The sequence below is a fragment of the Pseudomonas sp. C1C7 genome (assembly GCF_013359595.1).
Classification (GTDB): Bacteria; Pseudomonadota; Gammaproteobacteria; order Pseudomonadales; family Pseudomonadaceae; genus Aquipseudomonas.
This window is the reverse complement of record NZ_JABFMP010000036.1, coordinates 1-56,457: the sequence shown is the minus strand read 5'-3', so window position 1 is coordinate 56,457 and position 56,457 is coordinate 1. Positions and strand designations below refer to the sequence as shown.

The window sequence follows — 56,457 nt, the reverse complement described above, 5'->3', positions numbered from 1 at the left end:
CGCTGTTCGTCGAACGGACTCTGCCGGGCTGCGTGATGGTCAACGCGGCGGGCGAGCGATTCGTCAACGAGGCCGCGCCCTACACCGATATCGTCTACGCGATGTACGCCAACAACCGTGACGGCGCCGCGAGCGTGCCGTGCTGGATGGTGTTCGACGCTGAGTTCCGCCGCAAATACCCCTGCGGCGCGTTGTTGCCGGGTTACGCCCAGCGCGACTGGCAACTGCCCGAACACCTGCGCGAATACTTCCACAAGGCGCCGAGTCTTGAAGAACTGGCGGCGCAGATCGGCGTCGATGCGGCGGGCCTGGCGCGCACCGTGCAGCGTTTCAACGGCATGGCGGTGCGGGGCGTCGACGAAGATTTCCACAAGGGCGAGTCGCTGTTCGACCGCTACTACGGGGATCCGAACGTGAAGCCCAACCCGTGCCTGGCGCCGCTGCTCAAGGGGCCGTTCTATGCCGTGCGCATCGATGCCGGCGACATCGGCACCAAGGGCGGTCTGCTCACCGACGTGCATGCGCGTGTGCTTCACGAAGACGGCCAGCCGATCGAAGGCCTGTACGCCATCGGCAACAGCGCCGCCTCGATGATGGGCCGCACCTATCCGGGCGCCGGCTCGACCATCGGCCCGGCCATGACCTTCGGTTATCTGGCGGCCAATCACATCAAGTGCCAGAGCGAAACCGCCTCGGCGAAAACCTTGTTCGGGAGCGTCGAATGAACAATCGGATTGCCGTGGTGACCGGTGCCAGTCGCGGCGTGGGTCGGGGCATTGCCCTGGCCCTGGGCGCGGCGGGGATGACGGTGTACGTCACCGGCCGCGCGCCGGATCAGGGCGGGTCGAATTTGTATGGGCACGCCCTGCGGGGTTCGCTTGAGGACACCGCCGCGGCGATTACGGCGGCGGGTGGGCGGGGTATCGCGGTGGTCTGTGATCATGCCAGCGATGGGCAGGTGCGTGCCTTGTTCGAGCGTGTCGAGCGCGAATGCGGGCGCCTGGATCTGCTGGTGAACAATGCGGCGTTCATCCACGACCAGTTGATCGAGCCGGGGCCGTTCTGGGCCAAGCCGCTGGAGCTGGTGCGGATACTCGACGTCGGCCTGCGCTCGGCGTACATCGCCAGTTATTACGCGGCGCCGTTGTTGCTGCGCAGTGCCCAGGGACTGATCTGTTTTACCTCCTCGTTCGGCGCCGGGTGCTACATGCACGGGCCGGCGTACGGCGCGCAGAAGGCCGGTGTCGACAAACTGGCGGCGGACATGGCGGTGGATTTCGAAGGGCAGCGCGTGGTGGCGTTGTCGCTGTGGCTGGGACCGCAATTGACCGAGCGCACGAAGATTGCAGGCGAGCAGCATGGCGAGCAGTACCAGGCGTTTCTCGCCAATGCCGAAACCCCGCAGTTCAATGGCCGGGTGATTCATGCGTTGCTCAATGATCCGCAGTTGATGGCGCTGTCGGGGCAGACCCTGATCACCGCGGAAATCGCTGCCGGTTATGGCATCAGCGAAGACCAGGGCCGCCAGCCGCCGTCGCACCGCGCGATGCTGGGCGAGCCGCGCAGACAGCATCCGGCGCGGGTTGTCTGATCCAACGTCAAAAGATCGCAGCCTTCGGCAGCTCCTACACAATCGGGTTCACACACGACCCCTGCAGGAGCTGCCGAAGGCTGCGATCTTTTTTGGACGACTCAATACCTGTAGGAGCATGGCTTGCCCGCGAAGGCGGTGTGGCAGGCACCATCCATGTTGGATGTGCTGGCCTCTTCGCGGGCAAGCCTCGCTCCTGCATAGGTGGTGATTAGCCCGCTACCTGCAACGCCCACTCCCGCAACACATTCTTGGTCACTTTCCCCGCCGCATTCAGCGGCATGCTGTCCAGCACCCGCACCCGCCGCGGCACTTTGTAGTTGGCCATCTGCTCCCGGCACCAGGCGAGGAAGCGAGTCTGTTCGATTTCAATCCCCGGCGCCGGCAGCAGGAAGGCCATGGCCACTTCGCCCATGCGCTCGTCGGGAATGCCGATCACCGCCGCCTGGGCCACCCCGGGGTAGGTCAGCAGGCATTGTTCGATTTCCGCCGGATAGACGTTGAAGCCACCGGTGATGAACATGTCCTTGAGCCGATCGGTGATGCGCAGGTAACCCTGTTCATCGAGCATGCCGATGTCACCGGTCTGCAACCAGCCGTCGGCGTCGAGCACTTCCTGGCTGGCCTGGGGATTGTTGAAATAGCCCTGCATCAGGTTGTAGCCGCGTACCTGAATTTCACCGGGAACATTGGCCGGCTGGCTGCGACCGGTGCTACCTACGCAGCGTACCTCCACCCCCGGCATCGCCCGGCCGCTGGTGTTGGCGACCGTTTCTGCAGAGTCGCCGGAACGGCAGATGGTCGCAAAACCGCAGACTTCGGTCAGGCCATAAGCGGTGACGATGGTGGCGAACCCCAGGTCGCTGCCCATGCGCTGAATCATCTCCACCGGAATCGCCGCCGCCCCGGTCACCGCCACGCGCAACGAACTCAAATCGAATTCGTCCCGCTGCGGATGGGCCAGCAGCGACTGATATAGCGTCGGCGGCCCGGGCAACACGGTGACGCGCTCGCGCTGCACGCATTCGAGCACCGCCTGCACGTCGAACACCTGCTGCGGCAGGATCGTGCAGCCGCGCATCAGCGCCGCCAGCCAGCCGGCCTTGTAGCCGAAGGAGTGGAAGAACGGATTGACGATCAGGTAGCGGTCGCCTTCGCGCAGGCCGACGATGTCGCTCCAGTCCCGCACGATTCGCAGGTTCTGGCCGTGGCTGGTCATCACGCCCTTGGGTTTGCCGGTGGTGCCGGAGGTGAACAGCACATCGGACAGGGTCTGCGGGCCGATCATTTGTTCGCGGCTGCGCAGGGCCAGTTGCGGCACGTCGGCCGCCAGGTCCATGAACCGCTCCCAAGCCAGGGTGCCCGATCCTGCGCTGCGCAGGCTGACGATGTGGCGCAGCTGCGGCAGGTCTTCGCCGACCAGCATGCCCGGATAGTCGGCGCCGAGGAATTCACCGATGGCGAACAGCACGCAGGCGCCGCTCTCGCGCAGGATGAACCCGGCCTCGCTGCCTTTCATGCGGGTGTTGAGCGGCACCAGCGCGGCGCCGACGCTTTGCAGGGCGCCGGCGGCGACGATCCATTCCCATACATTGGGCGCCCAGATCGCCACCCGGTCGCCGACCTGGACGTCCAGAGCCAGCAGGGCGCGGGCGGCCTGGCGGCGCAACTGGTCGAGTTCCCGGTAACTGATGACGCGCCCGGCGTCCTCGATGGCCGGGCGGTCGCCATAGGCCTGGGCCGTGTTGGCGAACAGTTGAGCGAAGGTCAGAGCGGTAGCGACAGGCGGCATGGGGCCTCCCCGGTTAGAAGACAAGAACGGAAAAGGGAGTGGGCCGGGCAGGGCGCCCGGCCGGATGGGGTGTTACGCGGCGGGCGGGGCGAAACGGCGGCCGGCGGAGAAACCGCCGTCCACGGCGATCATCTGGCCGCTGACGAAGGACGCTTCGTCGGATGCCAGAAACAGCGCGACGTTGGCCACTTCTTCCGGTTGCCCGGAGCGGCTGAGCATGTGCTGCGAGGCGAAGAAGGCGTGGAACGCGTCGTTGTCGCGGACCATGCTGGTCATCGGCGTTTCGATCAGGCCGGGGCACAGGCCGTTGACGCGGATGTTGGCGTAGCCGAAGTCGATGGCCATCGAGCGGGTCAGCTGGTTGATGCCGCCCTTGGACACATTGTACGCCACGTTGCCGTCGCAACCCTGCAGGCCGAAGATCGAACCGACGTTGATGATCGATCCGCTGCGTTGCTCGACCATCGGCGCCAGGGCGTATTTGCTGGTGAGCATGCTGCCGGTCAGGTTGATGTCCATCACCCGTTGCCAGTTGGCGGTGGTGGTCTGGGTCACGCTGCCCTGGTCCGCCACGCCCGCGGCGTTGACCAGCACGTCGATGCGGCCGAAACGGCTGACGACTTCCTGCATGACCTGCTGCACCAGCGCTTCGTCGCGCACATCCAGGGTCATGAACAGGCCGGGGAAATCCGCCGGCGCGCTGCCGATGTCCAGACCGACCACCTGCGCGCCTTCAGCGGCGAAGCGGCGCACGCAAGCCAGACCAATCCCGGAAGCGCCGCCGGTAACCACCGCGACCTTGTTCTGCAAACGAGCCATAACTGCACCTCTTTATTGTTGTAGGGCTAAAGCTTTGAGCCGAGTCTAACCGCAGACAGGGGCTGCATGATCGTCCATTGAGACTAGGGCGACGGGGTGCCCATGAACGCATTCCCCCGTGTAGGAGCTGCCGCGGGCTGCGATCTTTTGATCTTGTATTTGAACAATCAAAAGATCGCAGCCTCGTTGCACTCGACAGCTCCTACAGGGGTTTTGTGTTGTTCGCGGATTTTGTGTTTGACATTGGCCCCTGTGGATCAATCAGGGAATTTCAGGCGCACCCGCGCTCCGGTCGGGCGGCTCTGGCAGGCCAGGGTCCAGCCTTGTTCGAGTTCCTTGGGGGTGAGGACGTCGTTGCGGGCCAGTTGGGTCTGGCCTTCTTCGACCACGCACATGCAGGCGCCGCAGAAACCTTCTTCACACGAGGACGGCACGTCCAGTCCGGCGGCCTTGCAGCTTTGCAGCAAGGTGTCGCCGGGGCGGCAGGGAATTTCGTGTTGCTGGCCGTCGAGTTCGACGATCAGCGCTTCGCAGTGCGAAGCCATGGCCGCGGCCCGCGCCGCGGTTTCTTCGGCCAACAGCTCATCGGGATCGGGCGGTGAAACGAAACGTTCGACATGAATGCTTTCGGCCGCTTCGCCCAACGCCAGCAAGGTGCGCTCCACGGTGTCCATGAACGGCCCCGGCCCGCAAATGAAGTACTCACCGCCGGCCAGGCCGCGCAACAGATGACGCACCTGGGCATCGCCGAGGAATCCCTGCACCGAATCGAGCACATGAACCACGTGCAGTTGATCAGGATGCGCCTTGATCAACTGCCGCAGTTCCTCCCGGAAAATCACCGAGCTTTCATCGCGGTTGGCGTAGATCAGGGTGATCGGCCGCCGGCTTTCATGCAGCACCGATTTGAGAATGGAAAACACCGGCGTGATACCCGAGCCGCCACCGAACAACACCAGCGGCTTGCCAGTATCGACCGACTGCCGCTCGCCCAGACAGAAATGCCCGGCCGGTGGCAGCACGTCCAGCCAGTCGCCGACCTGCACCTCGTTCATCCAGTTCGACACGCGGCCGCCGTCGACCCGCTTCACCGTGACCTTGGGCAGCGCATCCGCAAGCGGCGAGCTGGCCATGGAGTAACAGCGGGTCAACAGCTTGCCGCCCACGGGCACGCGAAAACTCAGGAACTGGCCCGGTTTGTAGCGAAAACGCTCACGCAGGGCCGGCGGAACATCCAGCACCAGCGAGCGCGCATCGGGGGTCTCGTCGATCACCGCGCACACTTGCAAGCGGATACTTGCGGTTGTGTGCTCGGCCGGGGTCAGGTTCTGTTGTTGCGTGCCCATGTTCACCTCGACCTCAGAGCCCGCTGATCAGCTGGGCGTTGTCGACGCGGATCTCGGCGCCGTTGACGAAGCGTGACTCGTCGGTGGCCAGAAACAGCACCACGTTGGCAATGTCCCGTGGCGCGGCCATGCGGTTCATCGGGTCCTGGTCGAGGGCTTCCTGGGGGATCGCCTGACCGCCGGCCAGGGCCTGGGTCATCGGCGTGTTGACGCCATCGGGGTGCACGCTGTTGCAGCGGATGCGGTAGCCCTGTTGCTTGCAGTGCAGGGCAATCGAACGGGTCATCGCCGCCACCGCGCCCTTGGACGCCGAGTAGGCGCAGAACATCGGCATCGCGCCCAGCGCCGCCACCGACGACATGTTGATGATCGAGCCGCCACCGGTTTCCTTCATCGCCTGGATCGCGTACTTGCAGCCCAGGAAATAGCCGTCGCCGTTGATCTTCTGCACCTTCTGCCACAGCTCCAGGTTGGTGTCTTCGATGCTGCCCAGGGCGAGGATCGCGGCGTTGTTGACCAGCACATCGAGGCGGCCGAAGTGTTCGACGGTGGTTTTGACCACGTGCTGCCAGTCGCTTTCGCTGGCGATGTCGTGGCGGATGAACAGCGCGTTGGCGCCGATCTCGGCGGCCACCTGGCGACCGGCTTCTTCATTGAGATCGGTCAGCACGACCCTGGCGCCTTCGCTGGCCAGCAGCAGGGCGTCTTCGCGACCGATGCCGCTGGCGGCGCCGGTGATGATGCAGACTTTGCCTTCTACACGTTGCATTGTTGTTCTCCTGAGCGTGTGGTTTGAAGTGCGGCTTGATCGGCCACGTGGGCCGCAGCCCGGCGACCGGAATAAATGCAGTCGGCCAGGGACAGGCCGGAGACATACAGGTTGGAAGCGACCCCGACGGCGTTGCGTCCGGCGCTGTACAGGCCTTGTACCGGTTGGCCTGCGTGATCGAGCACGCGGCCGCTGGCTTCGCAGACTTTCAGCCCGCCCAGGGTGATCACCGGGCAGGGGAACAGGCGACTGGCGAAGGACAGGTCAAGGGCGTACCACGGACCCTGGTCCAGGTTGGCGAGCATCGCCGCGGACTTGCCGAACTCATCGGCGACTTCGCCGCGAGCGGCGCGGCTGTAGCGTTCGACGCTCTGGCGCAGCCGTTCCGGCGGCAGGTTGCAGCGTTTGGCCAGGCCGCCGAGATCGTTGCTGCGTCTGGCGTTGAACAGCAGGTTGAGCAGGACCGGCAGGCGCTGGAAATTCCACACCTTGCCCGGCCCGACCTGACGCACGGCTTCGCGCACCAGCGCCCGGTTGAGGATCAGGATTGCGCGGCCATCCTGTTCTTCGACCATGGCGTGGCCGAGGGTCGCGCCGTAGATTTCCTCGTTGGCGTAACGCTCGCCCCGACCGTTGACGATCAGCCCGCGGGCCCAGGCCAGCGGCGGGTTGATGAAACGCCAGGCGCTGATTTTGTCCATCCGCGCCACACTGCCCCCGGCGCTCTGGCCCAGGGCGATGCCGCTGCCATTGCAGCCGGTGGCGCCCAGCGGCAGGCCGGCCAGGTATTGCGGTGCGTGCAGGCTGACCAGTTCGCGGTTGAAGATGAAGCCGCCGCTGCTCAGCAGCACGGCGTGCCTGGCGCGGATCAGCAGACGCTCGGCGCTGTGCTGTTCGATGCGACGCTGGCGGGCGCGCAAGCGGTCGGCCAGTGCCGGAGCGTACATGTGCAGGGCGCTGGCCCAGCGTGACAGGCGTGCATGCTGTTTCGCCGCGGGGCTGCCCGCTGGCAGTTGCCAGGCTTCGACGCCGATCACCCGATCATTCGCATCGAGCACCAGACGCCGCACTTCGCACTGGCTGCGCAGGCGTACGCCGTGACGCAGGGCGCTGGCCTTGAGCGGGGCGAACAGGCTGGCCCCGGACATGCCCGGGCCTTTGGTGCGATGACCGCGGGGCGCCGGTTTGGCCTGGGCGGCATAGGCCGGCACGGCTTCGTTGCCCGAGTAATAGAGGTAGTACCGGTCGCTCGGGTAGGAGGTTTTGTGCGGCGGCACGCTGGCTTCGAACGCTGCGCCCTGGCGTTCGAGCCAGGCCAGTTGTTCGGTGCTGCCTTCGCAGAAATCCTTAAGGGTCTGCGGGCTGACGGCGTCGCCCACTTCCTGGCGCAGGTAATCGAACATGGCCTGGTCGGTGTCGTCGTAACCGGCCTGGCGCTGATAAGGCGTGCCACCGCCGGCATACACCACGCCGCCGCTGAGCGCCGTGGCGCCGCCGCCGGCGAAGCGATCCACGGCCAGCACCGCCAGCCCGCGACTGGCTGCCTCGATGGCGGCGCAGACACCGGCGCCGCCGAAACCGACCACCAGCAGATCGCAGCGCTCGTCCCATGGCAGCTGGTCGGCGTTGTTGACTCGCAGCGGCGTCAACCCGGTCACTCCCTTCATCCCGTTCATATCGGGTCAGCCTCAGCCGGCGACAGCGAAGGAAGGGGTGGGTTTGGCGGTGGTGGTGTAGTTGCCGTCGAGGTAGACCAGCGGGGTGATTTCGTCGCTGGTGTGGATCTGCAGGATGCGGCCGATGAACACGGTGTGGGTGCCGTAGCTGAAGTGGCCGTCCTGGCGGCAGAGGATCGCCGACTGCGCGTCGCCCAGGTAAGGGATGCCGCCGGCGCTGGTCAGCCAGTTGCCGCGATCGAAACGGGCTTCACCCTTGATCGCGCCGCTGCACAGGTGGGCGAGGTCCTGTTGTTCGACGCCGAGGATGTTGACGCAGAAGTCCGCGCCGGTGGCCAGGGCGGCGTGGGGCGAGGCGGTTTTGTTGACGCAGATGAGCAGCGACGGCGGTTCGGTGCTCAGGGAGTCCACGGCGGTGGCGGCCATGGCGAAGCGCTCGGAGCCGTTGCTGGTGCTGATGATGGTGACGGACTTGGCCAGGCGGCGCATGGCCTGGAGCATGTCGGCTTTGAGGTTGATCTCGTTCATCGCGCTGGGCCTTTTGGTTGGGGCGGGGAGTGCGATGGATTTTTGCGCTGGTGCGGGGGTTGGGCATCGTCCGAGGGGACTAGGCCTCGGCGGCCTCTGGGCCGACCGGGCTGTTGGTGATGGGCCTGGTTTTGAATTGTGGGAGCGAGCCTGCCCGCGAAGGCGTCCCGCCAGTCACCATAAATGCCGCCTGATTCACCGCTTTCGCGAGCAAGCCCGCTCCCACAACTACCGCACTGTCACCCCCCGCATGGTCCGTTTGAGGGATGCCTGCTCTTTTTTCCATTGTTTGAATGCCAGCGTGGGGGCGCTGTTGGGCCCTGTTGCACGCGCGCCCCGGCGGATGGGGTGGACAGAGGAGAAGAATAAAAATGCTCAACCAAGACCTGATTCGCCAGCGTCTGAGCCAACGGGCCCGTGAGTTGGTGCCGATCCTGCGTGAACGCGCTTTGAGTGCCGCTCAGGCCGGTCAGTTGCCTGAAGAGACCTTGAAGGATTTCCACGATGCCGGTTTCTTCCGCATTCTCCAGCCCGCGCGCTGGGAGGGGTATGAGCTGGAGCCCAAGGACTTTTTCGATGTGCAGATGACCCTGGCCGAAGGCTGCATGTCGTCGGCCTGGGTGCTGGGGGTGGTGGCGATTCATAACTGGCAGCTGGCGCTGTTCGATGACCGGGCCGCGCAGGATGTCTGGGGCAGTGATTCCAGTGTGCTGATCTCGTCGTCCTATATGCCGGTGGGCAAGGTCGAGCGGGTCGAGGGCGGGTTCAGGTTGAGCGGGCGCTGGGGTTTTTCTTCCGGAAGCAAGCATTGCGACTGGGCGTTTCTCGGGGCACTGGTGCCGCCGGAAGAGGCCGGTGGCGCGCCGGACTATCGGACGTTCCTGGTGCCGCGCAGCGACTACCAGATCCTCGACAACTGGAATGTCATGGGCCTTGAGGCCACCGGATCCCACGATGTCCTGGTGGAGAACGCCTTCGTTCCCGAGTACCGCATCCATCGCGCCCTCGACGGTTTCATGCAGAACAGCCCGGGCAACGCGGTCAACACCGCGCCGTTGTTCCGCCTGCCGTTCGGGCAGATTTTCGTGCGCGCGGTTTCGTCGTCCGCCATCGGCGCCCTGCAGGGTGCGGTGGATCAGTTCGTCGAGCACAACCGCGCCCGGGTCGGGGTCAATGACGGACGCAAGATGGTCCAGGACCCGGCCGCGCAGTCGGCGCTGGCCAATGCCATGGTCTGCGTCGACGAGTGCAAGACCGTCCTGCATCGCAACTTCGCGCTGATGCTGGAGCGGGCGCGCAAAGGCGAGCCGTTGAGCATGCCCGAGCGGGTGAAGATGCGTTACGACTCGGCGCTGGTTGCCGACAAGTGCGCCAAGGCCGCGGGCGATCTGATGTTCAACAGCGGCGCGTCGACGATCTTTCGCAGCCATCCGATCAACCGTGCGTTCCGCGATATCCACACCGGTCGTGCCCACGTCGCCAACAGCCCGGCCAAGTACGCCTGGAACCTCGGCGGGGTGAGCATGGGCCAGGACAGCAGCGACTTTTTCCTCTGAAACGGCTAGTCCGTTTGCGTGATTCAGGCGCGACGCCAATGCCCGAGCATTGGCGTCAAGGCACAGGTTCCTGGCGCCGATTGCGCATCCAATAAGCACAAGGATCAACCATGAAATTTTCCCTGATTTACGAAGCCCAGACGGTGGACTCCAGCCGCGAAGGCGACCGCAAGATTTTCGAAGACACCGTCGAGCAGGCCGTGCTCGCCGACAAGCTGGGCTTCGACACGTTCTGGTGCGTCGAGCACACCGCGCTGAGCAACTACTCGCACATGTCGGCCCCGGAAACCATGCTCGCGTTCGTGGCCGGCAAGACCGAGCGTATCGGCATCGGCCACGGCGTGGTCTGTCTGCCGCCGGCGATGAACCACCCGGTCAAGGTGGCGGAGCGCATCGCCACCCTCGACCTGCTGTCCAAGGGCCGTGTGCATTTCGGCGTGGGCAAGGGCGGCACCCAGCAGGAGGCCGGCACCTTCGGTTATGACCTGTCGACCCTGCAGCCGCAGATCGACGAGATGATGTACCTGATCCCGAAAATGTTCGTGTATGACGAGATCGAGCATCACGGCGATTTTGTGCAGATCCCGAAACGCCCGATCCATCCCAAGCCTTATCAGGACCCGCACCCGCCGATGTACCTGGCGTGCACCAACACCGAATCGCTGAAGAATGCCGGCAGCCGTGGCATGGGTTCGCTGGTGCTGGGCTTCGGTGGCCCGGAGGAAATCGCCAAGAAGGTCCAGGTGTACCACCAGGCCTGGGACAACCGGGATGTGAAGCATCAGGTGGGTTTCCGTCCGAACCGCCACATCGCGGCCCTGTGCCCGGCGATCGTGCTGGATGACAACGAAGAAGCACGCCGCATCGGTATCCGGGGCCAGCGTTACTTCATGGAGTCCTTGGGTTACTGGTACGGCGGTGGCGAACGTCCGGATCCGGAGAAGTGGAAGGACGACACCTTCGTCGATGGCAACGGCCAGGCGGTGATCAAGTCGCGCTTCGCCTCCGAGGAAGTCAGCGTTGATTTCTCCGACCCGACCATGGCCATGATGAACCCCAACCACGCCTACGGCACCGTCGAGGATTGCATTGGCTACGTGCAGCGCCTGATCGACGCCGGCGCCGACGAAATCCTCTTCATCTGCCAGATGGGCACCGTGCCGCAGTGGGCGCAGCTGGAAACCCTGAAGAACATTGGCGAGAAAGTGATTCCGCATTTCCGCAAGGGCTGAGTTGATCCGGCATTGACCTGTAGGAGCTGCCGAAGGCTGCTACATAGGTGTGTTGAACCTCAGATGTTTTACCGGCCCGGCACGGATGTCAGGCCAACTTTCCAACGGGTCCCCAAGGCCCGTTTTTTTATGCCCGCCATCATCGGGTGCGCTAGTCCCATTGGACGATGTTGCCCCTCGCCGATCCCGCTTGAATAGGCCCTACATAAAGTCTCCCCCGGCAGCCGCCGAAGGGCGGCAGGGCCTTAGAAAAACGAGGAGTGCATCCATGGATATCCGTGGTCTGGGTTACGTCACCCTGTTGTCCAGCGACCTGGCGCAATGGCGTCACTATGCAAGCCAGGTGCTGGGCATGATGGTGGTCGACTGTGCTGACGCCGAACACCTGTACCTGAAGATGGACGAACGCCACTACCGCGTGCTGGTGCACAAGAGCGCCGAGAACGGTTTTGGTGCCTGCGGCTGGGAAGTGGCCGGCAAGGCCGCGCTGGAGCAGGCGGTCAGCGAGCTGCAGCAGGCTGACGTGCAAGTGACCCGTGGCACGGCGGCCGAGGCCGAGCTGCGCAAGGTCCAGGAACTGGTGCACTTCAGCGACCCGGATGGCAATCGTCATGAGCTGTTCTGGGGCCCGTTGCAGGACTTCGCCCGTTTCGTCTCGCCGGTCGGAGTCCAGGGTTTCGTCACCCACGATCTGGGCATGGGCCACGTGGTGCTGCCGGCACCGAGCTTCGAGCGTTGCCGTGACTTCTACGAACAGGTGCTCGGTTTCGGCCTGTCGGACCTGATGAAAGTGCGCTTCACCCCGGACCCGGCCGAGCCGCAGAAACGCATTCATTTCTTGCACTGCAACAACGGTCGCCACCACTCCCTGGCGATTTTCGAGTGCCCGATGCCCCACGGCTGCGTGCACATGATGGTCGAGGTCAACGCGCTGGACGAAGTCGGCCGCGCCCTGGACCGCGTGCACGCCAACGGCGTGAAGCTGTCGGCGACCCTCGGCCAGCACACCAACGACCAGATGATCTCTTTCTACATCAAGACCCCGTCCGGCTTTGACCTGGAGTACGGCTGCGATGGCCTGGTGGTCGACTGGGACCGCCACACCCCGTTCGAAAGCACCGTGGTCAGCCACTGGGGCCACGACTTCAGTGTCGGCCGCCAATGAGGAACATGACGATGGACAAGCAAATGACCACCGCCGAGATCGTCGGCCAACTGCGTGACGGCATGATCATCGGCATCGGTGGCTGGGGCCCGCGGCGCAAGCCCATGGCGCTGGTGCGCGAGATCCTGCGCTCGGACCTCAAGGACCTGACTGTGGTCGCCTACGGCGGCGCCGATGTCGGCATGCTCTGCGCCGCCGGCAAGATCAAGAAGCTGATCTTCGCCTTCGTCTCGCTGGATTTCATTGCGCTGGAACCGTATTTCCGCAAGGCCCGCCAGGAAGCGGTGCTGGACGTGATGGAGATCGACGAAGGGATGCTCCTGCTCGGCTTGCGCGCCGCAGCGATGCAGGTGCCGTTCATTCCGACGGCGGTGGGGCTGGGCACCGATGTGTTGCGCCACAACCCGCAGATCAAGCTGATCGCCTCGCCCTATGCCGACGGCAAGGACTGGGTGGCGATGCCGGCGCTCAAGCTCGATGCCGCCTTGGTCCATGTCGACCGCGCCGACGCCCGGGGCGTGTGCCAGATCTCGGGGCCGGACCACTACATGGACGATCTGTTCGTGCGCGCCGCGACCCACAGCTACGTGACCTGCGACGAACTGGTCGACAGCGACTGGTTCCACGCGCAGCCCGAGCGCGCCCATCAGGTGTTCTGGGAACGCAACCTGACCACCGCCGTGGCCCACGTGCCGGGCGGTGCGCATCCGTCTTCCTGCGCGCCGCTCTACGGTTTCGACGTCGCCCACTTCAAGGCCTACAACGCCACGGTCCAGGCGGCCGATGGCTGGCAGGGCTATGTGCGCGACTACGTCGACTGCACCCACGAACAGTACCTGGACAAGGTCGGCGGCCTGGCTGCGATCCGCCAACTGCCGTTGCCGATTTTCTGAGGGAGCCTTGCGATGAGCACTACCACTTACAGCCTCGCCGAACTGATGATCTGCGCCGCCTCCGAGGCCTGGCGCGACGATGGCGAGGTGTTGGCCAGCGGCATCGGGGTGATCCCGCGCCTGGCCGCTTCCCTGAGCATGCTGACCGGTAACCCCCGGTTGCTGATGACCGATTCGGAAGCCTACATGGTCGCCGAGCCGGTGCCGCTGGGCGCGCGCAACGGCTATGAACCCAAGCGCGACAGCTGGATGGGCTTCTCGCGGATTTTCGACAACGTCTGGGGCGGCAAGCGCCATGCGCTGGTGGGCCCGACCCAGATCGACCGTTTTGGCCAGGCGAACATTTCCTGCATCGGCGACTACGCCAGACCCAAGGCGCAAATGCTCGGGGTGCGCGGATTTCCCGGCAACTCCATCAGCCACGCCAACTCCTTCTGCGTGCCCAGCCACAACCGCCGGGTGTTCGTCGAAGGCGAGGTCGATATGGTCGCCTCGGTTGGCTACAACCCGGCCCGCCTGGCCCGGGGCTGGTCGCTGGACGAGATCGACATCCGCCTGATCATCACTGACCTGTGTGTCCTGGATTTCCAGGGCCCCGAGCGGCAGATGCGGATTCGCTCGCTGCACCCCGGCGTGACCGTGGAGCAGGTTCAGGACAACACCGGTTTCCAGCTGTTTGTGCCGGCCGACTGCCCGACCACCGCCGCGCCCACCGACGCGCAATTACAGCTGATCCAGCGCCTGGACCCGCACAACCTGCGTGCCCTGCAACTTAAAGACAATCCGCCAGGCCAACGCTGAGCGCCGCCGTTCCGGAGACAAGTGATGGCTGAAAACAACCACAACAATCAGGCCGATGCGGTGCTGTACGACGTGCGTGGCGCGGTGGCCCTGGTCACCATGAACCGCCCCGAATACCACAACGCGCAGAACTCGCAGATGACCTATGCGCTGGACGCGGCGTTTCGCCGGGCCTGTGATGACGACGACGTGAAGGTCATCGTCCTGCGCGGCGCCGGCAAGCATTTTTCCGCCGGGCATGACATCGGCACCCCGGGTCGCGACGTCGACAAGAGCTTCGACCGCGCCAGCCTGTGGTACGACCACGTGAACAAGCCGGGCGGCGAGTTTCTCTACGCCCGGGAGCAGGAGGTCTACCTGGGCATGTGCCGGCGCTGGCGCGACATGCCCAAGCCGACCATCGCCATGGTCCAGGGCGCGTGCATCGCCGGCGGGCTGATGCTGGCCTGGGTCTGCGACCTGATCGTCGCCAGTGAAGACGCCTATTTCGCCGATCCGGTGGTGCGCATGGGCATTCCGGGTGTCGAGTATTTCGCCCATGTGCATGAACTCAATCCGCGCATCGCCAAGGAATTCCTGTTCCTCGGCGAGCGTATGCCGGCGCCGCGCGCCTACCAGATGGGCATGCTCAACCGGGTGGTGACCCGCGACGAACTGGAGCAGCAGACCCTCGACATCGCCGCTCGCATCGCGCAGATGCCGCGCCTGGGCCTGCAACTGAGCAAGCAGGCGGTGAACAACGCCGAGGACCTGATGGGCAAGCGCGCGACCATGGACATGGTGTTCGGCCTGCATCACTTCGCCCATGCCCACAACGAACTGGTGTCCGGCGATCGCCTCGGCGGTTACGACGCCCGGGCCATGGCCAGTTCCCAACGCAAGTCGGGCGAGGCATGAGCATGGCAATCTCGTTGAATACTCGCCTGACTGCACTGCTCGGTTGCCGTTATCCGATCATCCAGACCGCCATGGGTTGGGTCGCCGATCCGAAACTGGTGGCGGCCACCGGCAATGCCGGCGGCTTCGGTTTTCTTGCCGGGGCGACCATCGAACCGCAGGAGATGGAAGCGGCCATCGTCGAAACTCGTCGGCTGACCGATCAGCCGTTTGGCGTGAATTTCCACATGTACCAGGCCAACGCCGGCGAAATTGTCGAGCTGGTGTTGCGCCACAGGGTCCGGGCGGTCAGCTACAGCCGTTCGCCCGGCAAGCAGATGATCAGTCGTCTCAAGAATGCCGGAGTGGTGTGCATCCCCACGGTCGGCGCGCTCAAGCATGCGCAGAAGGCCGTGGAAATGGGCGCCGACGCGGTGACCGTGCAGGGCGGCGAGGGGGGCGGGCATACCGGTTCGGTGCCGACCTCGATGCTGCTCGATCAGGTGGTCAACGCGGTGTCGGTGCCGGTGGTGGCGGCCGGCGGTTTCAAGGACGGCAAGGGGCTGGTCTCGGCCCTGGCCTATGGCGCCGAAGGGATTGCCATGGGCACGCGCTTCTTGATGAGCGCCGACAGCCCGGTGCCGTCGGCGACCCTGGCCCGCTACCTGGCGGTCAAGGACCCGGCGGCGATCATCATCAGCCGCGCCATCGACGGCATGCCGCAACGGATGATCCGCAACGAATTGCTCACCCAACTGGAAAACAGTGGCGGGCTCAAGCGCCTGCTGCTGGCGGTGCGCAGCGGCCTGGCCTATCGCAGGCACACCGGCACCAGCGTCCTGCAACTGCTGAGCAGCGCACTGAAGATGCGCGGCAGCGGTGAGCTGAGCGCGGCACAAAGCATCATGGCCGCCAACGCGCCGATGGTGATCCAGAAAGCTATGGTCGACGGGCAACCGGCGGCCGGCGTGCTGCCCGCCGGACAGATCGCCGCCGCCATCGACAGCCTGCCCAGCTGCGCCCAATTGATTGAACAGATCGTCCGCGACGCCGAAGCGCGTCTGGGCGAACTGTGCCGCCGTGTGTCGTGAGGAAACAACAGCATGAAACCATTTAGCGTCAGTCTCGATAACGGCATTGCCGAACTGGTGTTCGACCGCCCGCCGGTCAACGCCTTCAACAGCCAGGGCTGGGCCGACATCGCCAGCGAAATCCAAAGCCTGGGCCGCAACAGCGAAGTGCGGGTGATCGTGATCCGCGCCGAAGGCCGCGGTTTCTGCGCAGGCGTCGACATCAAGGAACTGGCCGCCGACGGCAACCTGATCGTCGCGGTGAACAAGGGCAACTACGACAGCTTCAAGGCCATCCACCGCAACCCGAAACCGGTGATCGTCGCCGTGCACGGCTTCGTGCTCGGTGGCGGCATCGGCATCTGCGGCGCCGCTGACATTCTGGTGGCGTCCGAGTGCGCGACCTTCGGCGTGCCGGAAGTGGATCGCGGCGCCATGGGCGGCGGTGCGCATCTGCAGCGCCTGTTCCCGGTGCAGAAAGTCCGTCACATGTACTTCACTGGCGAGCCGATCAGTGCCGCCGAGGCCTGGCGCCTGGGCGCGGTGGAGCGGGTGGTCAGGCGCGAGGACCTGCGCGAAGCCGCCTTGCAGATCGCCCGCAGCATCGCTGCCAAGAGCCCGGCCATGATCAGCCTGGCCAAGGAAGCGCTGAGCGGCATCGAGGACGGCAATCTGGAAGACAAATACCGCTGGGAGCAGGGCTTCACCCTCGAAGCCTATCGCTCGCTGGACTCTCAGGAAGCACGCGACTCGTTCGTCGAGAAACGCGATGCCCGATTCAACGGCTGAAGGCACCTCCATGGACCTGACCTATACCCCGGCCCAGCTGGCCTTTCGCGCCGAGGCGCGGACCTGGCTGGCGGCCAATGTACCGAGTGAACCGCTGCAATCGTTCGACACCGAACAAGGCTTTGCCCAGCACCGCGCCTGGGAAGCCAGACTCAATGAAGGCCGTTGGGGCATGGTCACCTGGCCAAAGGAACTCGGCGGGCGTGGTTGCGACCTGATCGAGTGGCTGATTTTCGAAGAGGAGTACTACCGCTCCGGGGCCCCGGCGCGGGTCAATCAGAACGGCATCTTCCTGCTCGGCCCGACCTTGATGGAGTACGGCAGCGACGAGCAGAAAGCGCGCTTCCTGCCGCGCATGGCCACCGGTGAAGACATCTGGGCCCAGGCCTGGTCCGAGCCCGGTGCCGGTTCCGACATGGCGGCGATCCGCTCCCGGGCCGAGCGGGTCGGCGACCACTACGTGATCAACGGCCAGAAAACCTGGTCGACGCGAGCGGTGTGGGCCGACTGGGCGTTCGGCATCTTCCGCACCGATGCGCAGTCCCAGCGCCATCACGGCCTGACCTTCATCCTGCTGCCGTTGGACACGCCGGGCATCACCGTGCGGCCGATCCCGCAGCTCAACGGCCTGCCGGGTTTCGCCGAGATCTTCTTCGACGACGTCAAGGTCCCGGTGGAAAACGCCCTGGGCGGCGAGGGCATGGGCTGGCACGTGGCGATGTCCACCGCCGGTTTCGAACGCGGCCTGTTGCTGCGCTCGCCGGCACGTTTCCAGGAAACCGCCCGGCGTCTGGTGGAACTGTACCAGGCCAACCGTGAAGATGCGGACCGCGACCCGGTCATCGGCGAGGCGGTGATGCGCGCCTGGCTGGACGCCGAGGCCTACACCCTCAACACCTACATGACCGCCTCGCAACTGGTGCAGGGCGGCAAGATCGGCCCGGAATCCTCGACCAACAAGATCTTCTGGTCGGAGCTGGACCAGCGCATGCACGACACCGCCATGAGCATCCTGGGCCTGCGCGGCGAGTTGCAGCCCGAGGCGCCGGCGGCCGGCGATGTCGGCCACTGGCTGGACGGTTTCCTGTTTGCCCAGGCGGGGCCGATCTACGCCGGCACCAACGAGATCCAGCGCAACATCATTGCCGAACGCATGCTCGGCATGCCGCGGGCCTGAGGAATAGACCATGGACTTTAGTTTCAGCCGCGATCAATTGCTGTTCCAGGACAACGTGCGCAGCTTTCTGATCAACGAAGTCACTCCCGAGCGCATCCGCGAGTTGTGGCAGAGCGACAACGGCCGCAGCGATTCGCTGTGGGCGCAACTGGTGGAGCTGGGCCTGACCGCCCTGACCGTGCCCGAGGCGCAGGACGGCATGGGCATGAACGAACTGGACTTCATCCTGATCGCCCAGGAATGCGGTTACGCCGGTCTGCCCGAACCTTTGGTGGACACCCTGTTGGTGGGCGTGCCGCTGCTGGCCGCCCTCGATGAACAGCAGGCGGCGCTCAAGCAGGACTGGTTGACCCGAGTCGCCGAGGGCCGCGCACGGCTGGCGATTGGCGAGCCGGGCAACCCGCTGGTCAGCGATGCCCATGTCGCCGATTTGCTGCTGCTCGGCCATGGCGACGAGGTGCATGCCGTGGAGCGCAGTGAGGTGCAACTGATCCGCAATGAATCGGTGGACCCCAGCCGCCAACTGTTCCAGGTGCAATGGACTCCGACGGCGGCCACCTGCGTCGCCAGTGGCGAGCAGGGCCGACGCCTGTGGGCGGATGCCTTCAACCGCGGCGCGTTGGCCAGTGCCGCGCAATTGCTGGGCCTGGCCAAGCGCATGGTCGACCTGGCGGTGGACTACACCTTCGAACGCAAGCAGTTCGGCAAACCGGTGGGTTCGTTCCAGGCGGTCAAGCACCTGATGGCCAATGTCGCGGTGCAGATCGAGTTCGCCAAGGGGCCGCTGTATCGCGCCGCCTATGCCGTCGCGCAGCAGCAACCGGGGCAGGACGTGCTGGTGTCCCACGCCAAGCTCGCGACGGCGGAAGCGGCGTTGCTCGCGGCGAAGAACAGCATCCAGGCCCACGGCGCCATGGGGTACACCTGGGAAGTGGATCTGCATCTGTTCATGAAACGCGCCTGGGCGCTGGACAAGGTCTGGGGCGATCGGGCGCTGCACAAGGGGCGCATCCGTAGCGCCTTGTTCGACGGCCAGTCCGCAATAGGCGCCGGCAGCACTTTCTGACGGTGGGAGCGAGCCTGCTCGCGATAGCGGTGACTCAGGCAATGGAGATGTTGAATGTGCCGGCCTCATCGCGAGCAGGCTCGCTCCCACAGGTTGCTGATTACAAATTTCATACCGAGGTAGACCATGCCTGAAGCTTATATTGTCGACGCCCTGCGCACCCCCACCGGGCGGCGCAAGGGTGGTCTGAGCCATATTCACGCCGCCGACCTGGGCGCCCACGTGCTGCGTGCGCTGGTCGAGCGCAACGACATTCCCGATGACGATTACGACGATGTGATCTTCGGCTGCGTCGACACCATCGGCCCGCTGGCCGGGGACATCGCCCGCACCAGTTGGCTGGCCGCGGGCCTCTCGCAATCGGTGCCCGGCACCACCATCGACCGCCAGTGCGGTTCGTCCCAGCAGGCGGTGCATTTCGCTGCCCAGGCGGTGATGAGCGGCACCCAGGACGTGGTGATCGCCGGTGGCGTGCAGACCATGACCCAGATCCCGATTTCCTCGGCGATGATCGCCGCCGAACCGCTGGGCTTCACCGACCCGTTCAGCGGCTCCGAAGGTTGGGTCCGGCGTTATGGCGCGCAGCCGCCGACGCAGTTCCGTTCGGCGCAGATGATTGCCGAGAAGTGGGATTTGTCCCGGGCGCAGCTTGAGGCCTATTCGCTGGAGTCCCATCAGCGGGCCTTGCGCGCCATCGCCCAAGGCAACTTCAACCGCGAGATCGTGCCGCTGGCCGGCTTGCGCCATGACGAAACCCCGCGCGAGACCAGCCTGGAAAAAATGGCCGAGCTGGACTTTCTGTTCGGTTGCGATCGGGTGACGGCGGCGGTGTCCAGCCAGACCTGCGATGCGGCCAGCGCGATGCTGATCGTCTCCGAGGCGGCGCTCAAACGCTACGGCCTGACGCCACGGGCGCGGATCCACCACATCAGCGTGCGCGCCGAAGACCCTGTCTGGATGCTCACCGCGCCGATCCCGGCCACGGCCTACGCGCTCAAGCGCGCCGGCATGAAGCTGGACGACATCGACCGGGTGGAAATCAACGAAGCCTTCGCCTCGGTGGCGATGGCCTGGCTGAAAGAGACCGGCTACCCCCATGAGCGCACCAACGTCAACGGCGGCGCCATCGCCCTCGGCCATCCCCTGGGCGCCACCGGCACCCGCCTGATGTGCAGCCTGTTGCATGAACTGGAACGCAGCGGCGGACGCTTCGGTTTGCAGACCATGTGCGAAGGCGGCGGTCAGGCCAACGTGACGATTATCGAGCGTTTGTAATTTCAGAATGCCGCTACAGGGGGCCGTGTCGGCCAGTGAAAAAAAATTGAGGATGTAGAACATGAAAATCTGTGAAAACCGCGTGGTCATCATCACCGGTGCCGGCGGCGGTCTCGGCCGGGCCTACGCCCTGGCGTTCGCCGCCGAAGGCGCGAAAGTGGTGGTCAACGACATCAATCGCGAAGCGGCGCTGGCGGTGGTCGGGGAAATTCTTGGCCAGGGCGGCAGTGCCGTGGCCAACAGCGACGACATCACCGGCTATGACTCGGCGGGGCTGATCGTGCGTCAGGCGATCGAAACCTTCGGTGGCCTGAACGTGGTGGTCAACAACGCCGGCATCTGCCGCGACCGCATGTTTGCCAGCCTCACCGAGGCCGATTGGGACGCGGTGGTGGCGGTGCACCTCAAGGGGCATTTCTGCATAGCCAGCCATGCCAGCAAATACTGGCGCGAACAGGCCAAGGGCGGTGCGAAGGTCGATGCGCGAATCATCAACACCAGTTCCGGTGCGGGTCTGCAAGGCTCCATTGGCCAGTCCAACTACGCGGCGGCCAAGGGCGGCATCGCCGCGCTGACCCTGGTGCAGGCTGCCGAACTGCGACGCTACGGCATCACCGTCAACGCCCTGGCCCCGGCCGCCCGCACCGGCATGACGGAGCAGGTGTTCGCCGAGACCATGAAGAAACCGGAAGAGGGCTTCGACTATTTCGCCCCGGAAAACGTTGCGCCGCTGGTGGTATGGCTCGGATCCGAGGCCTCGGCCGATGTCACCGGGCAGATGTTCGAGGTCGAGGGTGGCAAATTGTCCATCGCCGACGGCTGGCGTCGTGGCCCTCAGCTGGACCGCAAAGGGCGCTGGGCGGTGGGGGAGATGGGCGAGGCCGTGGCGCAGTTGCTGACCCAGGCCGTTCCGGCGGCGAAGGTGTACGGCAGCTGAACGGATAAAAAAGTCCAGTCTGGTGCGCGCTGCCCATGGCTATAATCGGCGCACCGCAAATCCCACTGTAGGAGCGAGCAGGCTCGCTCCTACAGAAGATCCAGAAGATCAATACGATCACTCATCAGACGAGACCCACCATGACCATTTCCCTCTACGACGCTTCCATCCCGGTCTTCCAGCAAATGCTCAACGCCCTGAGCGATGTGCTGAAAAAGGCCGAAGCCCACGCCAGCGCAAAAAACATCGACCCGAATGCCTTCCTGCAAGCGCGCCTGTACCCGGACATGTTCCCGCTGGTACGTCAGGTGCAGATCGCTGTCGACTTCACCAAGGGCGTGTCCGCGCGTCTGGCCGAGATCGAACTGCCGAAGTACGACGACAGCGAAACCACCTTCGCCGAGCTGCAAGCGTTGATCGCCAAGGTTCTGGCCTTCGTCGGCGAGATCAAGCCGGAGCAGATCAATGGCAAGGAAGGCATCGAGATCGTGACCCGTCCGGGCACCCCTAAAGAGAAGCGCTTCTCTGGCCAGGCCTACTTGCTGACCTACGGCCTGCCGCAGTTCTTCTTCCACGTCACCACCGCCTACGCGCTGCTGCGTCACAACGGTGTGGAAGTGGGCAAGCGTGATTACATGGGCGCGTTCTAAACCGTCCGGATACGAAAAAACCCGCCTAGGCGGGTTTTTTTGCTTTTCGCTTCCTGTAGGAGACGGGGGCGGGTCAGGCCGTGCGTTCTTCGCCCAGGCAAGCCGCCGCCGTGAACAGCACGTCGGTGGAGGAGTTGAGCGCCGTTTCCGCCGAATCCTGCAGCACACCGATGATGAAGCCCACCGCCACCACCTGCATGGCAATCTCGCTCGGGATGCCGAACAGGCTGCACGCCAGCGGGATCAGCAGCAGCGAGCCGCCGGCCACACCGGAAGCGCCACAGGCACAGATTGCCGCGACCAAGCTCAGAAGGATGGCCGTCGGGATGTCCACGGCGATGCCCAGGGTGTGCACGGCCGCCAGTGCCAGCACGGTGATGGTGATCGCCGCACCGGCCATGTTGATGGTTGCGCCCAGTGGAATCGACACCGAATAGGTGTCCTCATGCAGGCCCAGGCGTTTGCTCAGTTCCAGGTTGACCGGAATGTTCGCCGCCGAACTGCGGGTGAAGAACGCGGTGATGCCGCTTTCCCGCAGGCACATCAGCACCAGCGGGAACGGGTTGCGGCGCAGTTTCCAGAACACGATCAGCGGGTTCATCACCAGCGCCACGAACACCATGCAACCGAGCAGCACGGCCAGCAGGTGGGCGTAGCCGATCAGGGCGCCGAAACCGGACGTGGCCAGGGTCGAGGCGACGAGGCCGAAAATCCCCAGCGGCGCGAAGCTGATCACCAGCCGTACGATCACGGTCACGCCGTTGGACAGATCGCCCAGCACCTCGCGGGTGGTGTCGCCAGCATGGCGAATGGCGATGCCCATGCCGATCGCCCAGGCCAGAATGCCGATGAAGTTGGCGTTCATCAGCGCGCTGACCGGGTTGTCGACCACGCTCAGCAGCAGGCTTTGCAGCACTTCGCCGATGCCGCCCGGCGCGGTGACGGCCAGGTTGTCGGTGGACAGCACCAGGTTCGACGGAAACATCATGCTGGCCACCACCGCGACCACGGCGGCGCCGAAGGTGCCCAGCAGATACAGGAACAGGATCGGCCGGATATGGGTTTCCTGGCCATGCTTGTGGTTGGCGATGGACGCCATGACCAGCACGAACACCAGGATCGGCGCAACGGCCTTCAGTGCCGAGACGAACATTTTGCCGATGAAACCGGTGGCCTTGGCGACTTCAGGGGCGAGCAGGGCCAGGGCGATCCCGGCGATCAGGCCGATGATGATCTGCGTGACCAGGCTTGTGCGTTTGAGGCGTTGCAATAGAGAAGGGGATGAAGCTGTCATAAAACGGCATCTCGGATTTTATTAGGTGCGGGTAAACAGGGTGCGGGTAACGCGACATCGAGGCCGAAAAAGGCCGATGTTCAGGGGGTACGTTTCTCGGGGCGCGGACTTTAGCACAGCGCAGGTCCGATCTTCAGACCTGTGACGATCTGCCACCCAAATGTCGGAGGCGATTTGCAGGTTCGTGCAAGCCTGATCGGACACACTCTGTTAAGCTTCGCCATCCTCATTTTCAATCTGCCAGTGGGCCTTCGGGCTAGCGCTGGTGTTGTCGTTTTTCTGGAGTGTGCATGCTGTTTCCCATCCTTCTGCTGTCGGCCGCCGGTTTTACCGTGCTGACAACGGAGTTCGTCATCGTCGGCCTGTTGCCGGCCATCGCCCGTGATCTCGACGTCAGCATTCCCCAGGCCGGGTTGCTGGTGACCCTGTTCGCCTTCACCGTCGCCGCGTTCGGGCCGTTCCTCACCGCGTTCTTCGCCCGCTTCGAGCGGCGCAAGCTGTTCATTTCGATCCTGATCATGTTTGGCCTGGCCAACACCCTGGCAGCATTGGCGCCGAACATCTGGGTGATGGCCTTTGCCCGGCTGGTTCCGGCCCTGGGCCTGCCGGTGTTCTGGGCGCTGGCCAGCGAGACGGCGGTGGACATCGTCGGCCCGGACTACGCCGGCCGCGCCATCGCCAAGATCGGCTTCGGCATCGTCTGCGCCACGGTGTTCGGTATTCCGGTGGGTACGCTTATTTGCGATGCGTTCGGCTGGCGCAGCGCCTTCGCCATTCTGGCTATCGTGGCTTTTGCCAAGGCGTTGCTGCTGTTCATCTACCTGCCGAAAACCAGCCTGCATCAGCATCAGGTCAGCTTCCGCTCGCAATTCAAGATCCTGCACAGCCCGTTGATGGTCGGCCATGTGCTGCTGTCGATCGTGGTGTTCAGCGGCATGTTCACTGCCTACACCTACCTGGCGGACATCCTCGAGCGCTTGGCCGGGTTCGACGGCACGGTGGTCGGCTGGTGCCTGATGGGCTTCGGCGCGGTGGGGCTGATCGGCAACTCGCTGGGCGGACGTGCGGTGGATCGTCATCCGCTGGTGGCTTCGATGATGTTCTGCGCCTTCATGATTGCCGGTCTGGTGGCGCTGGTGCCGAACATCCATTCGCCCTACGGGCTGGCGGCGGCGATGGGCATCTGGGGCATAACCCAGGCGGCGCTGTTTCTGGTCAGCCATGTGCGTCTGATCAAGGCCGCCCCCGAAGCACCGGCATTCGCCGCCTCGCTGAACATCTCCGGGGCCAACCTGGGGATCGGTCTGGGCGCGATGATCGGCGGCCGGGTGATCGACAGCGTCGGCCTGCAGGGCCTGGGTTTTGCCGCCGCCGCATTGATCCTGGCCTCGATCCTGCTGGCCATCGCGCTGATGACCTTCCAGCCTCGGGACGCCGTTACAGCGCCGTAAACAGCTCGCGTCGGGCACCTTCGGTAATGGCGACAATGCCGGGGTGCTTGACCTTGCGATCCACCGAAATGGCGTAGAACGACTCGCTCACCGCGTCGGTCTGGCCAATCACCTCCACGCCCATCTGGCGTTTCACCTCGTCGGCGATCACGCTGGGGCCGATGAAAATCCCGCTGCCGGACTGGCCGAAGGCCTGCATCAAGGCACTGTCATCGAACTCGCCGACGATCTGTGGCTGGATCTGCTGCTCGGCGAACCAGCGCTGCAAGCGGCTGCGCACCACGGTTTCCGCCCCGGGAATCAGCAGCGGTGCGCCGTGCAGGCTGCGGGGGAAGTCCTGGCCGTAACGGGTGGCCAGCTCTGCGGTGGCGAAGAAGCTGATCCCGCATTCGCCGAGTTTCTGGCTGTAGCCCTTGATGTCCAGGTGGGTCGGCATTGGGCTGTCGGAAATCACCAGGTCCAGGCGCTGGATGGCCAGGTCCGCCAGCAATCGCTCGAGCTTGTCTTCGCGGCAGGTGATGCGCAGCGGTTCGGTCAACTCCATGGTCGGCGCGATCAGGCGGTAGACGATGGACTTGGGCACCACATCGGCCACGCCGACCCGAAACAGGATCTGCTGTTCATTGGGTTGCGCCCGCAGCATCAGTTCCAATTCGCCACCCAGCTGAAACATTTGTTCGGCGTAGGGCAGGGTTTGGCGACCGGCTTCGGTCAGCTCCAACTGCCGGCCGACCCGGCGGAACAGCTCGATCCCGTAGGTTTGTTCGAACAGGGAAATCTGCCCGCTGATGGTCTGGGGCGTCAGGTTCAGCTGCTCGCAGGCGCGCACGATACTGCCGGTCTTGGCGACGACCCAGAAGTAGTGCAGTTGGCGGTAGTTCAGCATGTAGATGTAATTCCTCGTACACATCCCCCTGCACAGCTCCTACAGGGAAATAATTCGTAAATATCGAAGTATATACGCCAAAAATACGAATTTTCCTGAAGTGTTCATCTCCCTAGAATGCATCGCTATCAACGGGCCATCGCTGTGGCCCGTTTCGTTCTATCGAGGAAAACATCATGAAGCTTAAAACCACGGCGCTGCTGATTACGTCTTTACTGGTTCTGGCCGGTTGCGATCAGGCCGAAAAGAGCGCCCAGCAACTGATGGGCAAGGCTGCCGAAAGTGCCAAGCAGGCCATCGACGACACCCACAAGGCCGCCGAACAGGCGCTCAGCGAAGCCACTGGCGGCTTGATCAGCAAAAAAGAACCGGCGGAAAAAGACTCGGAAAAAACCGAATCGTCCTCCCAGGAAATCTAAACCGTCTACAGCGAGTCAGGACTGACCCATGGAATACCTTTTACAGCTAGCCGCCAGCCCTACCGCGTGGATCGCGCTGGCCACCCTGGTGGTGATGGAAATCGTGCTCGGCATCGATAACCTGATCTTCATCTCGATCCTGACCAATAAACTGCCCGAGCAGCACCGGCAGAAGGCACGGCGAATCGGTATCGGCATGGCGCTGATCCTGCGTCTGGGCCTGCTGAGTACCATCGCCTTCATCGTCCAGTTGACGGAGCCGGTGATCGATATTCTCGGCCATGCGTTCTCCTGGAAAGACATGATCCTGATCGCCGGCGGCCTGTTCCTGTTGTGGAAAGCCACCACCGAGATCCATCACAGCATGGACCCGGCGCCGGACGATCCGACGTCGAAGACCTCCACCGTGACCCTGGGCTTTGCCGCGGCGATCGGCCAGATCCTGATGCTGGACATGGTGTTCTCCATCGACAGCATCATTACCGCTGTCGGCATGACCGAGCACTTGCCGATCATGATCATCGCGGTGGTGGTGTCGGTACTGGTGATGTTGCTGGCGGCTGATCCGCTGGCCAAGTTCATCAACGACAACCCGACGGTGGTGATGCTGGCCCTGGGGTTCCTGATTATGATCGGCATGACGCTTATCGCCGAAGGCTTCGGCGCCCATGTACCGAAAGGGTACGTCTACGCGGCGATGGCGTTCTCGGCGGCGATTGAAGTGCTGAACATGATGTCCCGCCGGGCCAAGCAGAAGCGTCTGACCGCTGAAGCGTAACCTGGGCTGAAATGAAACGGCCGCCTGCTCTCGAAAGACAGCAGGCGGCCGTTTTTTTATCTGAAGGATTGAAAGGGCACGTCAGTGGGCGGTGGCGTGACGCCTCGTGGTTTTTTCGGGCTGTACCCGTTTGGCCGGTTGAACGGGATGATGGTGGCGACGCGCAATGCGCAGAACGCCCCACAACATGGCGGCGGCAACGGCCAGCCAGCCGGAAATCAACATCACGATCGTCATTGTCAGGCTCATTGATGCCTCCTCTTTGCCCTGCGGCGGGCACACGCACCTTGCAAGTGACAGTCTAGTCGCTACCGTGTTTCAAGCTATTGACCGAAGGTCGACTGTCACCAACCAGTTCGCTCTATCGAAAGCCTTCGACTACCGGTTAAGGCTATACCGACGCCGCCGGGCGTCCTATGATCCACAGCCAAGCCGGGAAGCGGATTGCCTGGCGTCTGAACAAGAGAGTGAGCATGGTGCGGGTAATTTCTCGATTTCTATCAGTGGCGGTCATCGTTGGTTGTGTTGCCGGTCTTGCCGGTTGCGCCGGCAGCGTGTCGCCACAGATCAAGCGTTTGCCGGAGCGGGTAGAGCTCAGCGGCAGGTTCTATCGCGGCGTGGCCAATCAGAGCGGGCCGCAGGTGCTGGCCAGCATGCTGTCCCAGCAAGGCATCGTGATCACGCCGGGGCTGCTCGAGAAATCGTTGCATGTGCCGGGCGGCGAGGCTCAGTTGCAGCAGAACATTCAGAACGTCGCCCGGGAATACGGCATGGTGGTTTATCCCCTGGACAACAATCTGCCGGCCTTGTTGACCCAGGTGGCGGCGGGTTTCCCGGTGATGGTGCGCTTCACCGAAGGCACGGCGCTCTGGTCCGAACCGCGTTATGCCATTCTGTCCGGATATAACCGCCAGAAGCAGACCGTGCTGCTGCGCGCGGGCATGGAGCAGCGGTTGATGATGAGCTTCGGCTCGTTCGAATCGGCGTTCAAGGACGCCGGCGGCTGGGCGGTGCTGATTCAGTCACCGACGCAGATTCCGGCCGAAGTCGACAGGCAGCGCTGGCTCAAGGCGGCCAATGATCTGGCCCAAGCCGGCCGGGAGCAGGCGGCAGCCCAGGCCAGGCAGGCGTTGTCGGCGCACTGAGGCCGTTCGTCATTTGCCGGGCACCGTACTGCATGCAGGCCATCTGAAGGACAAGGCCCGCAAGTTCCGGGCTTCGTTCACAGGAGGTGTCCATGGCACATTCCAATACCCCTTCCGGTCCACACTCATCCGAGCATTCGTCTGGCGATGAGTTGGGGTTCGATCCCGATTCCCCGGACCTCGACGACCCCCAGGTCGATCCCGTCGGGCCCGCCAAGGCACCCAAAGACGTGAAACCGGGTGACAATCCCAAGGCGCCGTCAAAACCCTATGACCCGCTTGGTGATCTGAAACCCTAGCTGCGATGGAGGTGCGTATGTCTACTGACTCGAGTTTCAACGACAAACGTCCGGAAAATGTTCCGACGACGCCTGAAGAAAGTGTCGATCCGGTGATGGATCCGGACAGCCCGTTGCGTGATCCGCTGGCCCGGCCGGCCGTGGCGCCGACGGAACATCCCAAGGGCTGGAACGATCCGAGCAAGGGGGATGGCATTCCGGATGACGATCAGATGCCGTTGCCGAATGATTGATTGGAGCAATAAAAAACCCCGACAAGTCGGGGTTTTTTATTGTCGATTGCGTTGTTACTTCGAAGCCTCGACCACACCGCTCTGGCGCTGCTTGAGGTTCTTGTCCGATTTGTATTGCAGGGCAACGGAAGGCACATCGGCGCTTCTGCCGGTCTCGACCCAATTGCGCAGGCGACTGGCGTCGGCAAAGTGGGTGTACTTGCCGTAGGCATCGAGGATGACCATCGCCACCTTGCGATTGCCCATGTACGTTACCAGCACCAGGCAGTGGCCGGCTTCGTTGGTGAAACCGGTTTTCGTCAGCTCGATGTTCCAGTCCGGCTTGCGCACCAGGTGGTCGGTGTTACGGAAACCCAGGCTGTAGTTGGGCTTGCGGAACGACACGGTCTTTTCCTTGGTGGTGCTCAACTCGGTCAGCAGCGGGTACTTGTGCGCGGCGACCAGCAGCTTGCTCAGGTCGCGAGCGGTCGAGACGTTGCGCGGCGACAGACCGGTCGGCTCGACGAAGTGCGTGTTGGTCATCCCAAGCGCCTTGGCCTTGGCATTCATCGCGGCGATGAACGCGGCGTAACCGCCCGGGTAGTGGTGCGCGAGGCTGGCGGCTGCGCGGTTCTCGGACGACATCAGGGCAATCAGCAGCATTTCCCGGCGCGGCATTTCGCTCTTGAGCTTGACCCGGGAAAACACGCCTTTCATTTCCGGCGTGTTGCTGATGTCGATGTTGATGTACTCATCCATGTTCTGTTTGGCTTCGACCACAACCAGGCCGGTCATGAGTTTGCTGACCGAAGCGATGGGTACAACCACGTCTGGATTGCTGGCGTAGATGACTTTGTTGGTCTGCATATCCAGCAACAGCGAACTGCCGGAAGCGAGCTTGAGTTTCGAGGTGTCTCGAGGTGCGGCGGTGGTTTCGCCGGCGATGGCAAGAGGCGTGATCAAAGTCCCTGTAAGTGCAAAAACTAGGCTCAGGATGGAAAGACGGATTTTCACGCTGGCAGACTCATAAAGTGTTGATACGCCGTTATGTAACGGGCTATTTCGTAAAAGCGCGACATTCTGGAGTATGGCTGAATAACTGTCGATGGTTGTTCGAGGGTGGCGTGAAAGTCGTTGGAAACATGAAAAAAAAGTCACTTTCCGGCGGATGGTCATGCCAGTTCGGCAGGCAAAAAAGAACCCCGCCGTGGCGGGGTTCCTTGTGTCGCTGATTTGCCTGAGCAGTGTGTATCAGCTGTGCAGGGCTTCTGCGGCGTACAGGGTGTTTTCCAGCAGGCAGGCGCGAGTCATCGGGCCTACGCCACCCGGCACCGGAGTGATCCAGCTGGCGCGGGGCAGGGCGGTTTCGTAGACAACGTCGCCGACCAGCTTGCCGTCTTCCTGGCGGTTGATGCCGACGTCGATCACGATCGCGCCTTCCTTGATCCACTCGCCCTTGACCAGGCCAGGCTTGCCGGCGGCAACGACCACCAGGTCGGCACGACCGACGTGACCGGCCAGGTCCTTGGTGAAACGATGGGTGACGGTCACGGTGCAACCGGCCAGCAGCAGTTCCATCGCCATCGGACGGCCGACGATGTTGGAAGCGCCGACGACGACGGCGTCCATCCCGTACAGGTCGGCACCGGTGCTTTCCAGCAGGGTCATGATGCCTTTGGGGGTGCATGGACGCAGCAGCGGGATGCGTTGGGCCAGGCGACCGACGTTATAAGGGTGGAAACCGTCGACGTCTTTGTCCGGACGAATGCGCTCGAGCAGTTTCGAGGCGTCCAGGTGTTCAGGGAGGGGAAGCTGCAACAGGACGCCGTCGATTGCCGGGTCGTCGTTGAGGCGATCGATCAGATCGGTCAAGGCTTCTTGAGTGGTTTCGGAAGGCAGGTCGTAGGCCTGGGACAGGAAGCCGACCTCTTCACAGTCTTTACGCTTGTGCGAGACATAAACCTGAGAGGCAGGATCGCTGCCGACCAGGATCACCGCGAGGCCTGGCGTGCGCAAGCCTTGCTGGCGACGCTCGTTGACGCGTTGGGCGATCTGCTGGCGCAGGCTGGCGGCGATCGATTTGCCGTCGATAAGTTGTGCAGTCATTGCGCGTGATTAACCATCGAGAGGGGAAAAAAAGAGAGCGCATTCTCGCATGTCATGCGGTGAGGGCAAAGGCGCTTGGTCTGCAAATTCCCCTAACTCCTTTAATTAAATGAATTTTTTTTAAAAAGGATTTGACGACCTACAGGTGGCTCTATACTATTCGTCGCACTTGTCGGGCACAGCCTAGCACTGGTTAAGAAGGTCAAGCGGAATCGAGGTTCTGCAACGACTGGAAAGCATTTAGTTTGTAGTCCTTCAAGGGTACAGATTAATAAGGCGCCCGTAGCTCAGCTGGATAGAGCATCCGCCTTCTAAGCGGATGGTCGCAGGTTCGAGTCCTGCCGGGTGCGCCATTAGGCTGCATTGGCACAAGTAGCGCGATATGGTGGGCGTAGCTCAGTTGGTAGAGCACGGGATTGTGACTCCCGTTGTCGTGGGTTCGATCCCCATCGTCCACCCCATATTTCGAAAGGCGCCAGATTTAACGGTCTGGCGCCTTTGTTTTAAAGCTTCAAGCCGCGGATGTGGTGGAATTGGTAGACACACTGGATTTAGGTTCCAGCGCCGCGAGGCGTAAGAGTTCGAGTCTCTTCATCCGCACCAAATAAAGCTTCATATGTGCCTTCTGGCATGCTTGGGGCTTAACAAAGAAGTTGTTTGGCTTCTTTGGCACGCAATATGGTGGGCGTAGCTCAGTTGGTAGAGCACGGGATTGTGACTCCCGTTGTCGTGGGTTCGATCCCCATCGTCCACCCCATATTCCGAAAGGCGCCAGATTTAACAGTCTGGCGCCTTTTTTGTTTCAGTGGTTCGGCGACTGCTGGTCCGGGGTCGCAAGGGCAGGGCGTTTCGTCGTATTTATGTTTCTCGATGATGCCGCGCTGCCTGCCGACTTGCTCGCAAGTTCGGCTGTCAGGGAGATGATTGGCGACCTCTTCTATATATAGAAGGGTTGGCGCAGAGCCCTGGCATGTTTGGCTGTATTTGCCACCGGGGCGAGGTGCATCCGTGCATTCGCACCTATAAATTGCCTGCTGCGTTTTTACCCGTTTTCAGTAGGGTGACTTCTTGAGTTTGACCCACTAGAATGCATGCCCTTGATTCTGGGGTCGGAAACGGCCGGCTAACGTCTGTGCAACGAGGAATATCCATGCAAGTTTCTGTTGAAAATACTTCTGCTCTTGAGCGCCGCATGAGCATCACCGTGCCGGCTGAGCGCATCGAGACTCAGGTCAACAAGCGTCTGCAGCAGACTGCCCAAAAGGCCAAGATTGCTGGCTTCCGTCCAGGCAAAGTGCCAATGAGCGAAATCAAGCGTCGTTTCGGCGCCGAAGCTCGCCAGGAAGCTGTAGGCGACGTGATCCAGTCTTCCTTCTACGAAGCAGTGGTTGAGCAAAAGCTGAACCCGGCCGGTTCGCCATCGATCGAGCCAAAATCCCTGGAAGCAGGCAAGGACCTGGAATACGTAGCCGTATTCGAAGTGTTCCCTGAGTTCACCGTTGCCGGTTTCGAAGGTATCAACGTAGAGCGCCTGAGCGCCAACGTTGAAGACGCCGATCTGGACAAGATGCTGGACATCCTGCGCAAGCAGAACACCCGTTTCGAAGTGGCCGAGCGTGCTGCCCAGAACGAAGACCAGCTGAACATCGATTTCGTTGGCAAGGTCGACGGCGAAGTATTCGCTGGCGGTTCCGCCAAGGGCACCCAGCTGGTTCTGGGTTCCGGCCGCATGATCCCTGGCTTCGAAGAAGGCCTGGTGGGCGCCAAGGCGGGTGAAGAGCGCGTTCTGAACCTGACCTTCCCAGAGGACTACCAGAACCTGGATCTGGCTGGCAAAACCGCTGAATTCACCGTGACCGTGAACAGCGTTTCCGCGCCAACCCTGCCAGAACTGAACGAAGAGTTCTTCGCTCAATTCGGCATCAAGGAAAGCGGTCTGGACGGCTTCCGCACCGAAGTTCGCAAGAACATGGAGCGCGAACTGCGTCAGGCGATCAAGTCCAAGGTCAAGAACCAGGTCATGGACGGTCTGCTGGCCACCAACCCGATCGAAGTGCCGAAGGCTCTGCTGTCCAACGAAGTTGACCGTCTGCGCGTGCAGGCTGTTCAGCAGTTCGGTGGCAACATCAAGCCTGACCAACTGCCGGCCGAGCTGTTCGAAGAACAAGCCAAGCGCCGCGTTGTACTGGGTCTGATCGTGGCTGAAGTGGTCAAGCAATTCGACCTCAAGCCAGACGAAACCCGCGTTCGCGAAATGATTCAGGAAATGGCTTCTGCTTACCAAGAGCCTGAGCAAGTAGTGTCCTGGTACTACAAGAACGACCAGCAACTGAACGAAGTTCGTTCGGTTGTGCTGGAAGAGCAAGTTGTGGATACTGTTCTGCAGAAAGCTAGCGTGACCGACAAATCGGTCTCTTACGAAGAAGCGGTCAAGCCGGTAGAAGCTCCAAAAGCCGACTGATTGTACCTGCGTTAAGAAGTACACCCCATAAGCCAGCATTCGTGCTGGCTTATGCGTTTTCAAGACCTAACTATTTTGGGAGTGACTGCAGAGCATGTTCCGTAATTCTTATATTCAGCAGAACTCTGATATCCAGGCCGCAGGCGGCCTGGTCCCGATGGTTGTCGAGCAATCTGCTCGTGGCGAGCGCGCCTATGACATCTACTCGCGTCTTCTCAAGGAGCGAGTGATCTTTCTGGTAGGTCCTGTAGAGGACTACATGGCCAACCTGATCTGTGCGCAATTGCTGTTCCTTGAAGCGGAAAACCCGGACAAGGATATCCATCTCTATATCAACTCTCCGGGCGGTTCGGTGACTGCCGGCATGTCGATCTACGACACCATGCAGTTCATCAAGCCTAACGTGTCGACCACCTGTATCGGTCAGGCGTGCAGCATGGGTGCTTTCCTGCTGACCGCCGGTGCTCCTGGCAAGCGTTTCTGCCTGCCGAACTCCCGAGTGATGATTCACCAGCCGTTGGGCGGTTTCCAGGGCCAGGCTTCGGACATCGAAATCCACGCCAAGGAAATCCTGTTCATTCGCGAGCGCCTCAATACTTTGATGGCCCAGCACAGCGGCCGCACCCTCGAAGAAATCGAGCGCGACACCAACCGCGACAACTTCATGAGCGCCACCGCCGCCCGTGATTACGGCCTGATCGACGAAGTGATCACCCAGCGCCCAGCTTAAAATAAGCAGCTCAAAATAAGGCAGGTCGGCTTTTCCGATCATTTGCGGGCTTGAAAAAGCCCGCAATAGCCTTCATCTTGTGTTGCAAGCCTATCGGATTTGGATCGAACGAATGACTGACACCCGCAACGGCGAGGACAACGGCAAGCTGCTCTATTGCTCCTTCTGTGGCAAAAGCCAGCATGAAGTACGTAAATTGATTGCCGGCCCCTCGGTCTTTATCTGCGACGAGTGCGTCGACCTGTGCAATGACATCATCCGTGAGGAGGTGCAGGAAGCACAGGCCGAGAGCAGCGCGCATAAATTGCCTTCGCCTAAAGAAATCAGCGGCATCCTTGATCAATACGTGATTGGTCAGGAACGTGCCAAAAAGGTTCTGGCCGTAGCGGTGTACAACCACTACAAGCGTCTGAACCAGCGTGACAAAAAGGCTGACGACGTCGAACTCGGCAAGAGCAATATCTTGCTGATCGGCCCGACAGGCTCGGGTAAAACCCTGCTTGCCGAAACGCTGGCCCGCTTGCTGAACGTTCCGTTCACCATCGCCGACGCAACCACCCTCACCGAGGCCGGTTACGTGGGTGAGGACGTCGAGAACATTATTCAGAAGCTGCTGCAGAAATGTGACTACGATGTGGAAAAGGCCCAGATGGGCATCGTCTACATCGACGAGATCGACAAGATCTCGCGCAAGTCCGACAACCCGTCGATCACCCGGGACGTTTCCGGTGAAGGCGTGCAGCAGGCCCTGCTCAAGTTGATCGAAGGCACGGTCGCTTCCGTTCCGCCTCAGGGCGGTCGCAAGCATCCGCAGCAGGAATTCCTTCAGGTCGACACCCGTAACATCCTGTTCATCTGCGGTGGTGCGTTCTCGGGTCTCGAGAAGGTCATCCAGAACCGTTCCACCAAGGGTGGCATCGGCTTCAACGCGGAAGTGCGCAGCAAGGAAGAAGGCAAGAAAGTCGGTGAGTCCCTGCGTGAAGTCGAGCCTGACGATCTGGTCAAGTTCGGTCTGATCCCGGAATTCGTCGGTCGTCTGCCGGTTCTTGCCACGCTGGACGAACTCGATGAAGCGGCTTTGATGCAGATTCTCACCGAGCCGAAAAATGCTCTGACCAAGCAATACGCCAAGCTGTTCGAGATGGAAGGTGTGGACCTGGAATTCCGTTCCGACGCACTGAAAGCCGTCGCCAAGCGCGCGCTGGAACGCAAGACCGGTGCTCGCGGCCTGCGCTCGATTCTCGAAGGTGTGTTGCTCGACACTATGTATGAAATCCCATCGCAATCCGATGTGAGTAAAGTAGTGATCGACGAAAGCGTTATAGAAGGCAAGTCTCAGCCATTGTTCATTTACGAGAACAATGAGAAACCTGCCAAGGCCGCGCCAGACGCTTAAGCGTCACGCAGTCGGTACAAAGAAGGGGCCTTCGGGCCCCTTTGCTTTTTTATGGGCACGAGGTTTGCGTGTGAAGGGCAGGGGCGGGAGCTCAGACAGTTTTCTGACGCGCCACAGGTTCGGGGCGTGACCGGACAATCTTCCAAGTCGTTTTTTTATCCGCTTGTTTTTTTCGAAACTAGCCCCCATCTTGGTTTCACGCTTAATTCCATCTGTTTCCGGCCTTAGGGCCGCCGTAGAGGCGAAATCATGAAGACAACCATCGAATTGCCTCTCTTGCCATTGCGTGATGTCGTGGTTTATCCGCACATGGTTATCCCGCTGTTCGTGGGGCGCGAGAAATCCATCGAAGCCCTCGAGGCCGCGATGACGGGCGACAAGCAGATTCTTCTGCTGGCCCAGAGAAACCCTGCCGACGATGATCCGGGTGAAGATGCACTCTATCGCGTGGGTACGATTGCCACCGTCCTGCAGCTGCTGAAGCTGCCTGATGGCACGGTCAAGGTTCTGGTCGAAGGCGAGCAGCGGGGCACCGTTGAGCGCTTCAGCGAAGTGGACGGCCATTGCCGTGCCGAAGTCTCGCTGATCGACGAAGTCGACGCGCCCGAGCGCGAGTCGGAAGTGTTCGTGCGCAGCCTGTTGTCGCAGTTCGAGCAATATGTGCAGTTGGGCAAGAAAGTCCCGGCTGAGGTTCTGTCGTCGCTCAACAGCATCGACGAGCCTGGGCGCCTGGTAGACACCATGGCCGCACACATGGCGCTGAAGATCGAACAGAAGCAGGAAATCCTCGAAATCATCGATCTGTCGGCCCGTGTCGAGCACGTTCTGGCGTTGCTGGATGCCGAGATCGATCTGCTGCAGGTCGAGAAACGCATTCGCGGCCGCGTCAAAAAGCAAATGGAGCGCAGTCAGCGCGAGTACTACCTGAATGAGCAGATGAAGGCCATTCAGAAAGAGCTCGGCGACAGCGACGAGGGTCACAACGAAGTCGAAGAGCTGAAAAAGCGTATCGACGCCGCCGGCCTGCCAAAAGACGCACTGGCCAAGGCAACGGCAGAGCTGAACAAGCTCAAGCAAATGTCGCCGATGTCCGCCGAAGCCACCGTGGTGCGTTCCTACATCGACTGGCTGGTTCAGGTGCCGTGGAAGGCCCAGAGCAAGGTCCGCCTGGACCTGGCGCGGGCAGAAGACATTCTCGATGCCGACCACTACGGTCTGGAAGAAGTCAAAGAGCGGATCCTCGAATACCTCGCCGTGCAAAAGCGCGTGAAGAAGATTCGTGGTCCGGTGCTGTGCCTGGTAGGCCCTCCAGGGGTGGGTAAAACTTCCCTGGCGGAATCGATCGCCCACGCCACCAACCGCAAGTTCGTGCGCATGGCCCTGGGCGGCGTACGTGATGAAGCGGAAATCCGTGGTCATCGCCGTACCTACATCGGTTCGATGCCGGGAAGATTGATTCAAAAAATGACAAAAGTGGGCGTCCGCAACCCGCTGTTCCTGCTCGATGAAATCGACAAGATGGGCAGCGACATGCGCGGCGATCCTGCGTCCGCGTTGCTGGAAGTGCTCGATCCGGAGCAGAACCACAACTTCAACGATCACTATCTGGAAGTCGACTACGACCTGTCCGATGTGATGTTCCTCTGCACCTCGAACTCCATGAACATTCCGCCGGCGCTGCTGGACCGGATGGAAGTCATTCGTCTGCCTGGCTACACCGAAGACGAGAAGATCAACATTGCCGTCAAATACCTTTCGCCCAAGCAGATCCAGGCCAACGGCCTGAAAAAAGGCGAGCTGGAATTCGACGAGGAAGCGATCCGCGACATCATTCGCTACTACACTCGCGAGGCCGGTGTGCGTGGTCTGGAGCGCCAGATTGCCAAGGTCTGCCGCAAGGCGGTCAAGGAACATGCGCTGGAAAAACGCTTCTCGGTGAAGGTCACCGCGAACGATCTGGAACACTTCCTGGGCGTGCGCAAATTCCGCTACGGCCTGGCCGAGCAACAGGATCAGATCGGTCAGGTGACCGGTCTGGCGTGGACTCAGGTGGGTGGCGAACTGCTGACCATCGAAGCCGCTGTCGTACCGGGCAAGGGCCAGTTGATCAAGACCGGTTCCCTGGGTGACGTGATGGTCGAATCGATCACCGCGGCCCAGACCGTGGTGCGCAGCCGCGCGAAGAGCCTGGGCATTCCCCTGGACTTCCACGAAAAGCGCGACACCCACATCCACATGCCGGAAGGGGCCACCCCGAAAGACGGCCCAAGCGCCGGTGTAGGCATGTGCACGGCGCTGGTGTCGGCATTGACCAGCATCCCTGTACGGGCGGACGTGGCCATGACCGGTGAGATCACTTTGCGTGGTCAGGTATTGGCGATCGGTGGTCTGAAGGAAAAACTGCTCGCGGCTCATCGCGGTGGAATCAAGACCGTGATCATTCCCGAAGAGAATGTTCGCGATTTGAAGGAGATTCCTGACAATATCAAGCAGGATCTCCAGATTAAACCGGTTAAATGGATTGACGAGGTCCTGCAAATTGCGCTGCAATACGCGCCGGAGCCCTTGCCGGATGTGGCTCCGGAGATTGTCGCGAAGGATGAAAAACGCGAGTCCGATTCCAAGGAAAGAATTAGCACGCATTAATACGTATTTGGCTGGGGGGCTTGTTGACAGTTTTTTAGAGCCCTTGTTATAAAGCGGCTCTTAAGTGTCTGTAGGCCATTCAGCACTGTTTTTGCTTTCACCAAAAAAACTTAGAATCATACTCAAATAGATATAAGGGGACTTAGAGTGAACAAGTCGGAACTGATTGATGCTATCGCTGCATCCGCTGATATCCCGAAAGCTGCTGCTGGCCGTGCGCTGGACGCTGTAATCGAATCCGTCACTGGCGCTCTCAAGGCTGGCGACTCCGTTGTTCTGGTTGGTTTCGGTACTTTCTCCGTAACTGATCGTCCAGCTCGCATCGGTCGTAACCCACAGACCGGTAAGACACTGGAAATCGCAGCAGCCAAAAAACCAGGTTTCAAAGCCGGTAAAGCACTGAAAGAAGCTGTCAACTAAGTTCGATTCAGTTTTTTGCCTGTCCGGGTCGGGGTCATGCCTGACCTGGCAGCGGAGCGGTAGTCCAGACGGCAGATCGCCGGTCCGAGACCCCGGGGCTCACAGATTCGAGTCATCGGTCCGCTCCGCCAGTTACGAGAAGGCGCATCCTCGGATGCGCCTTTCTTCTATCCGGATTCTACCCACGCTCCACGGTTGCCTAATTTTTGAAGTTCAACCGTTTTTGGGGGACGCATGCTGCAGAACATCAGGGACAATTCACAAGGCTGGATTGCCAAGACAATTATCGGGGTCATCGTTGTACTGATGGCCCTGACCGGTTTCGACGCCATTTTTCAGGCTACGACGCACAAGAACGAGGCGGCGCAGGTCAATGGCGATGCAATCAGCCAGAACGATCTGAGCCAGGCGGTCGACATGCAACGGCGCCAGCTCATGCAACAGCTGGGCAAGGATTTCGACGCTTCCTTGCTCGACGAGAAGATGCTGCGCGAATCGGCGCTCAAGGGCCTGATCGATCGCAAGCTGCTGCTGCAAGGCGCGCAAGGCTCCAAATTCGCTTTCTCCGAAGCGGCCCTGGATCAGGTCATCCTGCAAACGCCTGAATTCCAGGTGGACGGCAAGTTCAGTCCCGAGCGTTTCGACCAGGTGATTCGTCAGCTCGGCTACAGCCGCATGCAATTCCGCCAGATGCTGGCCCAGGAAATGCTGATCGGCCAACTGCGTGCCGGTCTTGCCGGTAGCGGTTTCGTCACCGATGCGCAGGTTCTGGCCTTCGCCCGTCTGGAAAAGCAGACCCGCGACTTCGCTTCCCTGACCATCAAGGCTGACCCGGCAGCGGTGAAGCTGACCGATGACGAAGTCAAAGCCTATTACGACGAACACGCCAAGGAATTCATGACCCCGGATCAGGTGGTCATCGATTACCTGGAGTTGAAGAAGGCTTCCTTCTTCGATCAGGTCAGCGTCAAGGACGAAGACCTGCAAGCGGCGTATCAGAAGGAAATCGCGAACCTGTCCGAGCAACGCCGGGCTGCGCACATTCTGATCGAAGTGAACGACAAGACCACCGAAGCGCAAGCCAAGGCGAAGATCGAAGACATCCAGGCCCGTCTGGCCAAGGGCGAGACATTCGAGGCCCTGGCCAAGGAGTTCTCCCAGGATCCGGGTTCGGCGAACAATGGCGGTGACCTCGGTTACGCAGGTCCTGGTGTCTATGACCCGGCGTTCGAAAAAGCCCTGTACTCGCTGGCCAAGGACCAGGTTTCCGAGCCGGTTCGCACTGACTTCGGTTTCCACCTGATCAAGCTGCTGGGCGTCGAAGCACCTGAGGTGCCGACCTTCGCCAGCCTGCAAGGCAAGCTGACCCGCGAACTGAAAACCCAGCAGGTTGAACAGCGTTTCGTCGAAGCGACCAAGCAACTGGAAGATGCTTCCTTCGAAGCCTCCGATCTGGCCCAGCCGGCGCAAGACCTGAAGCTGACCGTTCACACCTCCAAGCCGTTCGGTCGTGACGGCGGTGAAGGCATTACCGCCAACCGTGCCGTGATCACCGCGGCGTTCAGCCCGGAAGTGCTGGATGAGGGTGCCAACAGCACCGCCATCGAGCTGGATCCGGAAACCGTTGTGGTACTTCGCGCCAAGGAGCACCTCAAGCCTGCGCAACTGCCGCTGGAAGAGGTTGCGGGTCCGATTCGCGCGCAACTGGCCAAGGAGCACGCCAGTGCTGCCGCCAAGACCAAGGCTGACGAGCTGATCGCCAGCCTGCGCGATGGCAAGACCGCGCTGAACGCTGCGATCGACGGTCAGAACTGGAAGGTCACTGAAGCGGCGACCCGCGCTCAGGAAGGGGTCGACCCAACCGTGCTGCAGGCGCTGTTCCGCATGCCGAAGCCGACTGCCAAGGACAAGCCGACCTTCACCAGCGTGACCTTGCCTGACGGCAGCCTGATGGTCGTTCGTCTGAACGGTGTCAATGACGCCGCCACGCCGACTGAAGAAGAGAAGGCTCAATACCGTCGCTTCCTCGCTTCGCGTGTTGGCCAGCAGGATTTCGCTGCTTACCGCAAGCAGCTGGAGAGCGAAGCCGACATCAAGCGTTACTGATGTCTGTTTGAAATCTCGCGTTACACAAGAACCCCGGCCAAACAGCCGGGGTTTTTTGTTCCCGAGCACCCGACGGACGTGGGGGATGATTGCCAAATAACGGAGTCAACACTCCTGTAACTGTTTTAAGACAGAATCGATGCGACGCTAAGCATCGATCTGTTGCACAATACGCCCCGAACCGTTTTCAGCAGGATGTTCAATGTTTAAATCATTTCCCATGCGGGTTGCCGGGTTGGCGCTGGTGCTGGCCGCTGCCGCCGGTTGCTCGTCCAAGAAAACCGCGATCTACGAGCATGAGAACTTCGACGATTCCGGGACCTTCTCCCGCAATTATCCTGTTACCGATGCGCAGAGCTGTGAAGCCGCTCGCCGGGCGCTGCTGAGCCAGGGCTACATCATCACCAGCAGCGATCCAAAACTGGTCAGCGGGCACAAGAGCTTCCAGCAGACCGGCGAAACCCACATGGAAATCAGTTTCAGTGTGGTCTGTGCCGAAGACGGCAGCGCCGGGCATCACGCCACGGTGTTTGCCAACGCCCTTCAGGACCAGTACGCACTGAAGAAAACCAACAACTCCGCGAGCCTGGGCGTAGGCGTGCTGGGTTCGGTCTCGATGCCGATCGGTTCGTCGGATGATTCGATGGTCAAGGTCGCGAGCGAAACGGTCTCGTCGTCCAAGTTCTACGAGCGTTTCTTTGCGCTGGTGGAAGTGTTCCTGCCCAAGGAAGTCAAAGAAGCGGCGCATATTCCCGATAAGCCGAAAGCCGATCTGGGCATGCCGGAACCACAAGCCGTGCCTGCTCCTGCGTCCCTGGCTCCGGAAACCAAAGCCGAACCTGTTCCCGCCGCACAAGCACCGGCTGCGCCTGCCGAAACCATGCCGACCGCGTCCGAACCGGTAGCGCCACCGCCTGAAGCGGCCCCGATCACCGCAACCCCGCCAACCGAGCCGGCGCCGGCGACGCAAGTCATCACGCCGCCAGCCAACCCCACCGATATTCCGCCTCCATCCGAGCCGATCCAGGCCATGCCCATCACGGGACAGTGATGGCAAAACGGGACCGGTCGAACCCACGACGGTCCCGCACCCCAGGGAAAGTTTGATCCGCATCAAACACTTCGCAGTCCCGCATTCTGTTACGAAAATAACCTTCGATAAATTTCTGACCGCCTGCTACGTTTTAAACAGTAGCGACGAAGTGTCGTGCCGCGTCATTTTTATTTCATGCGGGCACTTTATGCTCAAAGCGTTGGTCAACTATTCGGACTATTTAAACGAGCGGTGGGGGATTCAAAATGGATGATTATCAAGAAGAACTGCTCGAATATCAGGCATTCGAACTGGATCCGCTGGAACCGGCCGAAGACGCCACAGAGCTTTAGAGTTCAAGCTTCAAGCTTCAAGCTTCAAGCCTCAAGCTTGTAGCTGAAAGCTTGCAGCTTCAAACTGCTCCTCTCCGACTGCGGCGAAACTCGCCCGGTGTCTGATCCATCCAGCGCTTGAACGCGCGTTGAAAGGCTTCGGCTGAGGCAAACCCCAGCAGGTAGGCAATTTCACCGAACGCCAATTCCGTATCGCGAATGTAGGTCATGGCCAGGTCGCGACGGGTGTCATTGAGGATCGCGCGAAACTGCGTGCCTTCTTCGGCCAGCTTGCGGCGAAGTGTCCAGACGGGCAGCTTCAGGCGAGCCGCCACTTCTTCCAGGTCGGGTTCCCGGCCACCATTGAGCAATGGCCCCAGCATCTGAGTGATACGTTCACGCAGGCTGCGGGTGCGCGTCAGTTGCTCCAGCTCCCGTTCACACAGTTGCAGCAAGTGCCGCCAGGTACTCGGGCAATGCTCGCTGTTGCGCTGCGCGAGGCTGGCCAGGCTCAGGCGCAGTTGATTGTGCTCGGCGCCAAACTGGATCGGGCAATCGCCCAGCACCTCGTAGGCGTCATGGTAGTCGGGTCGTTCGAATTCGATGTCGATGCGCTCGGCGCGCAACGGGGCAGGGCTCAGGCTGGACAGATGATGCAGCCAGCCGGCGATGATCGAATCCACCACAAAGCGGTTGTAGCTGTTGTAGGGACTGATGGAGTAGAAGCGCAGCCAGGCGCCCTGGGCGTCTTCGTGAAAGCTCGATTGCCCGCGATAGTTGGAGCCATACAGCGCCTCGAAGCGGATCAGGCAGCGCGCCGCCTCGCGCACTGTCGGTGCCTGGGCGGCAGTCACGCCAGCGAGGCCAAGCTGGCTCAGGCGACCGAGTTGGCCCATGCGCAAGCCGAGCGCCGGGTCGCCGGTCAGCTGGATGGCGCTGTGGCCCAGGCGCATGTAACGCGGAATCGACAGTCGCGCCCCGGCTTCACCCAGGCGGGCGGCATCCAGGCCGTATTGTTCCAGCAGCGGTTGCGGGTCGAGATGGTGGCTGCGCACGGCGTCGGCCAGGCTGTGCACGAAGCCCACCGAAAGATCGCCGAGACGCACCGGCAACGGTTTCATGGCTTACAGCCAGAGGTTCAGCAGGCGCGCGCCACGCACGTTGCCGTCGGCGAAGTGCTGGCCGTTGCTGGTGAGAAAGCTTTGCCCGGCACTGGACTGATCCCAGAACTGCCCGCGCAGGAACACGCTCATGCCGGCGACGGCCTGGCTGGACGGGGCCTGGCTGGTCAGGGTCAGGCGATGCCAGGCCTGGCCTTCGCTAAGCTCGCCGGCCTTGAGGCTGACAGAGGCGGGCGCCTGTGAGCCCTTGTAGCCGCGCCACGGTTGATCCCAGATGCCACGCCCCGTCACGAACGCCGGGACCGCGACGATCCGCGCCTGCAGCTCGTCGAGTTTGCGGTAGTTGTCCGGGTACCAGCTGTCGTTGCCGATCAGCACCCCCAGGCGACCGGCCGGGGTATCGACGACGTTGAGGGTGTGCTCGCCATTGGCCTTGATCGCGTCCTGCTGTTCGAAAACCGGGTGCATCTGCCGCTGGGGTTGGCCGATTGGCACGCCGTCGCGACTGAACACGACGCTGCTGTTGTACAGCGCGCCACGGCCGATTTTCAGGGTCCCGTCGATGACGCTGGGCTCGGGCAACACGATGGAGCCCGCCACCAGGGTCACGCGAAATTCTTTCGCCAGGCCGCCGAACAGCGCCTGGTATTCCTTGGCCATGCCCTTGGCCTTCATGCGCAGGTGCGCGTCATCCAGGCGGCTGCCGCCTTCGGCGCTGATCAGTGCGCGCACGAACTTCAACGGATTGCTCACCGCCAGCCAGTTCATGGCTTCCTTGAGGGTGGCGGCCTGGTACAGCTCATCCTTTTCGCCACTGACCATCAGCCAGGTGCCGACGTGTTCGGGCAGCACGACGATGGTTTTCTCGTTGAGCAGACCCTGTTCCTGGGCCTTTTGCAGATACGCCGCCAGCTTGCGATGCAGGCGCTCGGGGCTTTGATAGTCGGTGGGGAACAGTTCGGGCTGGATGCCCAGTAGATTGCCACGGTCGGCAGGGGTGCCCTGGTCGATCGCCAGGTCGATTCGCAGGTCGGACAGGTAATGCCCCGCGGGGCGGTCCGCGGCCCACATGGCGTAGGTCGTGAGGGCGGCGATCAACGCCATGGAGAAAGTCAGGTACAGAAATTTGCGCATGGGAAAGCAGTCAACGGACTCGTGTTCAGCATTTGAATGGAATCGAGGCTACGGGAAAACGACGGCATGGGGCTAGATAAACGTTATTTTTTTGATCTTTTTTAACGTTTTGCACCGAATCGCAGGCACGTCGGCACCGTCATGAAGGCGGTGTGCCGAATTCGTCATCGCACCGGCCTAAAGCGATCAAGCCAGTGCGACGCGAACAAGCCAGTCTGCAGGGTCTGTTCAAGGAGTGGATTATGATCCGACTGACCCTGGCCGAAGCCCGCGAGCTGGCCGAATCGATCTTGCTGCACAACGGTTTCAACCTTGCCCACGCGCAGGCGGTGACCGCCACGGTGATTGCCGGTGAACGCGATGGCTGCGCCTCCCATGGTTTGTACCGGATCCTGGGCTGCGTGAACTCGCTCAGGGCCGGCAAAGTGGCGGCCGATGCTGCGCCGCAGGTGATCGATCAGGCGCCTTCGATCGTGCGTGTCGATGCCGCGGGCGGTTTCTCGCAACTGGCGTTCCAGGCTGGCCTGCCGTTGCTGATGGAGAAAACCCGGGCCAATGGGATTGCCGCGCTGGCGATCAACCGTTGCGTGCATTTCTCCGCGCTGTGGGTGGAGATCGAACAATTGACTGCGGCGGGTCTGGTGGCGCTGGCCTGCAATCCCAGCCACGCCTGGGTCGCGCCCGCGGGCGGCCATCAGCCAGTGTTCGGCACCAACCCCATCGCATTCGGCTGGCCGCGTCCGGGCAAGGACCCGTTCGTGTTCGACTTCGCCACCAGTGCGATTGCCCGTGGCGATATCGAACTGCATCGGCGTGCGGGCAAAGCGATTCCCGAAGGCTGGGGTGTGGACGCGCAGGGACAGCCGAGCACCGATGCCAACGTGGTGCTCGATACGGGTGCGATGCTGACGTTCGGTGGCCACAAGGGTTCGGCGCTGGCGGCGATGGTGGAGTTGATCGCCGGCCCCTTGATCGGCGACCTGACGAGTGCCGAGTCGCTGGCCTTTGATGCCGGTAGCAAGTCGTCGCCGTACCATGGCGAGCTGATCATCGCTTTTGATCCGCAGCGGTTTCTTGGCATTGCCAGCGAGCAGCATCTGGCACGAGCCGAAGTCCTTTTCGACAGCATTCAGGGGCAGGGCGCGCGGTTGCCGTCGCAACGGCGATACGAAGCGCGAGCGAAAAGTGTGGTGGAAGGGGTGCAGATTCCCGAGGCGCTGTACAACGATCTGAAAGCGCTGCTGGGATAAAGGAAGCGCGCCACCGAAAAATCGGTGGCGCTTTTTTACAGTGGGTCGCGTTGACTGACGCCATCCACCAATCGGGCGATGCCCAGAGGATTAGCGTTTTTCAAGGCATCGGGCAGCAGCGCATCGGGACAGTTCTGGTAGCAGACAGGGCGCAGGAAGCGATCGATCGCCAGACTGCCGACCGACGTGCCACGGGCATCGGAGGTCGCCGGATAAGGCCCTCCATGCACCATAGCATCGCAGACCTCGACCCCGGTGGGGTATCCGTTGAACAGCACCCGGCCGACTTTCTGCTCCAGCAGTGGCAGCAACTGCGCGTGCTGTTGCAGATCATCCGCTTCGGCAATCAGCGTCGCCGTGAGTTGTCCGTGCAGGCATTCCAACGCGGCAAAAAGTTCGGCCTCGTCGGCAACTTCCACCAGCACCGTCGCCGGCCCGAACACTTCTTCCTGCAACAGCGGATTGCCCTCGAGCAACAGGCTGACGTCGGCCTTGAACAGTTGCGGTTGGGCCTGCGTTCCTTGTTGCTCGCGCCCCGCCAGATGCTCGATGCCGGCCTCAGCGCGCAAGGCCTGTACGCCCTTGGCATAGCTGGCGAGCGTGCCGCGGTTGAGCATGGTCTGTGCCGGTTGATCGGCCATCGTCGCGGTCAGCGAAGCCATGAAGGCGCTGAACGCAGGCGAGCGAATGCCGATCACCAGACCCGGATTGGTGCAGAACTGGCCGCAGCCGAGCACCACGGAAGCGGCCAGTTCGCCGGCAATTTTTTCGCCCCGCCGCTGCAACGCTTCGGGCAACAGGACCACCGGGTTGATGCTGCTCATTTCGGCGAACACCGGGATCGGTTGGGGACGTGCGGCGGCCATGTCGCACAGCGCGCGGCCACCCTTGAGCGAGCCGGTAAAGCCCACCGCCTGGATCGCCGGATGCTTGACCAGCGCTTCGCCGACACCCGCGCCGTAGATCATGTTGAACACGCCCCTGGGCATGCCGGTCTGCTCGGCGGCGCGAATGATCGCATCAGCCACGTGCTCTGCGGTTGCCATGTGCCCGCTGTGGGCCTTGAACACCACCGGGCAACCGGCGGCCAGCGCGGCGGCGGTGTCGCCACCGGCGGTGGAGAAGGCCAGCGGGAAGTTGCTCGCACCGAACACCGCGACCGGGCCGACGCCGATCCGGTATTGGCGCAGGTCCACCCGTGGCAGCGGCGTGCGCTCTGGCAGGGCGCGGTCGATGCGCGCCCCGTAAAAATCACCACGCCGCAGGACCTGGGAAAACAGGCGCATCTGGTTGGCGGTGCGCGCGCGCTCACCTTGAATACGTGCGGTCGGCAGCGCCGTTTCGCGGGTCACCAGCGCCACGAATTCATCGTCCAGCGCCTCCAGTTGGGTGGCGATGGCTTCGAGAAATTCTGCCCGGCGAACGGCCGAGAGTGCACGAAACAAGGGATAGGCAGCAGCGGCCGCGAGGGCGGCGGCGTCGACTTCGTCAACGGTGGCCTGCATGAAGGAGTAGGGCAGTGCTTCACCGGTGACGGCATCGTGGCTACGCACGCTGATACTGCCGGCGGCACTGCGCGCGCCACCGATGTAGTTGTGGCCGATGATCTCGGACATGAAAGCTCCTGGCGGAATGTGGGAGGGCTGAGGATGTGCGGGAACCGGCAAACCGGCTCCCGCGATAACGCACGTCAGGCCAGCGAATCGCCGCGGCGAGTGGTCGCTGCAGCGGCACTGGTGGTCGCAGCGACGCGGGCGGCCGCTTCGCTGTCGACCTGATGCAGCGACTTGCCACGGGTTTCCCGGGTCAGGCCGACGGCGACGATGGAGATCAGCGATGCGCCGACCAGGTAGAACGCGATGGGGGTCGAGCTGTGGTACTTGTTGAGCAGGGTGATCGCGATCAGCGGCGCCAGCGAGCCGGCGAAGATCGGCGCCACCTGGTAGCACAGCGACAGCGCGGTATAGCGCACGTGGGTCGGGAACATCTCGGCCATCAGCGCCGAGTAGGGCGCGTAGGTCATGGACTCGATGGCCAGGCCCAGGGTGATCGCGGCCATGATCAGCCAGTTGTTGCCGGTGTCCATCATCGGGAAGCCGACGAAACCCCAGAACGCCGTGAGCACCGCGCCCACCAGATACACCGGTTTGCGCCCCACCAGATCCGACAGGTAACCCATCAGTGGGATCAGGAAGAAGTGCAGCAGGTGAGCACCGAACATCAGCAGCAGAATCTGCGACGTGTCTTTGTTCACCACCAGCTTCAAGTAGGTGATCGAGAAGGTCACCACGGTGTAGTAGAGGATGTTTTCGGCGAACCGCGCGCCGATCCCCACCAGCACCGAACGCCAGTGATGACGCAGCACTTCGACCACGCCCAGTTGCTGTTGATGCATCTGCGCCTGACGGGCCTGGGCCTGTTTGAAGATCGGCGCGTCATCGACACTGGTGCGAATCCAGTAGCCGATCAGCACCACCACCGCCGAGAACCAGAATGCCACGCGCCAGCCCCAGGCGAGGAAGGCTTCCTCGGACAGGTTCGACGACAACAGCAGCAAGGCCACGGTGGCCACCAGGTTGCCCGCCGGTACGCCGGCCTGCGGCCAGCTGGCCCAGAAGCCGCGACGATTGTCCGGGCAATGCTCGGACACCAGCAGGATCGCGCCGCCCCATTCGCCGCCGAAGGCGAAACCCTGGATCAGTCGCAGCAGCACCAGCAGCACCGGCGCGGCGTAACCGATCTCGTTGAAGCCAGGCAGGCAGCCCATCAGGAAGGTGGTGATGCCGACCACCACCAGGCTCAATTGCAGCAGGCGCTTGCGCCCGAACTTGTCGCCGTAGTGACCGAACACCAGACCGCCCAGGGGACGTGCGAGAAAGCCCACGGCATACAGGGCGAAGGCGGCGATGATGCCGTCGATGGCGCTGCCGGTCTGGCGGAAAAACAACTGGCCGAAGACCAGGGCGGAGGCGGTGCCATAGAGGAAGAATTCATACCATTCGGCGACGGTGCCGGCCATGGCGGCGGCCACGACACGCTTGAGTCCCGAGGGTGTGGTTGCGCTTTGCGTGTGTTGAGTGTTGGGCATGCTGACGTTTCCTGTAGAGGCGCAAAAACAGGCAGCCGGGCCGGGTCCGCGAAGACCCGCCCGGCAATCACTCAGAGACCGACGTCCGGCAGTTGCGGACGGTTGGCCAGGGCCTTGGCCATGATCTGCTCGACGAACACGCGATCGGCTTCCGGCAGGGCCAGGCGTGGCGGACGGGTCAGGGCGCTGCCGCGACCGGCGATGGCTTCGCACAGCTTGATGCACTGCACCAGGTCCGCACGGGCGTCCAGGTGCAGGATCGGCATCAGCCATTCGTAGATCGGCATGGCTTCGGCAAAGCGTCCGGCCTTGGCCAGGCGGAAGATGGTTTCGCCTTCTTTGGGGAACACGTTGGACATGCCCGACACCCAGCCTTCAGCGCCCACGGCAATGCTTTCGAGAACCACGTCATCGAGGCCGGCGAACAGCACGAAACGGTCGCCCACTTCGTTGCGCACGTCGATGAAACGGCGGGTGTCGCCCGAGGAATCCTTGAAGCACACCACGTTGTCGCAGTCGGCCAGGGAAATCAGGATGTCCGGGGTGACGTCGTTTTTGTAGATCGGCGGGTTGTTGTAGACCATCAGCGGCACGTCAGCGTTTTTCGCCACGTAGCGGTAGTGCTCGGCGGTCTCGAACGGCTTGGAACCGTAGACCAGCGCCGGCATCAGCATCACGCCGTCGACACCGACCTTGCGCACGGCGTTGGCCACCTTGGCCGCCTGCACGCTGGTGAACTCGGCCACACCGCAGATCACCGGCACGCGGCCGCGTGAGGCATCGACCGCGACTTCGGTCACGGCGATTTTTTCTTCGGCGGTCAGCGAGGTGTTTTCGCCGACCGAACCGCACACCACCAGACCCGACACGCCGTCACGGATGACGTTGGAAATCACCTGATGGGTCTTGTCCAGGTTGATAGTGAAGTCATCGTTGAATTGAGTGGTTACCGCGGGGAAGACGCCACTCCAGTTAATGCGCTTGCTCATTGTTGCCTCCGACGTTGTTTATTGTATTTCGTATACGATATTTAAAGTGACAATTTTCAGCCAGTGTTTTTTTCGGTTTTTCCGGGGTTTTTGTAGCCGTTGGTCCGGGCGCTGCAGGGGGCTGCCTCAAGCGCCCGGCCAGGTGTCCGAGAGCCGGTAGCCTTGAGGCCACGGATCGCTCGGGTCCAGCAGCAACTGATGGGTGCCGGTGACCCAGGCACGACCGGAAATGCACGGGTAGATGGCGGGGCGCCCGGCTACCTCGGTGAGGGAGTCGATGCGGCAGTGGAACTCGGAGCCGATGATCGAGCGCCCGATGAATCGCTCGCCCACCTGCATCAATCCCTTGGCCTGCAACACCGCCATGCGCGCCGAGCAGCCAGTGCCGGTGGGCGAGCGGTCGATCTTGCCCGGCTGGATCACCACTGCGTTGGCGCCGGTGGCAATGTCGCTTTCCCGTTCGATGGGCGCGGCGATCTGGCAGAAGGAAATGTGCGACCACTCGGGATTCAGCGGATGGGTAAAGCCCAACTGCTCATTGGCCGCGCGGGTGATTTTCAACCCGACCGCCACCAGGTCGGCGGCTTCATCGGGACGAATGGCGAAGCCCAGGCCCTTGGCGTCGGCGATCACGAAACTGTCGCCACCGTAGGCGGTGTCGACCTTCAGTGAACCGAGGCCTTCGACTTCGAGCCAGGCGTCGAGGCGGTCGGCGAACGACGGCACGTTCTTGACTTCCACCCGCTGGACCTTGCCGTCGCGGCAATCGGCCACGGCTTCGATCAGGCCGCCGGGGGCTTCGAGCACGAGGCGGGTTTGCGGCTCGGTCATGGGCAGGATGCCGGTGTCGAGCAGCACGGTGGCCACGCACAGGGAGTTGGAGCCGGACATTGGCGGTGTGTCCGCCGGTTCCATGATGATCCAGGCCATCTGCGCCCGCGGGTCCTTGGCCGGTACCAGCAGGTTGACGTGACGGAACACCCCGCCGCGGGGCTCGTTGAGCACGAAGTTGCGCAGGGTTTCATCCCGGGCGATCCAGCGCGATTGTTCCCACACCGTGGCGCCGGGCGGAGGGGCGACGCCGCCGACGATCACATCGCCGACTTCACCTTCGGCGTGGCAGCTGACTACATGAACTACTTTCGATGAGCGCATTGTCCTCTCCTTGTGTTGTCTGTGCGGGCCTCTTCGCGGGCAAGCCCGCTCCCACAGAGATCTCGGTTGCATGGTGATTGTGTGTACACCACCAGACCCTGTGGGAGCGGGCTTGCCCGCGATGGGGCCATCAGTTATTTCACCGACTTCAGAAACGCCGCAGTCTCGGCATGCAGCGGATTGCCGATCACCTGATCCGGCGAGCCGATCTCATGCACCAGCCCATTGCGAAAGAACGCCACGCGATCGGACACGTCCCGGGCAAAGCGGATCTCGTGGGTCACCAGCACCATGGTCATGCCGTCCTCGGCGAGCATGCGCATGGTGTCCAGCACTTCGCCCACCAGCTGCGGATCGAGGGCCGAGGTGGCCTCGTCGAACAGCATGTAGTCCGGCGACATGGCCAGGGCGCGGGCAATCGCCATGCGCTGTTGCTGACCGCCGGAGAGCTTGCCGGGGAACACCTTGAGCTTCTCGCCCAGGCCGACGTGGGTCAGCTGTTTCACTGCCAGTTCCTCGGCCTCGGCCTTGCTCTTGCCCAGCACCTTGCGCGGCGCGAGCATCACGTTTTCCAGCACGGTCAGGTGCGGGAAGGCGTTCCATTGCTGGAACACGATGCCGATCTTCTGCCGCAGGCGATTGAGGTCGGTGCCGCGCTGATGCACCTCGACGCCATCGACACGGATGTTGCCTTTCTGGATCGGCTCCAGGCCGTTGATGCACATCAGCAGGGTCGACTTGCCCGAGCCGGAGCCGCCGATGATGGAGACCACTTCGCCCTTGTCCACCGTCAGGCTGACACCCTTGACCACATCCAGGTCGCCGAAGGATTTGTGTACGTTTTCGATCTCAATCATTTTCTTGCCACCTTCTTTCCAGACGAGCGCCGAGGCGTGCGACCACCAGGCTCATGACGTAGTAGATGAGGCCCGCAATGCACAGCACCAGCAGCGGTTCCTGAATGCGGGTCACGATGGTTTGCGAAGCGCGGAGCAATTCGACGATGCCGATCCACATCACCAGCGCGGTGTCTTTCATGACCCCCAGCACCAGGTTCAGCCAGCCGGGGAAGGCCACGCGCGCGGCCATCGGCAGGACGACCCAGCGCAGGTCCTGGAAGAAACTCATGCCCAGCGAGCGACTGGCCCGGCGCAGGCTCAGCGAGACCGACAGCACGCCGCCGCGCACGATCTCGGTGAAGTACGCCGCGGCGTAAACCCCCAGCACGATGCAGCCGACACTGAAGGCGCTGATGTTCAGGCCGACGATGCTCTTGAGCGAGTTGAACAGCACGAACTGGATCAACAGCGGCACGCTGCGAAACACGTCGAGTACCCAGGCCAGCGGCAGGGTGGCCCGTGGCAGCAGGGCGCGCAGCAAGCCGAAAATCAGCCCGACGAAGGTGCCCAGCAGGATCGCCCAGCAGGTCAGTTGCAGGGTGACCCAGGCGCCGTTGAGCAGGAACATCAGGTCGTTCCAGGTAAAACTCGTGGATAACATGGTCACCTCCTCAGTAACGGAACAGCCGCCAGGCCATCAGCCGGGCCGTCGCGACGATTGCCTTGGCGATCAGGTAATACAGCACCGCCGCGATGGTGAAATATTCGAAGGAGCGGAACGTGCGGACGTTGTAGTCCTGGGTCACGCCGGTGAGGTCGTTGTTGAGCCCGACGATCACCCCGAGCGATGTCATCAGCACCGCCCAGACCATCTGGTTGCTCAAGGGGTAGAACACGATCCGCAACAGCTGCGGAACCACGATCATCCGGTAGGCCTGGAAAGCGCTCATGCCCAGCGAGCGTGCGGCTCGCACTTGCGTTCCCGGCACCGCCTTGAGTCCGCCGCGAAAGTTTTCCGCCAGATAGCCGGCGTTGTTGAAGGTGATCCCCGCCAGCAAGGCGATCCAGGAGCTGACGTGCAGCCCCATCGAACCCAGGCCGAAGTACAGGATGTAGATCTGGAACAGCGAGGGCGTATTGCGGGCGATCGACACCCAGCCGTTGCCGATGCCGCGCAGCAACGGGTTCTTCGTTTCGCGCATGACCGTCAGGGCCAGGGCGATCAGCACGCCGAAAATCATCGACAGCGCCGCGGTCTCGAACGTGACCCAGGCGCCGGCGAGCATGTCCGGCAAGGCACGCAGGGTCGCGCGCCACTGGAAGGTGTAATCAAACATGCGCAGGGCTCTCCATCGGCAGGGCAGGTTGCAACCAGGTCGGCAGGCGCTCGCTGGCGGTGCCAGTGCAGGCGGCTTCGACGCATTCGGCAAGGCTGGCGAAGTGCACCGTGCGCCCCACCAGACCCGGTGCGTAATGGGCGTATTTGCCCGAGTTGGTCATCAGGGTGGTGGCGGCCGGCGGGATCACCGGCTCGCCGAGCATGCACCAGCAGGTGTCGGTCACCAGGGTGACGCCGAAGGCTTCGATGTCGGCGATGTGGCCGGCTGCGCGCGCCTGTTCCAGCACGGCGCGACCGCAGGTGACGGCCAGCACGGTTCCGGCGTGTTTACGGCGGCCACGGCACAGGCGTGCGAGATGAGCGAACTCGCCGAGCGAGAAGTGCGGATTGCCCAGGGAGACGATGTCCACCCGTGGGTCCCTGGCGCTGTTGAGTTCGCGCCAGCTGCGCAACAGGTCCTGCAACGCGATCTTCTCCACGGGCAGCTCAGCGTTCGGTTCCCGCACCCGTGTCGGGTCGAGCGCTTCCGGCGTGACCCCGGCGATATGAAACAGCGGTGCGGCGGAGGTGGTGGCGAACGCCGCGCCGAAGGCTTTCAGGTCGTCGGTGTCTGGCCCGCGTTGTTCCAGGCCCAGCACCAGCGGAATGCGGGTGCCGGCGAGGGCACCGATGTGGTAGCCGAGCAAGGGGTAGAACGCATCGTCCAGTTCACCCAACGGCGGCAGCTCGATCAGCAGCTGCGCCTTGCGCTGTGCGTCCAGATGACAGCCGATCAGGGGCGCGCGGCCGGTCAGGGCGATGCAGATGTCGAGGTAGTCCGGGTACTTGAGCGTGCGTGCGCCGAGCACGCTGTTGGCGTAGACCACGGCGTTGGATTCGGCCCAGACGATCTGCTCGCCGGCTTTCGGTGCGCTGTCGAGCAGATAGGGCGCGCAGGTGAAACTCAGCTGTGCGCCCATCGCCATGTAGGCATCGCCCAATGCGCTGGCAGGATTACCCAGCGCCGGATCGACGCCCAGCTCGCGCCAGCGACGCTGGTCCACGGAAATCGAATTGAGGGTGGTGGGGACGCGCACCTTCGCGCCCCACTGCACCAGTTGTTCGGCAAAGCGCAGGCTCGCGGGGCCGGTGTAGATGCACCCGTCGATGTGCGCCTGGGTAACATCCACCAGACGCGGTGCGCCTTGTATTTCAGCCATGCGCAGGACGATCTGCATCGCCATCTGCGCGGCCTTGCCATGTTGGCCTTCGATGAGTTCATGGTCGAACCCGGTAAGTTCGATCCGCTGGCTGGTTTCGCGGGTTGGCAATGGCGCGTCGGCGGCCTGCCAGGTATCGGCAGGCGCTTGATCCAACAGCCACAGCCCATCGTTGTCGACCCGGGCGAAGGCCACGCCGCGCAAGGCGGCGAAGGCCTCCCGGCCGATGCACAGCACCGGCAGGGAACGCTCGAAAATGGTCTGTGCCACCAGCACACCCAGGGTCAGGATCTCATCGGCTTCGGCCAGTACCAATGCGGCCGGTGCATGACCGTTGCTGATCAGTTCCATCAGCACACTGCTGCCGGTGCACGAGCCGCGCCCGCTGGGAATGGCCAGTACGCGACCGGCCAGGTATTCGCCGCTCAGGGAGTGATGCCGGTCGATGACCTCGCCACTGCGCGAATCGACACCGCCCCAGAAACTCAACCCGACATCGGCGAACAGCAGTTCGCCCTGGGCCCGGCCGGGCACCAGGCTACGACCGTTGAGAACGGTAGCCCCAGGCATGCCGGACATCTCAGTAGTAAACCTTCGGCACGGTCAGGTCGGTTGGCGGGATTTCGGTGCCGACCCATTTGGTGAACAGCTCGTTGTAGCGACCGCTGCGCACCTGCTGGTTGACGAACAGGTTGAGGTAGTTGAGCAGGCCGTACTCGCTGCGCTTGGCGCCCAGGGACACATAGTCGATGGTGTACGGCGCGTTGCCGGCGACTTTCAGGTTTTTGTATTTGCCCGATTTGATCGTTGCCGCGGCGACAGTGTTGGTGACCACCGTGGCATCGATGTGACCCTGAGCGACCGCCAGCAGGGTGTCGTTCTGCGACTGGTAGGCGCGGAACGAACCGCTGCCCCATTTCTTCACATCGCCTTCCAGGGCGATGGCTTCAAAGGTGCCGCTGGTGTTACCCAGGGCCTTGCCCTTGAGGTCGTTGAAACTGTTGATGCCGGTGTTGTCGCGGGTCAGCACGACCATCTGGAAGGCGAAGTAGGGCCCGGTAAGGCCGACGGTCTTGGCCCGTTCCAGGGTGTCGGAGGTGGAAGCGACGATCACGTCGGCCCGCCCGGAGATCAGCGCCGGAATGCGGTCGGGGAACGGCGTTTCTACCACTTCGGCTTCGACTCCGAGGATCTTCGCCAGGTCGTTGCAATAGTCCACGTCGAAACCGGCCGGGCTATTGCTCGCATCACGGAAGCCCATGGGCGGGAAGTCCAGGGTCACGGCGCAGCGCAGCTTGCCGGAACCGATGATGTCGTCGAGCTTGTCGGCCTGGGCGGTGGCGATGAAAGAGGTACTGAGAACAGCGCTGAGGGCTACGGCAAATGCGGGGTTTTTCATAGAGGCCTCGTGATCGGAATGTGCTGTTAGATATCGTATTGGGGATTTCGTATACGATATTAAATGTTAGCAATGAGCGTGCCGGAATTGCCGTTTTCGGGCGAAATGCCAGCAGACCGCTAGACAGCGCGGTTTACGCGAAAGAGCCAGGTGCGCGATTGCGAAGAGGGAGAGCGGGAGGTGTTACGTAAGGGAGCAGGGCGAGTGGGTAGCGCCCCCTAACGGAACATTTCAGCGACGGCCTTCCCGATACTGGGTGGGCGAGAGGCTGGTCAGGGCGCGGAACTGACGGCTGAAGGCACTGTGGTCGGTGTAACCGCAGCGCAGGGCGATTTCGGTGATGGGCAGGTCGGTGTCCAGCAACAGCCGCGTGCCTTCTTCCAGGCGCGACTTGTGGATCATCTGCCGTGGGGTGAGCTGGAACACCCGTTTGCAGTGACGTTCGAGTTGCGCCACGGAAAACCCGGCGATGGCGGTCAGTTCGGCGAGGCTGATGGGGCGGGCGAAATGCTGCCGGATGTAGGCGTCGACCGCGGCGAGTTTCTGGAAGGCCGGGTGATTGGACTGGGGCAGTTGCAGGTCGCGGGAGATGCCGGCGAGGCCGACGATCCGTCCCTGTTCATCCTGCAGGGCGAGTTTGTGGGTCAGGCACCAGACCGGTTGGTTGCCGTAATAAAGATGCAGTTCCAGCTGATCGGCCAGCTCGCGGCCGGTGGACAGCACCCGCCGATCCTGCTCGGTGTACAGCGGCCCGAAGCGCGCCGGGAAGACCTGGTCGGCGGTCAGGCCCAGCAGTTGCTCGCTGTTCTTGAAGCCGCAGCGCAGGGCCAGGGTCTGGTTGACGAAGACGTAGCGGGCGTCGCCATCCTTGATGAAAAACACCACGTCCGACAGGGTGTCGAGCAGGGTGGCGATGGGCTGCAGGCTGTTGAGCAGGGTTGGCAGGTTGCAGGGTTTGAAGGTGGTGAGTGAGGGGAACATGGCGGTGGCGGGGCCTGGGGGGATGGCGGGATCATAAAGATTCGCCGGCTTGGCCGGAACCCCGGGGGTGGTGTTTGTGCGGGTCTAGTGGGAGCGAGCCTGCTCGCGGTGCTCTTCTTGTGCACATATCCATTTCTGCGGTAACGGCCACTTATGGTTCCGCTCTTACAGCGGGTCACTTGGAAAAGCGCCAAGTAACCAAGCGCTTTTATCCCCTGACGTACGGCCCTTCGCTTAGGCT

52 protein-coding genes and 4 tRNA genes (1 of these 56 only partly in view) are annotated in these 56,457 nt (G+C 62.3%); 33 read left to right on the top strand and 23 right to left on the bottom strand.

The genetic code is table 11. The features are described from left to right. A protein-coding gene (locus HNO86_RS24425) for an FAD-binding protein (RefSeq protein ID WP_175379484.1) crosses the window boundary here: on the top strand, positions 1-725 show its 3' portion. It extends 1,018 nt beyond the left edge of the window; the window shows 725 of its 1,743 coding nt (coding positions 1,019-1,743); its start codon lies beyond the left edge, outside the window; the stop codon is at positions 723-725. Further along, a complete protein-coding gene (locus HNO86_RS24420; protein WP_175379483.1) occupies positions 722-1,591 on the top strand; it encodes an SDR family NAD(P)-dependent oxidoreductase in 870 nt (289 codons plus the stop codon). Before HNO86_RS24425 ends, HNO86_RS24420 begins: the two co-directional genes overlap by 4 nt. A 211-nt stretch (positions 1,592-1,802) precedes the next feature. Here HNO86_RS24420 and HNO86_RS24415 read toward each other — a convergent pair whose 3' ends face one another. The 6 genes from HNO86_RS24415 to HNO86_RS24390 all read right to left on the bottom strand — a co-directional run bounded on the left by HNO86_RS24415 (position 1,803) and on the right by HNO86_RS24390 (position 8,521). Next, positions 1,803-3,383 (bottom strand): FadD3 family acyl-CoA ligase, encoded by a 1,581-nt coding sequence (locus HNO86_RS24415; RefSeq protein WP_175379482.1) that lies wholly within the window; start codon positions 3,381-3,383, stop codon positions 1,803-1,805. Between the two features lie 72 nt (positions 3,384-3,455). Next, on the bottom strand, positions 3,456-4,202 hold the full coding sequence (locus HNO86_RS24410; protein WP_175379481.1) for an SDR family NAD(P)-dependent oxidoreductase: 747 nt from the start codon (positions 4,200-4,202) through the stop codon (positions 3,456-3,458). 257 nt (positions 4,203-4,459) lie between these two features. Next, positions 4,460-5,548 (bottom strand): ferredoxin--NADP reductase, encoded by a 1,089-nt coding sequence (locus HNO86_RS24405; protein ID WP_175379480.1) that lies wholly within the window; start codon positions 5,546-5,548, stop codon positions 4,460-4,462. A 13-nt stretch (positions 5,549-5,561) separates the two neighbouring features. Beyond that, positions 5,562-6,317 carry a glucose 1-dehydrogenase gene (locus HNO86_RS24400; protein WP_175379479.1) on the bottom strand — a complete coding sequence of 252 codons (756 nt, stop codon included), beginning with the start codon at positions 6,315-6,317 and terminating at the stop codon, positions 5,562-5,564. Further along, positions 6,305-7,984, bottom strand: coding sequence for an FAD-binding protein (locus HNO86_RS24395; protein WP_175379490.1), 1,680 nt, complete (start codon positions 7,982-7,984; stop codon positions 6,305-6,307). Before HNO86_RS24395 ends, HNO86_RS24400 begins: the two co-directional genes overlap by 13 nt. Positions 7,985-8,005: 21 nt before the next feature. After that, positions 8,006-8,521 (bottom strand): flavin reductase family protein, encoded by a 516-nt coding sequence (locus HNO86_RS24390; protein ID WP_175379478.1) that lies wholly within the window; start codon positions 8,519-8,521, stop codon positions 8,006-8,008. Positions 8,522-8,892: 371 nt separating this feature from the next. Between HNO86_RS24390 and HNO86_RS24385 the strand changes: the two genes are divergently transcribed. The 13 genes from HNO86_RS24385 (at position 8,893) to HNO86_RS24325 (ending at position 22,008) form a co-directional block, all read left to right on the top strand. Next, positions 8,893-10,077 carry a flavin-dependent monooxygenase gene (locus HNO86_RS24385; RefSeq protein WP_175379477.1) on the top strand — a complete coding sequence of 395 codons (1,185 nt, stop codon included), beginning with the start codon at positions 8,893-8,895 and terminating at the stop codon, positions 10,075-10,077. Positions 10,078-10,187: 110 nt separating this feature from the next. Then, complete coding sequence (locus HNO86_RS24380; RefSeq protein ID WP_175379476.1) at positions 10,188-11,309, top strand: LLM class flavin-dependent oxidoreductase; 1,122 nt, start codon at positions 10,188-10,190, stop codon at positions 11,307-11,309. 268 nt (positions 11,310-11,577) lie between these two features. Continuing rightward, positions 11,578-12,474: a VOC family protein gene (locus HNO86_RS24375; RefSeq protein ID WP_175379475.1), complete on the top strand. Its 897-nt coding sequence runs from the start codon at positions 11,578-11,580 to the stop codon at positions 12,472-12,474. 11 nt (positions 12,475-12,485) lie between these two features. Beyond that, on the top strand, positions 12,486-13,367 hold the full coding sequence (locus tag HNO86_RS24370; protein WP_175379474.1) for a CoA transferase subunit A: 882 nt from the start codon (positions 12,486-12,488) through the stop codon (positions 13,365-13,367). A gap of 12 nt (positions 13,368-13,379) precedes the next feature. Further along, positions 13,380-14,168 (top strand): CoA-transferase subunit beta, encoded by a 789-nt coding sequence (locus HNO86_RS24365; RefSeq protein WP_175379473.1) that lies wholly within the window; start codon positions 13,380-13,382, stop codon positions 14,166-14,168. A gap of 24 nt (positions 14,169-14,192) precedes the next feature. Next, entirely contained in the window at positions 14,193-15,065 is an 873-nt protein-coding gene (locus HNO86_RS24360) for an enoyl-CoA hydratase (RefSeq protein ID WP_175379472.1), read from the top strand. Between the two features lie 2 nt (positions 15,066-15,067). Continuing rightward, a complete protein-coding gene (locus tag HNO86_RS24355) occupies positions 15,068-16,135 on the top strand; it encodes a nitronate monooxygenase family protein (RefSeq protein ID WP_175379471.1) in 1,068 nt (355 codons plus the stop codon). 12 nt (positions 16,136-16,147) lie between these two features. Beyond that, complete coding sequence (locus tag HNO86_RS24350; RefSeq protein WP_175379470.1) at positions 16,148-16,903, top strand: enoyl-CoA hydratase family protein; 756 nt, start codon at positions 16,148-16,150, stop codon at positions 16,901-16,903. A 10-nt stretch (positions 16,904-16,913) separates the two neighbouring features. Continuing rightward, a complete protein-coding gene (locus HNO86_RS24345) occupies positions 16,914-18,080 on the top strand; it encodes an acyl-CoA dehydrogenase family protein (RefSeq protein ID WP_175379489.1) in 1,167 nt (388 codons plus the stop codon). A gap of 10 nt (positions 18,081-18,090) precedes the next feature. Further along, positions 18,091-19,146: an acyl-CoA dehydrogenase family protein gene (locus HNO86_RS24340; protein ID WP_175379469.1), complete on the top strand. Its 1,056-nt coding sequence runs from the start codon at positions 18,091-18,093 to the stop codon at positions 19,144-19,146. 126 nt (positions 19,147-19,272) lie between these two features. Beyond that, positions 19,273-20,421 (top strand): acetyl-CoA C-acetyltransferase, encoded by a 1,149-nt coding sequence (locus HNO86_RS24335; protein ID WP_175379468.1) that lies wholly within the window; start codon positions 19,273-19,275, stop codon positions 20,419-20,421. Between the two features lie 61 nt (positions 20,422-20,482). Next, positions 20,483-21,358, top strand: a complete 876-nt coding sequence (locus HNO86_RS24330; RefSeq protein WP_175379467.1) for an SDR family oxidoreductase — start codon at positions 20,483-20,485, stop codon at positions 21,356-21,358. A 140-nt stretch (positions 21,359-21,498) separates the two neighbouring features. Continuing rightward, a complete protein-coding gene (locus tag HNO86_RS24325) occupies positions 21,499-22,008 on the top strand; it encodes a DUF1993 family protein (protein WP_175379466.1) in 510 nt (169 codons plus the stop codon). Positions 22,009-22,081: 73 nt separating this feature from the next. Here HNO86_RS24325 and sstT read toward each other — a convergent pair whose 3' ends face one another. Beyond that, positions 22,082-23,302 (bottom strand): serine/threonine transporter SstT, encoded by a 1,221-nt coding sequence (gene sstT / locus HNO86_RS24320; protein WP_175379465.1) that lies wholly within the window; start codon positions 23,300-23,302, stop codon positions 22,082-22,084. A gap of 290 nt (positions 23,303-23,592) precedes the next feature. Here sstT and HNO86_RS24315 point away from each other — a divergent pair, with 290 nt between their 5' ends. Then, on the top strand, positions 23,593-24,753 hold the full coding sequence (locus HNO86_RS24315) for an MFS transporter (RefSeq protein WP_175379464.1): 1,161 nt from the start codon (positions 23,593-23,595) through the stop codon (positions 24,751-24,753). Here the strand turns inward: HNO86_RS24315 and nhaR are convergent. Beyond that, positions 24,740-25,639 carry a transcriptional activator NhaR gene (gene nhaR / locus HNO86_RS24310; protein WP_175379463.1) on the bottom strand — a complete coding sequence of 300 codons (900 nt, stop codon included), beginning with the start codon at positions 25,637-25,639 and terminating at the stop codon, positions 24,740-24,742. The genes HNO86_RS24315 and nhaR overlap by 14 nt on opposite strands. A 176-nt stretch (positions 25,640-25,815) precedes the next feature. Between nhaR and HNO86_RS24305 the strand changes: the two genes are divergently transcribed. Then, positions 25,816-26,058, top strand: coding sequence for a hypothetical protein (locus tag HNO86_RS24305; RefSeq protein WP_175379462.1), 243 nt, complete (start codon positions 25,816-25,818; stop codon positions 26,056-26,058). A 28-nt stretch (positions 26,059-26,086) separates the two neighbouring features. Beyond that, complete coding sequence (locus tag HNO86_RS24300; protein ID WP_175379461.1) at positions 26,087-26,836, top strand: TerC family protein; 750 nt, start codon at positions 26,087-26,089, stop codon at positions 26,834-26,836. A gap of 81 nt (positions 26,837-26,917) precedes the next feature. On the opposite strand, the gene HNO86_RS24295 is transcribed toward HNO86_RS24300, so the two are convergent. Further along, positions 26,918-27,085 (bottom strand): hypothetical protein, encoded by a 168-nt coding sequence (locus HNO86_RS24295; RefSeq protein WP_175379460.1) that lies wholly within the window; start codon positions 27,083-27,085, stop codon positions 26,918-26,920. 167 nt (positions 27,086-27,252) lie between these two features. Between HNO86_RS24295 and HNO86_RS24290 the strand changes: the two genes are divergently transcribed. The 3 genes from HNO86_RS24290 to HNO86_RS24280 all read left to right on the top strand — a co-directional run bounded on the left by HNO86_RS24290 (position 27,253) and on the right by HNO86_RS24280 (position 28,513). Then, positions 27,253-27,981 (top strand): peptidase C39 family protein, encoded by a 729-nt coding sequence (locus HNO86_RS24290; RefSeq protein WP_175379459.1) that lies wholly within the window; start codon positions 27,253-27,255, stop codon positions 27,979-27,981. A 92-nt stretch (positions 27,982-28,073) separates the two neighbouring features. Beyond that, the gene (locus HNO86_RS24285) at positions 28,074-28,280 is read left to right on the top strand and encodes a DUF6021 family protein (protein WP_175379458.1); all 207 of its coding nucleotides are present in this window, start codon (positions 28,074-28,076) and stop codon (positions 28,278-28,280) included. Between the two features lie 17 nt (positions 28,281-28,297). Further along, entirely contained in the window at positions 28,298-28,513 is a 216-nt protein-coding gene (locus tag HNO86_RS24280) for a hypothetical protein (protein WP_175379457.1), read from the top strand. 54 nt (positions 28,514-28,567) lie between these two features. Here the strand turns inward: HNO86_RS24280 and pbpG are convergent, their stop codons facing one another. Continuing rightward, entirely contained in the window at positions 28,568-29,506 is a 939-nt protein-coding gene (gene pbpG, locus HNO86_RS24275; RefSeq protein WP_175379456.1) for a D-alanyl-D-alanine endopeptidase, read from the bottom strand. Between the two features lie 237 nt (positions 29,507-29,743). After that, complete coding sequence (folD, locus tag HNO86_RS24270; protein ID WP_175379455.1) at positions 29,744-30,598, bottom strand: bifunctional methylenetetrahydrofolate dehydrogenase/methenyltetrahydrofolate cyclohydrolase FolD; 855 nt, start codon at positions 30,596-30,598, stop codon at positions 29,744-29,746. A 276-nt stretch (positions 30,599-30,874) separates the two neighbouring features. On the opposite strand from folD, the gene HNO86_RS24265 reads away from it, so the two are divergent. The 11 genes from HNO86_RS24265 to HNO86_RS24215 all read left to right on the top strand — a co-directional run bounded on the left by HNO86_RS24265 (position 30,875) and on the right by HNO86_RS24215 (position 41,408). Then, a tRNA-Arg gene (locus HNO86_RS24265) sits at positions 30,875-30,951 on the top strand. Between the two features lie 32 nt (positions 30,952-30,983). Then, a tRNA-His gene (locus tag HNO86_RS24260) sits at positions 30,984-31,059 on the top strand. A 57-nt stretch (positions 31,060-31,116) separates the two neighbouring features. Then, a tRNA-Leu gene (locus tag HNO86_RS24255) sits at positions 31,117-31,201 on the top strand. A 78-nt stretch (positions 31,202-31,279) separates the two neighbouring features. Then, positions 31,280-31,355 (top strand) — tRNA-His (locus HNO86_RS24250). Positions 31,356-31,748: 393 nt separating this feature from the next. Beyond that, positions 31,749-33,059, top strand: coding sequence for a trigger factor (gene tig, locus HNO86_RS24245; RefSeq protein WP_175379454.1), 1,311 nt, complete (start codon positions 31,749-31,751; stop codon positions 33,057-33,059). A 94-nt stretch (positions 33,060-33,153) separates the two neighbouring features. Continuing rightward, on the top strand, positions 33,154-33,789 hold the full coding sequence (gene clpP / locus HNO86_RS24240) for an ATP-dependent Clp endopeptidase proteolytic subunit ClpP (protein ID WP_175379453.1): 636 nt from the start codon (positions 33,154-33,156) through the stop codon (positions 33,787-33,789). Positions 33,790-33,901: 112 nt separating this feature from the next. Next, positions 33,902-35,185: an ATP-dependent Clp protease ATP-binding subunit ClpX gene (gene clpX / locus HNO86_RS24235; protein WP_175379452.1), complete on the top strand. Its 1,284-nt coding sequence runs from the start codon at positions 33,902-33,904 to the stop codon at positions 35,183-35,185. Positions 35,186-35,434: 249 nt separating this feature from the next. Continuing rightward, complete coding sequence (gene lon / locus HNO86_RS24230) at positions 35,435-37,831, top strand: endopeptidase La (protein ID WP_175379451.1); 2,397 nt, start codon at positions 35,435-35,437, stop codon at positions 37,829-37,831. 147 nt (positions 37,832-37,978) lie between these two features. Further along, complete coding sequence (locus HNO86_RS24225; protein ID WP_002552737.1) at positions 37,979-38,251, top strand: HU family DNA-binding protein; 273 nt, start codon at positions 37,979-37,981, stop codon at positions 38,249-38,251. A gap of 234 nt (positions 38,252-38,485) precedes the next feature. Beyond that, entirely contained in the window at positions 38,486-40,357 is a 1,872-nt protein-coding gene (locus tag HNO86_RS24220; protein WP_175379450.1) for a SurA N-terminal domain-containing protein, read from the top strand. 202 nt (positions 40,358-40,559) lie between these two features. Then, the gene (locus HNO86_RS24215) at positions 40,560-41,408 is read left to right on the top strand and encodes a DUF2242 domain-containing protein (protein WP_175379449.1); all 849 of its coding nucleotides are present in this window, start codon (positions 40,560-40,562) and stop codon (positions 41,406-41,408) included. A gap of 394 nt (positions 41,409-41,802) precedes the next feature. Here HNO86_RS24215 and HNO86_RS24210 read toward each other — a convergent pair whose 3' ends face one another. Then, on the bottom strand, positions 41,803-42,843 hold the full coding sequence (locus tag HNO86_RS24210) for an AraC family transcriptional regulator (RefSeq protein WP_175379448.1): 1,041 nt from the start codon (positions 42,841-42,843) through the stop codon (positions 41,803-41,805). Positions 42,844-42,846: 3 nt separating this feature from the next. Further along, positions 42,847-43,977, bottom strand: coding sequence for a nitrilase-related carbon-nitrogen hydrolase (locus tag HNO86_RS24205; protein ID WP_175379447.1), 1,131 nt, complete (start codon positions 43,975-43,977; stop codon positions 42,847-42,849). Positions 43,978-44,219: 242 nt separating this feature from the next. Here HNO86_RS24205 and HNO86_RS24200 point away from each other — a divergent pair, with 242 nt between their 5' ends. Further along, positions 44,220-45,227 (top strand): Ldh family oxidoreductase, encoded by a 1,008-nt coding sequence (locus tag HNO86_RS24200; RefSeq protein ID WP_175379446.1) that lies wholly within the window; start codon positions 44,220-44,222, stop codon positions 45,225-45,227. Positions 45,228-45,262: 35 nt separating this feature from the next. Here HNO86_RS24200 and HNO86_RS24195 read toward each other — a convergent pair whose 3' ends face one another. The 10 genes from HNO86_RS24195 to HNO86_RS24150 all read right to left on the bottom strand — a co-directional run bounded on the left by HNO86_RS24195 (position 45,263) and on the right by HNO86_RS24150 (position 56,216). Continuing rightward, entirely contained in the window at positions 45,263-46,843 is a 1,581-nt protein-coding gene (locus HNO86_RS24195) for an aldehyde dehydrogenase (NADP(+)) (RefSeq protein WP_175379445.1), read from the bottom strand. A 74-nt stretch (positions 46,844-46,917) separates the two neighbouring features. Then, positions 46,918-48,315 carry a fosfomycin efflux MFS transporter AbaF gene (gene abaF / locus HNO86_RS24190; protein ID WP_175379444.1) on the bottom strand — a complete coding sequence of 466 codons (1,398 nt, stop codon included), beginning with the start codon at positions 48,313-48,315 and terminating at the stop codon, positions 46,918-46,920. Positions 48,316-48,386: 71 nt separating this feature from the next. Continuing rightward, complete coding sequence (locus HNO86_RS24185; RefSeq protein WP_034150208.1) at positions 48,387-49,304, bottom strand: dihydrodipicolinate synthase family protein; 918 nt, start codon at positions 49,302-49,304, stop codon at positions 48,387-48,389. Between the two features lie 126 nt (positions 49,305-49,430). After that, positions 49,431-50,459 (bottom strand): proline racemase family protein, encoded by a 1,029-nt coding sequence (locus tag HNO86_RS24180; RefSeq protein WP_175379443.1) that lies wholly within the window; start codon positions 50,457-50,459, stop codon positions 49,431-49,433. Between the two features lie 134 nt (positions 50,460-50,593). Further along, positions 50,594-51,316 carry an amino acid ABC transporter ATP-binding protein gene (locus tag HNO86_RS24175; RefSeq protein WP_175379442.1) on the bottom strand — a complete coding sequence of 241 codons (723 nt, stop codon included), beginning with the start codon at positions 51,314-51,316 and terminating at the stop codon, positions 50,594-50,596. Beyond that, a complete protein-coding gene (locus HNO86_RS24170) occupies positions 51,309-51,959 on the bottom strand; it encodes an amino acid ABC transporter permease (RefSeq protein WP_175379441.1) in 651 nt (216 codons plus the stop codon). Before HNO86_RS24170 ends, HNO86_RS24175 begins: the two co-directional genes overlap by 8 nt. A gap of 10 nt (positions 51,960-51,969) precedes the next feature. Next, positions 51,970-52,635: an amino acid ABC transporter permease gene (locus tag HNO86_RS24165; RefSeq protein WP_175379440.1), complete on the bottom strand. Its 666-nt coding sequence runs from the start codon at positions 52,633-52,635 to the stop codon at positions 51,970-51,972. Beyond that, on the bottom strand, positions 52,628-54,406 hold the full coding sequence (locus HNO86_RS24160; RefSeq protein ID WP_175379488.1) for an aconitase X: 1,779 nt from the start codon (positions 54,404-54,406) through the stop codon (positions 52,628-52,630). The genes HNO86_RS24165 and HNO86_RS24160 overlap by 8 nt, the downstream gene beginning before the upstream one ends. 10 nt (positions 54,407-54,416) lie before the next feature. Beyond that, positions 54,417-55,235 (bottom strand): transporter substrate-binding domain-containing protein, encoded by an 819-nt coding sequence (locus HNO86_RS24155; protein WP_175379439.1) that lies wholly within the window; start codon positions 55,233-55,235, stop codon positions 54,417-54,419. 231 nt (positions 55,236-55,466) lie between these two features. Next, positions 55,467-56,216 (bottom strand): AraC family transcriptional regulator, encoded by a 750-nt coding sequence (locus HNO86_RS24150; protein ID WP_175379438.1) that lies wholly within the window; start codon positions 56,214-56,216, stop codon positions 55,467-55,469. Between the last annotated feature and the right edge of the window lie 241 nt (positions 56,217-56,457).

Coding starts and splice junctions, on each gene's coding strand:
- HNO86_RS24215 (WP_175379449.1), top strand. CDS start 40,560: ATGTTTAAATCATTTCCCATGCGGGTTGCCGGGTTGGCGCTGGTGCTG.
- folD (WP_175379455.1), bottom strand. CDS start 30,598: ATGACTGCACAACTTATCGACGGCAAATCGATCGCCGCCAGCCTGCGC.
- tig (WP_175379454.1), top strand. CDS start 31,749: ATGCAAGTTTCTGTTGAAAATACTTCTGCTCTTGAGCGCCGCATGAGC.
- HNO86_RS24165 (WP_175379440.1), bottom strand. CDS start 52,635: ATGTTTGATTACACCTTCCAGTGGCGCGCGACCCTGCGTGCCTTGCCG.
- HNO86_RS24330 (WP_175379467.1), top strand. CDS start 20,483: ATGAAAATCTGTGAAAACCGCGTGGTCATCATCACCGGTGCCGGCGGC.
- HNO86_RS24325 (WP_175379466.1), top strand. CDS start 21,499: ATGACCATTTCCCTCTACGACGCTTCCATCCCGGTCTTCCAGCAAATG.
- HNO86_RS24285 (WP_175379458.1), top strand. CDS start 28,074: ATGGCACATTCCAATACCCCTTCCGGTCCACACTCATCCGAGCATTCG.
- HNO86_RS24290 (WP_175379459.1), top strand. CDS start 27,253: ATGATCCACAGCCAAGCCGGGAAGCGGATTGCCTGGCGTCTGAACAAG.
- HNO86_RS24360 (WP_175379472.1), top strand. CDS start 14,193: ATGGCTGAAAACAACCACAACAATCAGGCCGATGCGGTGCTGTACGAC.
- HNO86_RS24185 (WP_034150208.1), bottom strand. CDS start 49,304: ATGAGCAAGCGCATTAACTGGAGTGGCGTCTTCCCCGCGGTAACCACT.
- HNO86_RS24415 (WP_175379482.1), bottom strand. CDS start 3,383: ATGCCGCCTGTCGCTACCGCTCTGACCTTCGCTCAACTGTTCGCCAAC.
- HNO86_RS24350 (WP_175379470.1), top strand. CDS start 16,148: ATGAAACCATTTAGCGTCAGTCTCGATAACGGCATTGCCGAACTGGTG.
- HNO86_RS24385 (WP_175379477.1), top strand. CDS start 8,893: ATGCTCAACCAAGACCTGATTCGCCAGCGTCTGAGCCAACGGGCCCGT.
- HNO86_RS24355 (WP_175379471.1), top strand. CDS start 15,068: ATGGCAATCTCGTTGAATACTCGCCTGACTGCACTGCTCGGTTGCCGT.
- HNO86_RS24205 (WP_175379447.1), bottom strand. CDS start 43,977: ATGCGCAAATTTCTGTACCTGACTTTCTCCATGGCGTTGATCGCCGCC.
- HNO86_RS24400 (WP_175379479.1), bottom strand. CDS start 6,317: ATGCAACGTGTAGAAGGCAAAGTCTGCATCATCACCGGCGCCGCCAGC.
- HNO86_RS24200 (WP_175379446.1), top strand. CDS start 44,220: ATGATCCGACTGACCCTGGCCGAAGCCCGCGAGCTGGCCGAATCGATC.
- HNO86_RS24340 (WP_175379469.1), top strand. CDS start 18,091: ATGGACTTTAGTTTCAGCCGCGATCAATTGCTGTTCCAGGACAACGTG.
- HNO86_RS24280 (WP_175379457.1), top strand. CDS start 28,298: ATGTCTACTGACTCGAGTTTCAACGACAAACGTCCGGAAAATGTTCCG.
- HNO86_RS24390 (WP_175379478.1), bottom strand. CDS start 8,521: ATGAACGAGATCAACCTCAAAGCCGACATGCTCCAGGCCATGCGCCGC.
- clpP (WP_175379453.1), top strand. CDS start 33,154: ATGTTCCGTAATTCTTATATTCAGCAGAACTCTGATATCCAGGCCGCA.
- lon (WP_175379451.1), top strand. CDS start 35,435: ATGAAGACAACCATCGAATTGCCTCTCTTGCCATTGCGTGATGTCGTG.
- HNO86_RS24365 (WP_175379473.1), top strand. CDS start 13,380: ATGAGCACTACCACTTACAGCCTCGCCGAACTGATGATCTGCGCCGCC.
- HNO86_RS24175 (WP_175379442.1), bottom strand. CDS start 51,316: ATGATTGAGATCGAAAACGTACACAAATCCTTCGGCGACCTGGATGTG.
- HNO86_RS24300 (WP_175379461.1), top strand. CDS start 26,087: ATGGAATACCTTTTACAGCTAGCCGCCAGCCCTACCGCGTGGATCGCG.
- clpX (WP_175379452.1), top strand. CDS start 33,902: ATGACTGACACCCGCAACGGCGAGGACAACGGCAAGCTGCTCTATTGC.
- HNO86_RS24180 (WP_175379443.1), bottom strand. CDS start 50,459: ATGCGCTCATCGAAAGTAGTTCATGTAGTCAGCTGCCACGCCGAAGGT.
- HNO86_RS24375 (WP_175379475.1), top strand. CDS start 11,578: ATGGATATCCGTGGTCTGGGTTACGTCACCCTGTTGTCCAGCGACCTG.
- HNO86_RS24305 (WP_175379462.1), top strand. CDS start 25,816: ATGAAGCTTAAAACCACGGCGCTGCTGATTACGTCTTTACTGGTTCTG.
- HNO86_RS24370 (WP_175379474.1), top strand. CDS start 12,486: ATGGACAAGCAAATGACCACCGCCGAGATCGTCGGCCAACTGCGTGAC.
- HNO86_RS24315 (WP_175379464.1), top strand. CDS start 23,593: ATGCTGTTTCCCATCCTTCTGCTGTCGGCCGCCGGTTTTACCGTGCTG.
- abaF (WP_175379444.1), bottom strand. CDS start 48,315: ATGCCCAACACTCAACACACGCAAAGCGCAACCACACCCTCGGGACTC.
- HNO86_RS24420 (WP_175379483.1), top strand. CDS start 722: ATGAACAATCGGATTGCCGTGGTGACCGGTGCCAGTCGCGGCGTGGGT.
- sstT (WP_175379465.1), bottom strand. CDS start 23,302: ATGACAGCTTCATCCCCTTCTCTATTGCAACGCCTCAAACGCACAAGC.
- HNO86_RS24395 (WP_175379490.1), bottom strand. CDS start 7,984: ATGAAGGGAGTGACCGGGTTGACGCCGCTGCGAGTCAACAACGCCGAC.
- HNO86_RS24405 (WP_175379480.1), bottom strand. CDS start 5,548: ATGGGCACGCAACAACAGAACCTGACCCCGGCCGAGCACACAACCGCA.
- HNO86_RS24160 (WP_175379488.1), bottom strand. CDS start 54,406: ATGCCTGGGGCTACCGTTCTCAACGGTCGTAGCCTGGTGCCCGGCCGG.
- HNO86_RS24210 (WP_175379448.1), bottom strand. CDS start 42,843: ATGAAACCGTTGCCGGTGCGTCTCGGCGATCTTTCGGTGGGCTTCGTG.
- HNO86_RS24170 (WP_175379441.1), bottom strand. CDS start 51,959: ATGTTATCCACGAGTTTTACCTGGAACGACCTGATGTTCCTGCTCAAC.
- HNO86_RS24410 (WP_175379481.1), bottom strand. CDS start 4,202: ATGGCTCGTTTGCAGAACAAGGTCGCGGTGGTTACCGGCGGCGCTTCC.
- HNO86_RS24380 (WP_175379476.1), top strand. CDS start 10,188: ATGAAATTTTCCCTGATTTACGAAGCCCAGACGGTGGACTCCAGCCGC.
- HNO86_RS24195 (WP_175379445.1), bottom strand. CDS start 46,843: ATGTCCGAGATCATCGGCCACAACTACATCGGTGGCGCGCGCAGTGCC.
- HNO86_RS24150 (WP_175379438.1), bottom strand. CDS start 56,216: ATGTTCCCCTCACTCACCACCTTCAAACCCTGCAACCTGCCAACCCTG.
- nhaR (WP_175379463.1), bottom strand. CDS start 25,639: ATGCTGAACTACCGCCAACTGCACTACTTCTGGGTCGTCGCCAAGACC.
- HNO86_RS24155 (WP_175379439.1), bottom strand. CDS start 55,235: ATGAAAAACCCCGCATTTGCCGTAGCCCTCAGCGCTGTTCTCAGTACC.
- HNO86_RS24345 (WP_175379489.1), top strand. CDS start 16,914: ATGGACCTGACCTATACCCCGGCCCAGCTGGCCTTTCGCGCCGAGGCG.
- HNO86_RS24295 (WP_175379460.1), bottom strand. CDS start 27,085: ATGAGCCTGACAATGACGATCGTGATGTTGATTTCCGGCTGGCTGGCC.
- HNO86_RS24220 (WP_175379450.1), top strand. CDS start 38,486: ATGCTGCAGAACATCAGGGACAATTCACAAGGCTGGATTGCCAAGACA.
- HNO86_RS24335 (WP_175379468.1), top strand. CDS start 19,273: ATGCCTGAAGCTTATATTGTCGACGCCCTGCGCACCCCCACCGGGCGG.